Origin of the sequence: Citrobacter freundii complex sp. 2024EL-00216, from assembly GCF_043945515.1 — a bacterium.
Taxonomy (GTDB): domain Bacteria; phylum Pseudomonadota; class Gammaproteobacteria; order Enterobacterales; family Enterobacteriaceae; genus Citrobacter; species Citrobacter portucalensis.
In genome coordinates, this window is the sequence record NZ_JBIMRA010000005.1 from 1 (window position 1) to 57372 (window position 57372).

58 protein-coding genes and 1 other annotated feature (1 of these 59 only partly in view) are annotated in these 57372 nt (G+C 51.1%); of the genes, 30 read left to right on the forward strand and 28 right to left on the reverse strand.

Annotation, left to right across the window (positions count from 1 at the left end):
* Positions 1–71 (reverse strand): IS1 family transposase (locus tag ACHHZ7_RS07610; RefSeq protein ID WP_001568368.1); only part of this gene is annotated, 71 nt, incomplete at its 3' end.
* Positions 72–155: 84 nt separating this feature from the next.
* Here ACHHZ7_RS07610 and ACHHZ7_RS07615 point away from each other — a divergent pair.
* The 7 genes from ACHHZ7_RS07615 (at position 156) to ACHHZ7_RS07645 (ending at position 7856) form a co-directional block, all read left to right on the forward strand.
* Positions 156–512 (forward strand): YdiL family protein, encoded by a 357-nt coding sequence (locus tag ACHHZ7_RS07615; RefSeq protein ID WP_008784601.1) that lies wholly within the window; start codon positions 156–158, stop codon positions 510–512.
* Between the two features lie 48 nt (positions 513–560).
* Positions 561–1781, forward strand: a complete 1221-nt coding sequence (locus tag ACHHZ7_RS07620; protein WP_060682292.1) for an MFS transporter — start codon at positions 561–563, stop codon at positions 1779–1781.
* 240 nt (positions 1782–2021) lie between these two features.
* Complete coding sequence (locus tag ACHHZ7_RS07625) at positions 2022–3257, forward strand: MFS transporter (RefSeq protein ID WP_032943180.1); 1236 nt, start codon at positions 2022–2024, stop codon at positions 3255–3257.
* Positions 3258–3278: 21 nt separating this feature from the next.
* Positions 3279–4145, forward strand: a complete 867-nt coding sequence (ydiB, locus tag ACHHZ7_RS07630; RefSeq protein ID WP_003836604.1) for a quinate/shikimate dehydrogenase — start codon at positions 3279–3281, stop codon at positions 4143–4145.
* A 36-nt stretch (positions 4146–4181) separates the two neighbouring features.
* The gene (gene aroD / locus ACHHZ7_RS07635; RefSeq protein ID WP_060682293.1) at positions 4182–4940 is read left to right on the forward strand and encodes a type I 3-dehydroquinate dehydratase; all 759 of its coding nucleotides are present in this window, start codon (positions 4182–4184) and stop codon (positions 4938–4940) included.
* Positions 4941–5095: 155 nt separating this feature from the next.
* A complete protein-coding gene (locus tag ACHHZ7_RS07640; RefSeq protein ID WP_008784596.1) occupies positions 5096–6691 on the forward strand; it encodes an acyl CoA:acetate/3-ketoacid CoA transferase in 1596 nt (531 codons plus the stop codon).
* Between the two features lie 13 nt (positions 6692–6704).
* Entirely contained in the window at positions 6705–7856 is a 1152-nt protein-coding gene (locus tag ACHHZ7_RS07645; RefSeq protein ID WP_060682294.1) for an acyl-CoA dehydrogenase, read from the forward strand.
* A gap of 54 nt (positions 7857–7910) precedes the next feature.
* Here ACHHZ7_RS07645 and ACHHZ7_RS07650 read toward each other — a convergent pair whose 3' ends face one another.
* Positions 7911–8801, reverse strand: coding sequence for an AraC family transcriptional regulator (locus ACHHZ7_RS07650; RefSeq protein WP_008784594.1), 891 nt, complete (start codon positions 8799–8801; stop codon positions 7911–7913).
* Positions 8802–9307: 506 nt separating this feature from the next.
* Between ACHHZ7_RS07650 and ACHHZ7_RS07655 the strand changes: the two genes are divergently transcribed.
* From ACHHZ7_RS07655 to fadK, 5 genes are all read left to right on the forward strand, one after another.
* Complete coding sequence (locus ACHHZ7_RS07655; protein ID WP_020996442.1) at positions 9308–10072, forward strand: electron transfer flavoprotein; 765 nt, start codon at positions 9308–9310, stop codon at positions 10070–10072.
* Between the two features lie 21 nt (positions 10073–10093).
* Positions 10094–11029, forward strand: coding sequence for an electron transfer flavoprotein subunit alpha (locus ACHHZ7_RS07660; RefSeq protein ID WP_060682295.1), 936 nt, complete (start codon positions 10094–10096; stop codon positions 11027–11029).
* Between the two features lie 57 nt (positions 11030–11086).
* Positions 11087–12376: an FAD-dependent oxidoreductase gene (locus ACHHZ7_RS07665; RefSeq protein WP_060682296.1), complete on the forward strand. Its 1290-nt coding sequence runs from the start codon at positions 11087–11089 to the stop codon at positions 12374–12376.
* A complete protein-coding gene (locus ACHHZ7_RS07670) occupies positions 12373–12666 on the forward strand; it encodes a ferredoxin ydiT (protein ID WP_003832609.1) in 294 nt (97 codons plus the stop codon). The genes ACHHZ7_RS07665 and ACHHZ7_RS07670 overlap by 4 nt, the downstream gene beginning before the upstream one ends.
* An 82-nt stretch (positions 12667–12748) precedes the next feature.
* Positions 12749–14386: a medium-chain fatty-acid--CoA ligase gene (gene fadK / locus ACHHZ7_RS07675; protein WP_060682297.1), complete on the forward strand. Its 1638-nt coding sequence runs from the start codon at positions 12749–12751 to the stop codon at positions 14384–14386.
* Between the two features lie 67 nt (positions 14387–14453).
* Here fadK and ppsA read toward each other — a convergent pair whose 3' ends face one another.
* Complete coding sequence (gene ppsA / locus ACHHZ7_RS07680) at positions 14454–16832, reverse strand: phosphoenolpyruvate synthase (protein WP_003832604.1); 2379 nt, start codon at positions 16830–16832, stop codon at positions 14454–14456.
* Positions 16833–17160: 328 nt separating this feature from the next.
* On the opposite strand from ppsA, the gene ppsR reads away from it, so the two are divergent.
* The 8 genes from ppsR to ACHHZ7_RS07720 all read left to right on the forward strand — a co-directional run bounded on the left by ppsR (position 17161) and on the right by ACHHZ7_RS07720 (position 25244).
* Positions 17161–17994 carry a posphoenolpyruvate synthetase regulatory kinase/phosphorylase PpsR gene (gene ppsR / locus ACHHZ7_RS07685; protein WP_003832602.1) on the forward strand — a complete coding sequence of 278 codons (834 nt, stop codon included), beginning with the start codon at positions 17161–17163 and terminating at the stop codon, positions 17992–17994.
* Positions 17995–18120: 126 nt separating this feature from the next.
* Positions 18121–19167, forward strand: coding sequence for a 3-deoxy-7-phosphoheptulonate synthase AroH (aroH, locus tag ACHHZ7_RS07690; protein WP_395148893.1), 1047 nt, complete (start codon positions 18121–18123; stop codon positions 19165–19167).
* A 170-nt stretch (positions 19168–19337) separates the two neighbouring features.
* Positions 19338–19526 (forward strand): hemin uptake protein HemP, encoded by a 189-nt coding sequence (gene hemP, locus ACHHZ7_RS07695; RefSeq protein WP_060682298.1) that lies wholly within the window; start codon positions 19338–19340, stop codon positions 19524–19526.
* 74 nt (positions 19527–19600) lie between these two features.
* The gene (locus ACHHZ7_RS07700) at positions 19601–21583 is read left to right on the forward strand and encodes a TonB-dependent hemoglobin/transferrin/lactoferrin family receptor (protein ID WP_060682299.1); all 1983 of its coding nucleotides are present in this window, start codon (positions 19601–19603) and stop codon (positions 21581–21583) included.
* A gap of 47 nt (positions 21584–21630) precedes the next feature.
* Positions 21631–22662 (forward strand): hematinate-forming heme oxygenase ChuS, encoded by a 1032-nt coding sequence (gene chuS / locus ACHHZ7_RS07705; RefSeq protein ID WP_048226740.1) that lies wholly within the window; start codon positions 21631–21633, stop codon positions 22660–22662.
* Positions 22659–23480 carry a hemin ABC transporter substrate-binding protein gene (locus ACHHZ7_RS07710; RefSeq protein ID WP_060682300.1) on the forward strand — a complete coding sequence of 274 codons (822 nt, stop codon included), beginning with the start codon at positions 22659–22661 and terminating at the stop codon, positions 23478–23480. Before chuS ends, ACHHZ7_RS07710 begins: the two co-directional genes overlap by 4 nt.
* Positions 23480–24472 carry an iron ABC transporter permease gene (locus tag ACHHZ7_RS07715; protein ID WP_003832595.1) on the forward strand — a complete coding sequence of 331 codons (993 nt, stop codon included), beginning with the start codon at positions 23480–23482 and terminating at the stop codon, positions 24470–24472. The genes ACHHZ7_RS07710 and ACHHZ7_RS07715 overlap by 1 nt, the downstream gene beginning before the upstream one ends.
* Positions 24465–25244 (forward strand): heme ABC transporter ATP-binding protein, encoded by a 780-nt coding sequence (locus ACHHZ7_RS07720; protein ID WP_060682301.1) that lies wholly within the window; start codon positions 24465–24467, stop codon positions 25242–25244. Before ACHHZ7_RS07715 ends, ACHHZ7_RS07720 begins: the two co-directional genes overlap by 8 nt.
* On the opposite strand, the gene selO is transcribed toward ACHHZ7_RS07720, so the two are convergent.
* The 14 genes from selO to thrS all read right to left on the reverse strand — a co-directional run bounded on the left by selO (position 25241) and on the right by thrS (position 38022).
* The gene (gene selO / locus ACHHZ7_RS07725; RefSeq protein WP_060682302.1) at positions 25241–26683 is read right to left on the reverse strand and encodes a protein adenylyltransferase SelO; all 1443 of its coding nucleotides are present in this window, start codon (positions 26681–26683) and stop codon (positions 25241–25243) included. The two genes, ACHHZ7_RS07720 and selO, sit on opposite strands and share 4 nt — an antisense overlap.
* A 61-nt stretch (positions 26684–26744) precedes the next feature.
* Complete coding sequence (locus ACHHZ7_RS07730) at positions 26745–27458, reverse strand: EAL domain-containing protein (protein WP_063941497.1); 714 nt, start codon at positions 27456–27458, stop codon at positions 26745–26747.
* A gap of 318 nt (positions 27459–27776) precedes the next feature.
* A complete protein-coding gene (locus tag ACHHZ7_RS07735) occupies positions 27777–28241 on the reverse strand; it encodes an NlpC/P60 family protein (RefSeq protein WP_003832591.1) in 465 nt (154 codons plus the stop codon).
* 77 nt (positions 28242–28318) lie between these two features.
* Entirely contained in the window at positions 28319–29068 is a 750-nt protein-coding gene (btuD, locus tag ACHHZ7_RS07740; RefSeq protein WP_060682303.1) for a vitamin B12 ABC transporter ATP-binding protein BtuD, read from the reverse strand.
* Positions 29068–29619 carry a glutathione peroxidase gene (locus ACHHZ7_RS07745; protein WP_003832585.1) on the reverse strand — a complete coding sequence of 184 codons (552 nt, stop codon included), beginning with the start codon at positions 29617–29619 and terminating at the stop codon, positions 29068–29070. The genes btuD and ACHHZ7_RS07745 overlap by 1 nt, the downstream gene beginning before the upstream one ends.
* A 60-nt stretch (positions 29620–29679) precedes the next feature.
* A complete protein-coding gene (gene btuC / locus ACHHZ7_RS07750) occupies positions 29680–30660 on the reverse strand; it encodes a vitamin B12 ABC transporter permease BtuC (RefSeq protein WP_003832584.1) in 981 nt (326 codons plus the stop codon).
* Between the two features lie 121 nt (positions 30661–30781).
* Positions 30782–31081, reverse strand: a complete 300-nt coding sequence (ihfA, locus tag ACHHZ7_RS07755; protein WP_003030571.1) for an integration host factor subunit alpha — start codon at positions 31079–31081, stop codon at positions 30782–30784.
* Positions 31082–31085: 4 nt separating this feature from the next.
* Complete coding sequence (gene pheT / locus ACHHZ7_RS07760; protein WP_032943162.1) at positions 31086–33473, reverse strand: phenylalanine--tRNA ligase subunit beta; 2388 nt, start codon at positions 33471–33473, stop codon at positions 31086–31088.
* A gap of 15 nt (positions 33474–33488) precedes the next feature.
* Entirely contained in the window at positions 33489–34472 is a 984-nt protein-coding gene (pheS, locus tag ACHHZ7_RS07765) for a phenylalanine--tRNA ligase subunit alpha (protein WP_003832580.1), read from the reverse strand.
* A gap of 124 nt (positions 34473–34596) precedes the next feature.
* Positions 34597–34721: a sequence feature (Phe leader region), on the reverse strand.
* Positions 34672–34716 (reverse strand): pheST operon leader peptide PheM, encoded by a 45-nt coding sequence (pheM, locus tag ACHHZ7_RS07770; protein WP_001386830.1) that lies wholly within the window; start codon positions 34714–34716, stop codon positions 34672–34674. (Overlaps the previous feature by 45 nt.)
* A gap of 120 nt (positions 34722–34841) precedes the next feature.
* Positions 34842–35198 (reverse strand): 50S ribosomal protein L20, encoded by a 357-nt coding sequence (gene rplT, locus ACHHZ7_RS07775; RefSeq protein ID WP_003030578.1) that lies wholly within the window; start codon positions 35196–35198, stop codon positions 34842–34844.
* A gap of 55 nt (positions 35199–35253) precedes the next feature.
* Positions 35254–35451, reverse strand: coding sequence for a 50S ribosomal protein L35 (rpmI, locus tag ACHHZ7_RS07780; protein WP_003030583.1), 198 nt, complete (start codon positions 35449–35451; stop codon positions 35254–35256).
* A 96-nt stretch (positions 35452–35547) separates the two neighbouring features.
* Complete coding sequence (gene infC, locus ACHHZ7_RS07785) at positions 35548–36090, reverse strand: translation initiation factor IF-3 (RefSeq protein WP_048997935.1); 543 nt, start codon at positions 36088–36090, stop codon at positions 35548–35550.
* 3 nt (positions 36091–36093) lie between these two features.
* Positions 36094–38022: a threonine--tRNA ligase gene (thrS, locus tag ACHHZ7_RS07790; RefSeq protein WP_003832572.1), complete on the reverse strand. Its 1929-nt coding sequence runs from the start codon at positions 38020–38022 to the stop codon at positions 36094–36096.
* A 304-nt stretch (positions 38023–38326) separates the two neighbouring features.
* Between thrS and yniD the strand changes: the two genes are divergently transcribed.
* Positions 38327–38434 carry a small membrane protein YniD gene (gene yniD / locus ACHHZ7_RS07795; RefSeq protein ID WP_123969695.1) on the forward strand — a complete coding sequence of 36 codons (108 nt, stop codon included), beginning with the start codon at positions 38327–38329 and terminating at the stop codon, positions 38432–38434.
* Positions 38435–38598: 164 nt separating this feature from the next.
* Here yniD and ACHHZ7_RS07800 read toward each other — a convergent pair whose 3' ends face one another.
* Positions 38599–39357 (reverse strand): YdiY family protein, encoded by a 759-nt coding sequence (locus ACHHZ7_RS07800; RefSeq protein ID WP_060682304.1) that lies wholly within the window; start codon positions 39355–39357, stop codon positions 38599–38601.
* Between the two features lie 287 nt (positions 39358–39644).
* On the opposite strand from ACHHZ7_RS07800, the gene pfkB reads away from it, so the two are divergent.
* Together pfkB and ACHHZ7_RS07810 are read left to right on the forward strand one after the other, a co-directional pair.
* Positions 39645–40574: a 6-phosphofructokinase II gene (pfkB, locus tag ACHHZ7_RS07805; protein ID WP_060682305.1), complete on the forward strand. Its 930-nt coding sequence runs from the start codon at positions 39645–39647 to the stop codon at positions 40572–40574.
* 270 nt (positions 40575–40844) lie between these two features.
* A complete protein-coding gene (locus ACHHZ7_RS07810; RefSeq protein ID WP_003030598.1) occupies positions 40845–41705 on the forward strand; it encodes a fructosamine kinase family protein in 861 nt (286 codons plus the stop codon).
* 64 nt (positions 41706–41769) lie between these two features.
* Here ACHHZ7_RS07810 and ACHHZ7_RS07815 read toward each other — a convergent pair whose 3' ends face one another.
* Positions 41770–42306 (reverse strand): YniB family protein, encoded by a 537-nt coding sequence (locus ACHHZ7_RS07815; protein WP_008784573.1) that lies wholly within the window; start codon positions 42304–42306, stop codon positions 41770–41772.
* Positions 42307–42472: 166 nt separating this feature from the next.
* Here ACHHZ7_RS07815 and hxpB point away from each other — a divergent pair, with 166 nt between their 5' ends.
* The 4 genes from hxpB (at position 42473) to tcyP (ending at position 46266) form a co-directional block, all read left to right on the forward strand.
* Entirely contained in the window at positions 42473–43141 is a 669-nt protein-coding gene (hxpB, locus tag ACHHZ7_RS07820; RefSeq protein ID WP_032943160.1) for a hexitol phosphatase HxpB, read from the forward strand.
* A gap of 153 nt (positions 43142–43294) precedes the next feature.
* Positions 43295–44056 carry a 2-dehydro-3-deoxy-D-gluconate 5-dehydrogenase KduD gene (gene kduD / locus ACHHZ7_RS07825; RefSeq protein ID WP_032943158.1) on the forward strand — a complete coding sequence of 254 codons (762 nt, stop codon included), beginning with the start codon at positions 43295–43297 and terminating at the stop codon, positions 44054–44056.
* An 83-nt stretch (positions 44057–44139) separates the two neighbouring features.
* Positions 44140–44739, forward strand: coding sequence for a metal-dependent hydrolase (locus ACHHZ7_RS07830; RefSeq protein WP_008784570.1), 600 nt, complete (start codon positions 44140–44142; stop codon positions 44737–44739).
* 135 nt (positions 44740–44874) lie between these two features.
* A complete protein-coding gene (gene tcyP / locus ACHHZ7_RS07835; RefSeq protein ID WP_006684833.1) occupies positions 44875–46266 on the forward strand; it encodes a cystine/sulfocysteine:cation symporter in 1392 nt (463 codons plus the stop codon).
* Positions 46267–46329: 63 nt separating this feature from the next.
* On the opposite strand, the gene cedA is transcribed toward tcyP, so the two are convergent.
* Positions 46330–46593 (reverse strand): cell division activator CedA, encoded by a 264-nt coding sequence (gene cedA / locus ACHHZ7_RS07840; protein ID WP_008784569.1) that lies wholly within the window; start codon positions 46591–46593, stop codon positions 46330–46332.
* A 192-nt stretch (positions 46594–46785) separates the two neighbouring features.
* Here cedA and katE point away from each other — a divergent pair, with 192 nt between their 5' ends.
* Positions 46786–49044: a catalase HPII gene (gene katE, locus ACHHZ7_RS07845; protein ID WP_060682306.1), complete on the forward strand. Its 2259-nt coding sequence runs from the start codon at positions 46786–46788 to the stop codon at positions 49042–49044.
* Between the two features lie 36 nt (positions 49045–49080).
* Here the strand turns inward: katE and chbG are convergent, their stop codons facing one another.
* From chbG to osmE, 7 genes are all read right to left on the reverse strand, one after another.
* A complete protein-coding gene (gene chbG, locus ACHHZ7_RS07850) occupies positions 49081–49839 on the reverse strand; it encodes a chitin disaccharide deacetylase (RefSeq protein ID WP_008784567.1) in 759 nt (252 codons plus the stop codon).
* A gap of 12 nt (positions 49840–49851) precedes the next feature.
* Positions 49852–51207 (reverse strand): 6-phospho-beta-glucosidase, encoded by a 1356-nt coding sequence (locus ACHHZ7_RS07855; RefSeq protein WP_008784566.1) that lies wholly within the window; start codon positions 51205–51207, stop codon positions 49852–49854.
* Positions 51208–51331: 124 nt separating this feature from the next.
* A complete protein-coding gene (gene chbR, locus ACHHZ7_RS07860) occupies positions 51332–52174 on the reverse strand; it encodes a transcriptional regulator ChbR (RefSeq protein WP_085951046.1) in 843 nt (280 codons plus the stop codon).
* Positions 52175–52184: 10 nt separating this feature from the next.
* Positions 52185–52532, reverse strand: a complete 348-nt coding sequence (gene chbA / locus ACHHZ7_RS07865; RefSeq protein WP_003832549.1) for a PTS N,N'-diacetylchitobiose transporter subunit IIA — start codon at positions 52530–52532, stop codon at positions 52185–52187.
* 54 nt (positions 52533–52586) lie between these two features.
* Positions 52587–53945 (reverse strand): PTS N,N'-diacetylchitobiose transporter subunit IIC, encoded by a 1359-nt coding sequence (chbC, locus tag ACHHZ7_RS07870; protein ID WP_003030619.1) that lies wholly within the window; start codon positions 53943–53945, stop codon positions 52587–52589.
* Positions 53946–54032: 87 nt separating this feature from the next.
* On the reverse strand, positions 54033–54353 hold the full coding sequence (chbB, locus tag ACHHZ7_RS07875; RefSeq protein ID WP_003832547.1) for a PTS N,N'-diacetylchitobiose transporter subunit IIB: 321 nt from the start codon (positions 54351–54353) through the stop codon (positions 54033–54035).
* A 298-nt stretch (positions 54354–54651) separates the two neighbouring features.
* On the reverse strand, positions 54652–54993 hold the full coding sequence (gene osmE, locus ACHHZ7_RS07880; protein WP_003030621.1) for an osmotically-inducible lipoprotein OsmE: 342 nt from the start codon (positions 54991–54993) through the stop codon (positions 54652–54654).
* Between the two features lie 210 nt (positions 54994–55203).
* Here osmE and nadE point away from each other — a divergent pair, with 210 nt between their 5' ends.
* Together nadE and cho are read left to right on the forward strand one after the other, a co-directional pair.
* A complete protein-coding gene (gene nadE / locus ACHHZ7_RS07885) occupies positions 55204–56034 on the forward strand; it encodes an ammonia-dependent NAD(+) synthetase (RefSeq protein WP_008784562.1) in 831 nt (276 codons plus the stop codon).
* A gap of 131 nt (positions 56035–56165) precedes the next feature.
* Positions 56166–57053: an excinuclease Cho gene (gene cho, locus ACHHZ7_RS07890; protein WP_060682307.1), complete on the forward strand. Its 888-nt coding sequence runs from the start codon at positions 56166–56168 to the stop codon at positions 57051–57053.
* On the opposite strand, the gene ves is transcribed toward cho, so the two are convergent.
* A protein-coding gene (gene ves / locus ACHHZ7_RS07895; protein WP_008784560.1) for an environmental stress-induced protein Ves crosses the window boundary here: on the reverse strand, positions 57013–57372 show its 3' portion. It continues 216 nt past the right edge of the window; only the last 360 of its 576 coding nucleotides appear in the window; its start codon lies off the right edge, out of view — the gene reads right to left on this strand; its stop codon occupies positions 57013–57015. The two genes, cho and ves, sit on opposite strands and share 41 nt — an antisense overlap.

Genomic DNA, 57372 nt, shown 5'->3' on the forward strand with positions numbered 1-57372 from the left:
GTGCTTTTGCCGTTACGCACCACCCCGTCAGTAGCTGAACAGGAGGGACAGCTGATAGAAACAGAAGCCACTGGAGCACCTCAAAAACACCATCATACACTAAATCAGTAAGTTGGCAGCATCACCTCCACCGTCTTTTATGAAGTGACCAAATAATGAACGCATTAGAACTACAGGCGATCCGCCATATTTTTGCTATGACGGTGGAAGAAAGCGCCAGGTATATCGCGCGCGATAACAATGTTGCCGCCTGGCAGCAATGGGAAAAGGGTGAAAGAGAAATTCCAGAAGACATCATCCGCATTTGTTCAGAAATGAAAGCCAGGAGGAAGTTAAGAATTAATGCAATTATCGACAAAATAAATAATCGTATCGGTAATAACACCATGCGTTTTTTCCCCGATCTGAACGCTTTTCAGGCGGTTTATCACCACGATGGTTTTCTCGACTGGAAAATCTATCAGTCGGCTGCTGTTGAACTCTATGCTCACGATCTCGAGCGTATGTGTTAAGAGATTGCAACGCCATACCTATTTAGCCTCTTCGCTGAGTAACACATTATGAAAAACACCTATTTCTCCACTGCGATAGGGCTGTACCTAAATTACCTGGTGCACGGCATGGGGGTCATTCTGATGAGCCTCAATATGTCTTCGCTGGAACAACAGTGGCAAACCAATGCTGCGGGCGTCTCGATTGTTATTTCCTCACTCGGTATCGGCCGCTTAAGCGTTTTATTAGTGGCAGGGATGCTTTCCGATCGCTACGGTCGCAGACCATTTATTATCCTTGGTATGACCTGCTACCTGATTTTCTTTATTGGCATCATCAATACTCACAGTATTTTTCTTGCCTATGCTTTTGGTTTTTTAGCAGGAATGGCAAACAGTTTTCTCGATGCCGGAACCTATCCCAGCCTGATGGAGGCATTCCCCCGCTCCCCCAGCACAGCCAATATTTTGATAAAAGCCTTCGTCTCCAGCGGTCAGTTCTTGCTGCCAATGATCATCAGCCTGCTGGTGTGGAGCGAACTTTGGTTTGGCTGGTCCTTCCTGCTGGCGGCTGCCGTTATGATACTCAACGGCGTGTTTTTGTTTCGCTGTCGGTTTCCGCCACACCCCGGGACTCATATCGTCATCCGGGCACAACCTGCTGAACGAGAAACCGCACAACCTGAACATCGTTGCTCCCTGCTCGACCTTGCCAGTTACACCCTATACGGCTACATCGCAATGGCAACATTTTACCTGGTAAGCCAGTGGCTGGCGCAATACGGACAGTTTGTCGCAGGAATGTCCTATACGTTATCTATCAAACTGTTAAGCATTTATACCTGCGGCTCTCTACTGTGCGTGCTGATCACCGCCCCGCTGGCGCGAAAAGCAGAACGCGCGACATCGATGCTGATGCTGTATACGTTTATCTCATTTGTCGCACTGTTGATGGTTTGTCTGCATCCGACACCCTACGTGGTCATTATTTTTGCGTTTGTCATCGGTTTTTCTTCCGCCGGGGGCGTTGTGCAAATCGGTTTAACGCTCATGGCCGCACGCTTTCCGCATGCGAAGGGTAAAGCGACCGGGATTTACTATAGCGCGGGCAGCATTGCGACCTTCACCATTCCATTGATAACAGCAAAACTCTCAGAAACCAGTATTGCTCACATCATGTGGTTTGATACTGGTATAGCCGCTGTTGGGTTCCTGTTGGCGTTGTTTATTGGTTATCGCAGCCACATCGCGTCAAAGCATCATCTGAAAATGATACAAGCCGTAGAATAGCGTGGATGCAATATTGTTCCCCCCTTCTGCAAAATAATTGGCATATGTTTTAAAACATCAACAAAACACCGGCTGGCAGAGTTCAATTTCACAGTGTGTTATGCAATATACCTGGTAACTTAAACGCCATGCTATGTAGGTTCTGTGGCTGCCGCCCGGTATATTAATTACAAGGTCGCCGCAATTTAAACAATATCGACGAGCACAGAACAATTTTAAAATCCGCAAGGAGTTGTGAAAATGTCTCAAAGCAAGACCTTTAATACGCCATTTCTTTTGGCGATAACCTGTATTTATTTAAGTTATTTCCTACACGGCATTAGCGTCATTACACTGGCGCAAAACATGACCTCTCTTGCAGAAAAGTTTTCCACCGACAATGCAGGAATTGCCTATTTGATTTCAGGCATTGGTCTGGGACGACTGGTGAGCATCTTATTCTTTGGCGTGCTCTCAGATAAATTTGGTCGTCGGGCTATCATTCTGTTAGGGGCTATTCTTTATATACTGTTCTTCTTCGGTATTCCCGCCAGCCCTAATCTGATGATTGCCTTTATTCTGGCCGTTTGCGTTGGCGTGGCAAACTCGGCACTGGATACCGGTGGGTACCCGGCGTTAATGGAATGCTTCCCTAAAGCCTCTGGCTCAGCCGTTATCCTGGTGAAAGCTATGGTCTCGTTTGGGCAGATGATCTACCCCATCGTCGTCAGCACCATGCTGCTCAACCATATCTGGTACGGTTATGCGGTCATTATCCCAGGTGCGTTGTTTGTAGTCATTACCCTGATGCTGCTAAAAAGTCGTTTCCCCAGCCAGATGGTGGATGCCGGCATCGCGAAAGATCTGCCACAGATGAACAGTAAACCGTTGGTCTGGCTGGAAGGTGTGGCATCCGTCATGTTTGGTGTTGCTGCCTTTTCGACTTTTTACGTCATCGTGGTCTGGATGCCGAAATATGCGATGGCCTTTGCCGGTATGGCAGAATCCGACGCACTGAAAACAATCTCTTACTACAGTATGGGGTCGTTGGTCTGCGTATTTATCTTTGCCGCATTGTTGAAAAAATGGGTACGACCTATTTGGGCAAACGTATTTAACGCCGGACTGGCAACCATCACCGCAGCCGTGATCTATTTATACCCATCTCCGCTGGTTTGTAACGCCGGTTCATTTCTCATTGGATTCTCTGCCGCTGGCGGTATTTTACAGCTCGGTGTATCGGTGATGTCAGAGTTCTTTCCCAAGAGCAAGGCCAAAGTCACCAGTATTTATATGATGATGGGTGGCGTAGCCAACTTTATTATCCCATTAATCACCGGATACCTCTCTAACATTGGTCTGCAATACATTATTTTGCTGGACCTTGCATTTGCTCTGTTGGCTTTTGTCACCGCCATCATCGTCTTTATTCGTTACTACCGCGTATTTGATATCCCCAAAAATGATGTGCGGTTGGGCGAGCGTTATTTTCAATAAATTGTTTAGAAGGAGTATCAAATGGACGTAACTGCTAAATATGAACTGATTGGTTTGATGGCCTACCCTATCAGACACAGTCTGTCGCCTGAAATGCAAAATAAGGCATTAGAAAAAGCGGGATTGCCATTCACTTACATGGCATTTGAAGTTGATAACTCAACGTTTGCTAATGCAATTGCCGGGCTGAAGGCCTTAAAGATGCGGGGTACCGGGGTCTCAATGCCCAACAAGCAGCTGGCATGTGAGTATGTTGATGAATTAACACCCGCAGCCAAGCTGGTCGGCGCAATTAACACTATCGTCAATGATGATGGTTACCTGCGTGGTTACAATACCGATGGCACGGGCCATATTCGTGCAATTAAGGAAAGTGGTTTCGATATCAAAGGTAAAACCATGGTACTGTTGGGCGCAGGCGGTGCGTCGACGGCCATTGGTGCACAGGCAGCGATTGAAGGCATCAAAGAAATTAAACTCTTTAACCGCCAGGATGAGTTTTTTGCCAAAGCGCAGGAGTTTGCCAAACGCGTCAATGAAAACACCGACTGCGTGGTCACCGTTATCGATCTCGCCGATCGCCAGGCTTTTGCTGACGCACTTGCCAGCGCAGATATTTTGACCAACGGCACTAAAGTCGGCATGAAGCCGCTGGAAAATGAATCTCTCGTGACCGACGCGTCCCTGCTGCGTCCGGAACTGCTGGTAACCGAATGCGTCTACAACCCGCATATGACCAAATTATTGCAGCAGGCACAAAGTGCTGGTTGCAAAACAATTGATGGTTACGGCATGTTGTTGTGGCAAGGGGCTGAACAGTTCAAGCTCTGGACCGGGAAAGATTTCCCACTGGAGTATGTGAAACAGGTTATGGGTTTTGCCGCCTGACAGGCAAGCATTTGTACAATAGTTAAAGGGTAATCAATGAAAACCGTAACCGTAAAAAACCTCGTTATTGGCGAGGGTGCGCCGAAGATCATTGTCTCGCTGATGGGTAAAGACATCGCAACGGTAAAAAGCGAAGCGCTGACCTATCGCAAAGCGGATTTCGACATTCTGGAATGGCGCGTAGACCATTTCACTGATGTCTCTTCCATTGAGGCTGTGTTGGAAGCTGCGCGCACCATCCGCGATGTGATGGCTGACAAACCACTACTTTTCACCTTCCGTAGCGCCAAAGAAGGCGGTGAACAGGCTCTGTCTGTCGAGCACTATGTTGCACTTAACCGCGCGGCGGTAGACAGCGGTCTGGTGGATATGATCGATCTGGAACTGTTTACCGGAGACGAACTGGTCAAAGCGACCGTCGAGCATGCGCACGCGAAAAATGTCTTTGTGATTATGTCTAATCACGATTTTCATAAGACACCAGCCGCAGAAGAAATTGTCCAGCGCCTGCGTAAAATGCAGGAGCTGGGCGCAGATATCCCCAAGATTGCCTTGATGCCGCAAAATAAAACGGATGTTCTGACGCTGCTTAGTGCCACGCTGGAAATGCAAGAACGCTATGCCGATCGCCCGATAATCACCATGTCGATGGCTAAAACAGGGGTGATTTCACGTCTGTCTGGTGAGGTTTTCGGTTCAGCGGCAACCTTTGGGGCAGTAAAAAAAGCCTCCGCACCAGGACAAATTTCGGTCACCGACCTGCGTACTGTATTGACAATATTGCATCAGGCTTAATTACAGATATATCCATATAAATATCAGTAATGCCCTACCCCAGATATTCGTCTAACCACGGATATCTGGCCGGTAATTAAGCCTTATTAAATAACTCACAATATTATTGTCGAATATAGTGACAGGTAGTCGCACGCATATAATCTGGAGTTCACATGAAATTTTCAAGGCCAAATCGTATAGATGGTCGGGTACCCGTATTATCCGCTGCAGATGCAGTCAATTATATTCCTGATGAAGCAACGCTTTGTGTATTAGGTGCTGGCGGGGGTATTCTCGAAGCAACAACATTAATTAATGCACTGGCTGAAAAATATAAAAACTCTCAGTCACCACGAAATTTAGCGTTGATTAGTCCTACAGGTTTGGGTGACCGTGCCGACCGGGGAATTAGCCCACTGGCACAGGAAGGTTTAGTCAAATGGGCATTATGCGGACACTGGGGACAATCACCGCGAATCTCCGATCTGGCTGAACAAAATAAAATTGCCGCCTATAACTATCCTCAGGGCGTATTAACCCAAACCCTGCGTGCATCGGCGGCTCACCAGCCAGGGATCCTTAGTGATATCGGCATCGGTACATTTGTTGACCCTCGCCAACAGGGCGGTAAGCTGAATGAAGTGACCACCGAAGATCTGATCAAATTGGTGGAAATTGATAACAAAGAGTACCTGTATTACAAAGCCATTGCGCCAAACATCGCCTTTATTCGCGCCACCACTTGCGACAGTGAAGGCTACGCCACCTTTGAAGATGAAGTGATGTATCTTGATGCGCTGGTGATTGCCCAGGCCGTACACAATAACGGTGGCATCGTTATGATGCAGGTGCAAAAGATGGTGAAGAAAGCCACGTTGCATCCGAAATCGGTGCGTATTCCCGGCTATCTGGTCGATATTGTGGTCATCGACCCCGACCAAACGCAACTGTATGGTGGCGCGCCGGTTAACCGCTTTATCTCTGGCGATTTTGTTCTCGATGACAGCCAACAGACTGCCCTGCCGCTCAATCAGCGTAAACTGGTGGCCAGACGCGCCCTGTTTGAAATGCGCAAAGGTGCGGTCGGCAACGTTGGCGTAGGCATTGCCGATGGCATTGGCCTCGTCGCGCGCGAAGAAGGCTGTGCTGATGATTTTATTCTGACAGTCGAAACGGGTCCGATTGGCGGCATCACCTCTCAAGGTATTGCTTTCGGCGCCAACGTCAACACCCGCGCCATTCTGGATATGACCTCCCAGTTTGACTTCTATCACGGTGGTGGACTGGACGTGTGCTATTTAAGTTTTGCCGAAGTCGATCGCCACGGCAACGTCGGCGTACACAAATTCAATGGCAAAATCATGGGTACCGGCGGTTTTATCGATATTAGCGCCACCTCCAAAAAAATTATTTTCTGCGGCACGTTAACTGCCGGAAGTCTGAAAACGGAAGTTGCCGATGGCAAGTTAAATATTGTGCAGGAAGGTCGGGTGAAAAAATTCGTCAACGAATTACCTGAAGTGACTTTCAGCGGAAAAATTGCTCTCGAACGTGGACTTGATGTGCGTTACATCACTGAACGCGCTGTATTTACGTTAAAAGCAGATGGTCTTCATTTAATCGAAATTGCACCGGGAGTCTCTTTACAGGAAGACATCCTGGACAAGATGGATTTCACGCCAATTATTTCGCCAAATCTGAAGCTGATGGACGAAAGATTATTTATCGATGCCTCGATGGGTTTTGTATTACCCGACGCCGCCAATTAAAAGGAGTACCCTGATGGACTTTTCTTTAACTGAAGAACAAGAACTGCTGCTTGCCAGTATTCGAGAACTGATTACCAGCAATTTCCCGGAAGAATATTTCCGTACCTGCGATCAGACGGCGACCTACCCGAAAGAGTTTATGCATGCCCTGGCGGACAACGGTATTTCGATGCTGGGCGTTCCGGAAGAGTTTGGTGGCATCCCGGCAGATTACGTCACACAGATGCTGGCGCTGATGGAAGTTTCAAAATGCGGCGCACCCGCTTTTTTGATCACTAACGGTCAGTGCATTCACAGTATGCGTCGTTTTGGATCCGCTGAACAGCTGCGTAAGACCGCAGAAAGCACCATGGAAACGGGCGATCCAGCGTATGCGCTGGCATTAACCGAACCGGGAGCTGGCTCTGACAACAACAGCGCGACCACCAGCTACACTCGCAAAAACGGTAAGGTCTATCTCAACGGGCAGAAAACCTTTATCACCGGCGCGAAAGAGTATCCCTATATGCTGGTACTGGCCCGCGATCCGGAGCCAAAAGATCCGAAAAGAGCCTTTACGCTGTGGTGGGTCGATTCGAAGAAACCCGGCATTAAGGTTAATCCGCTGCACAAAATCGGCTGGCATATGCTCAGCACCTGCGAAGTCTATCTTGATGACGTTGAAGTGGATGAAAGTGATATGGTCGGAGAGGAAGGCATGGGTTTCCTCAACGTCATGTACAACTTCGAGATGGAACGTTTGATCAACGCTGCGCGCAGTACCGGTTTTGCTGAATGCGCCTTCGAAGATGCCGCCCGTTACGCCAACCAGCGCATCGCATTCGGTAAGCCAATTGGTCACAATCAGATGATCCAGGAAAAACTGGCGCTGATGGCGATTAAAATCGATAACATGCGCAATATGGTGTTAAAAGTCGCCTGGCAGGCCGATCAGGAACAGTCTCTGCGCACCAGTGCAGCGCTGGCAAAACTGTATTGTGCACGTACTGCAATGGAAGTGATTGATGACGCCATTCAGATTATGGGTGGGCTGGGTTACACCGACGAAGCACGCGTTTCCCGCTTCTGGCGTGATGTCCGCTGTGAACGCATTGGCGGTGGTACAGATGAAATCATGATTTACGTCGCGGGTCGCCAAATCCTGAAAGATTATCAGAATAAGTAAGCAGTAATGCTTGCCGGATAGCGCAAATGCGTTATCCGGCACGTGCCAGGTTAATCATATTTCTGGCATCAAACATTCCTGTTCTACAAGGTTATTTTTAAACTGCTTACGATAATCGCTGGGGGTACAACCCACATGCCGCTGAAAGAGTTTGGCAAAGTGATCGACATTTTCATACCCTACCCGCCAGGAAATTTCTGCCAACGAGGACTCCGTATTCGTCAGGGCAAATTTTGCCTCTGTCATTCGCCGCTGAATCACATAATTAATCGGCGAAATACGATACTCCTTAGTAAACTCGTGACAGATATAGCTCACGCTGGCACGAAATTTCTTAGACAACTGTTCCAGCGTAATTTTCTCTCGAAAGTTGTTATTTAAATAAACCAACACATCTTTAATTAAGATGTCTTTTTTAATATATCCCTGCTCAGAACGATAAGCATTTTTAAAGTTTTCGTAATATAAAACGGTTAATGCATAAGCGAAGGCGTCATAAGCGGAAGACGTCAGGTTATTCTTGCTCTGCGGGATCATAACACTCAGTTCATTAAAGATACTTTTAATAACCTCTTTGCCCTGGCTGACGTTAATAACCGGACACGAGTGCATCTGCAAGAGTTGGTTCTCCTGCCAGTCGTTAAAACGAAAGCCGTAGAGCGCACAGGTGTAAGTGGTTGCAGGTGCGCTGCTATCGGAAGCAACCGCATGTAACCGCCCTTGTTCTATCACTACGATGTCACCCGCATGTGCGACATACAGCGAAGAGTCGATAATTAGCCTTGCGACACCCTTTTTTACATAGATAAGCTCTGTTTCATTGTCATGAACATGATGGCCCGACTCCCAGTTAGGATCATCACTGATGACGAATCGCGAAAATCTCGGGGTTTTTCCCTGTTCAAAAAGGGTCTCCATGGCATTATCAAAACAGCGTTGATACATGACAACCTCCACCGAAAGGCAGTAATTTTGCGGATAATTAATATCGAAAAGTAAAAACGATGAAGACGTTATACAACGTTATTCTGTCCAGGCGAAACAAAATTATTTGCCTCGTCTGCAAGATGACACATCCAACTTCAGCACGCTGCTCACGCAAATTGTTTTTATTTTAGAATAACAGGAAAGTGTAAATGTTATTAAGTCAGCAATAATAATTTACACACCAGAAACAAAGTGCATGCAGAAACGGATAAAAATATGATCCATTTCTCAAAAAAGCACCTCGATTTTATTTCTATTTTTATCACTTTAACACCCGACGTCGTCTTTACGTTCATAAACTCAGCATTCCTAAAGTCCTTTTTTTTGCAAGATTGTTGGGAATGAAAACAGATTGCCCCGTCGAAAACAGTCCCCCTCTGCCGCACACTATTTTCAGTCAATTTTCCCTACTGTTGATGATGTCACTCCCCGTCATCATCCACACGAGAATCACTGGAGATGCCATGAAACTAATAACCTGCTTTAAGTTGGTGCCTGAAGAACAGGACATTGTTGTTACCCCAGAACGTTCGCTTAACTTTGACCGGGCCGATGCCAAAATCAGTCAGTTTGATTTGAATGCAATAGAGGCCGCGACGCAACTTAGTGCGGAAGGTGATGAAATTGTCGCCTTAACGGTTGGCGGCTCGCTACTGCAAAACTCCAAAGTGCGTAAAGACGTACTGTCCCGCGGGCCGGACAGTTTGTTTATGGTGCAGGATCCCCAACTGGAGCATTCATTACCGCGAGACACGGCTCAGGCGCTGGCCTGCGCGGCCAAAAACATTGAATTCGACCTGATGCTGTTCGGCGAAGGGTCTGGAGACATCTACGCCCAGCAGGTTGGCTTACTGGTTGGCGAACTCTTACAACTTCCGGTAATTAACGCCGTCAGCAACATCCAACGTAACGGCGATCGCATTGTGGTTGAACGTACGCTGGAAGACGAAGTTGAAGTGATTGAACTGTCGCTCCCCGCCGTGCTGTGCGTAACCTCGGATATCAATACGCCGCGTATTCCCTCGATGAAAGCTATTCTGGGCGCAGGTAAAAAACCAGTCACACCGTGGCAAGCCAGCGATATTGGCTGGACACCTGCCTCACCGTTAGCAGAACTGGTGAGCCTCACCGTTCCGCCACAAACAGAACGTAAGCACATCATTCTGGAAAATGACTCAGCAGAAGCCATCGCCGAGCTGGCTGAGCATCTGAAAAAAGCCCTGAACTAAGCCCAACGGAGAGAAATTATCATGAGTAAATTAGCTAACGTATGGGTGTTCAGCGATAACGTAGAACGCTATGCAGAATTAATGGCCGGCGCACGCCTGTGGGGTGAAAAGGTACACCTTATTGTACAAGGCAACGAACAGGCCAATCAGGTTAAACCTCTGGGTGCCGATGAGATTGTCGTGCTTGAAACAACGTCTGGTTTACAGCGTGTTGAAAATTTTGCCGAGACCATCGCCGCCCTGATACAAGAACATACCGGGCTATTGCTGATGCCAGCTACAAAACGCGCTAAATCCCTTGGTGCGCGGTTAAGTATTCAGCTCAATGCAGCGATGGTAAATGACGCCACGTCGGTAACGCTTGATGATGGCTCACTGTTCGCAGAACACCGTATGTACGGTGGCCTGGCATTCGGCAAAGAAAAAATCAAAACAACTCAGGCAATTATCACCCTTGCCCCAGGCGTACTTGAACCGGTAGAGGCTAATGCTTCACATACCTGCCCTGTTGTCTCTGCACCTTACATAGCACCACACCATGAAATTATGTGCCAGGAACGTCGCGCCAAATCCGTGAGCAGCGTGGATCTCAGCAAAGCCAAACGTGTGGTGGGTGTGGGCCGCGGCCTGGTTGCGCAAAACGATCTGGAGATGGTGCGCCAGTTGGCATCTGTACTGGGTGCAGAAGTGGGTTGTTCACGGCCGATTGCCGAAGGCGAAAACTGGATGGAACGCGAACGCTACATCGGCGTTTCTGGCGTGTTACTGAAATCGGACCTTTACCTCACCCTCGGCATTTCAGGACAAATTCAGCATATGGTTGGCGGTAACGGCGCGAAAGTCATTGTTGCCATCAACAAAGATAAGAAAGCCCCTATTTTCAATTACGCCGATTACGGACTGGTCGGCGACATCTACAAAGTCGTTCCGGCTCTTATCGAGCATCTCAGCCGCTAACCCCCACATTTAACGCACATATCCCGCTGCCCTCGCAGCGGGAAGGGAGCATAAAGCATGTCAGATGAAAAATTTGATGCCATTGTGGTCGGTGCTGGCGTGGCGGGTACGGTTGCAGGCTACGTGATGGCTCAGGCCGGACTGGACGTACTGGTCATCGAGCGCGGTAACAGTGCTGGTAGTAAAAATATGACCGGCGGAAGACTCTATGCACATAGTCTTGAGCGCATCATGCCGGGGTTCGCGCAGGAAGCGCCGCTCGAGCGTAAAGTCACCCGCGAAAAAATCTCCTTTCTGACCGAAGAAAGCGCCGTCACTCTCGATTTCCATCGTGAAAAAGCTGACGCACCAACGCAGGATTCGTATACCGTTTTGCGCAACAGACTTGACCCATGGCTAATAGAAAAAGCGGAACAAGCTGGCGTGCAGTTCATCCCCGGCGTGCGCGTCGATGCCCTGATCCGCGAAGGTAATAAGGTTACCGGAGTTCAGGCCGGTGACGATATCCTGGAAGCCAATATTGTCATCCTTGCCGATGGCGTCAACTCTATGCTGGGGCGTTCCCTGGGGATGGTTCCGCCCTCTTCTGCACATCACTATGCCGTTGGCGTAAAAGAGCTGATCGGCTTACCTCCAACGGCCATTGCAGATCGCTTCAATCTTTCAGCTAATGAAGGCGCGGCCTGGCTGTTTGCAGGCTCACCGTCTGATGGGTTGATGGGCGGCGGATTTTTGTATACCAACCAGGACTCCATCTCTCTGGGTCTGGTGTGTGGTCTGGGGGATATTGCCCATGCCACAAAAAGCATTCCACAAATGCTGGAAGACTTTAAGCAACATCCAACTATTCGGCCATTGATTGCCGGTGGAGAACTACTGGAATATTCCGCGCATATGGTGCCGGAAGGCGGTCTGGCAATGGTTCCAAAGCTGGTCGATGACGGTGTGATGATCGTGGGCGATGCCGCCGGTTTCTGTTTGAACCTGGGTTTCACGGTGCGAGGTATGGATTTGGCCATCGCTTCCGCAGAAGCCGCTGCCCAAACAGCTATTGCAGCAAAAGAACGCCAGGATTTCTCTGCCAGCAGCCTGATGGACTACAAGCGCGCGCTCGAACAGGGCTGTGTGATGCGTGATTTACAGCATTTTCGCAAGATCCCGGCGTTAATGGAAAACCCACGGCTGTTCACTCAGTATCCGCGTATGGTGGCCGACATCATGAGCGATATGTTCACCGTTGACGGACGTCCAAATCAACCGGTTCGCAAGATGATTATGTCCCACGCAAAACAAATCGGGCTGATGAACTTACTGAAAGACGGTATCAAGGGGGCAACTGCACTATGAATCAGGACAATACCGTTAACGTTGACGTCAAACTGGGCGTCAATAAATTCAATGTCGATGAAGGCCACCCGCACATTATCCTGGCCGAACATCCAGACCTTAATGAATTTCGCAAGCTGCTGAAAGCCTGCCCCGCCGGGCTGTATAAGCAGGATGAGAGTGGAAACATTCATTTTGATTCTGCTGGTTGCCTGGAGTGCGGAACGTGTCGAGTACTTTGCGGCGACACGATCCTCGACCAATGGGAATATCCGGTCGGAACATTTGGCGTTGATTTTCGCTACGGCTAATGGATTTTGCCTGTAGTACACCGGATCGGCCACGCCGGCCATCCGGTCAGATGTATGCCGAAATCATCCTGGGAATAACTTCATGAGTATCACACTAACGTTTAACGCCGAACGCCGCGAAGTCTGGCGGCAACAGGGTTTATGGGGAGATGCTTCGCTTGGCGATTACTGGAACCAAACTGCCAGAGCCATGCCAGATAAAATCGCCGTGGTTGATAACCATGGCGCTTCATACACCTATGCTGCACTCGACAGCGCGGCCAGCAGTCTGGCAACCTGGTTTTTAGCCTGCGGTATTCAACCCGGCGATCGCATTGCCTTCCAGTTACCGGGCTGGTGCGAGTTTACGATTATCTACCTGGCCTGCCTGAAAACCGGGGCCGTTTCCGTACCGCTGCTGCCAGCGTGGCGTGAAGCAGAGCTGGTATGGGTGCTAAATAAGTGCAAAGCGAAGATTTTTTTCGCACCGACGCTGTTTAAACAGACCCGACCGGTCGATCTGATCCTCCCCTTACAAAACCAGTTGCCGCATCTGCAACAGATCGTTGCCGTGGATAAACTGGCTCCGGCAACTACCTCGCTGGCGCTCAGTCAACTGCTTTTAGCTCCGCCTTTAACCCAGACGATTAATGTTCACGCCGATGAACTGGCGGCGGTGTTGTTTACCTCCGGTACCGAGGGAATGCCAAAAGGCGTAATGCTGACCCACAACAACATCCTTGCCAGCGAGCGCGCCTATTGTGCCCGCCTCAATCTCACCTGGCAGGATGTGTTTTTGATGCCCGCACCACTGGGACACGCTACCGGTTTTCTGCATGGCGTTACCGCACCGTTTTTAATCGGCGCACGCAGCGTATTGTTAGACATTTTCACCCCAATCGCCTGTCTTGAACTGCTGGAGCAACAACACTGTACCTGTGTGCTCGGCGCAACGCCCTTCGTCTACGACATGTTGTGTAGCATGGAAAAACGACCACGCGACCTCTCATCGCTACGCTTTTTCTTATGTGGGGGCACAACCATTCCACAAAAGATTGCCCGTGACTGCCAGCTGCTCGGCATAAAATTATTAAGCATTTATGGCTCGACAGAGAGTTCACCGCATGCGCTGGTCAATCTCGATGATTCGCTTTCTCGCATGATGAATACCGACGGATATGCTGCTGCAGGCGTCGAAATTAAAGTGGTCGACGAAGCACGCAATACGTTGCCCGCGGGGGTAGAAGGTGAAGAAGCTTCGCGTGGTCCCAATGTGTTTATGGGCTACCTCGATGAACCCGAACTCACCGCCCGCGCGCTGGATCAAGACGGCTGGTATTACAGCGGCGACTTATGCCGAATGGACGATGCGGGGTACATCAAAATCACCGGACGGAAAAAAGATATCATTGTCCGCGGTGGAGAAAACATCAGCAGCCGCGAAGTTGAGGATATTTTATTGCAGCATCCTCGCATTCACGATGCCTGTGTTGTCGCGATGCCGGACGAACGCTTAGGTGAAAGGTCGTGTGCTTACGTAGTCCTAAAACCCCCGCATCATTCGTTGTCGCTGGAATCAGTGGTGGCCTTTTTTAGCCGCAAGCGGGTGGCAAAGTATAAATACCCTGAGCACATTGTGATCGTAGAGAAATTACCGCGCACGGCGTCAGGTAAAGTACAAAAATACCAGCTTCGTCAGGATATTATTCAGCGTTTGAGCGTGGAGAGTATTACAGGATAAAGCGCCGGATGGCGATGCTAACGCATCTTATCCGGCCTACGTTGAATAGGCCGGATAAGGCATGATATTACTTGTTCAGTTCAGCCAGACTCAGCCAGGTTTGTACGACGGTGTCCGGGTTCAGCGACAGGCTGTCGATCCCCTCTTCCATCAGCCAGGCTGCGAAGTCTTCGTGGTCAGAAGGTCCCTGGCCGCAAATACCCACGTATTTACCCTGTTTCTTGGCTGCACGAATCGCCATCGACAGCAGTGCTTTCACCGCGTCGTTACGTTCATCAAACAGTTCAGAAACCACACCAGAGTCACGATCCAGACCCAGCGCCAGCTGCGTCATGTCGTTTGAGCCGATGGAGAAGCCGTCGAAGTATTCGAGGAACTGCTCGGCCAGCAAGGCGTTAGACGGGATCTCACACATCATGATGATCTTCAGTCCGTTCTCGCCGCGTTTCAGCCCCTGGCGTGCCAGCTCTTCCACCACCGCTTTCGCCTGGGCAACGGTACGTACAAACGGTACCATCACTTCAACGTTAGTCAGGCCCATGTCGTTACGGACACGTTTTACTGCGTCGCATTCCAGCGCGAAGCAGTCGCGGAAGCTGTCGGCAACATAACGGCCCGCCCCACGGAAGCCCAGCATCGGGTTCTCTTCATGCGGTTCATAACGCTCACCGCCGACCAGGTTGGCATATTCGTTGGACTTAAAGTCCGACATACGCACGATGACGCGTTTTGGATAAAACGCCGCACCCAGCGTCGCGATCCCTTCCGTCAGACGACCGACATAGAATTCACGCGGAGAATCGAAACCTTTCATCATGGCGCGGATTTCATTTTGCAGCTCAGGCGTCTGGTCATCGAACTCCAGCAGCGCACGCGGGTGTACGCCAATCATGCGGTTGATGATAAATTCCAGACGCGCCAGGCCGACGCCTTCGTTTGGCAGACAGGCGAAGTCGAAAGCCCGGTCCGGGTTACCGACGTTCATCATCACCTTCAACGGCAGATCCGGCATGGTCTCCACGCTGGAACTCTTCACGCTAAAGTCGAGCATGTCAGCGTAAACATAACCGGTGTCACCTTCGGCACAGGAGACGGTTACCTTCTCACCATCTTTCATGCGCTCGGTCGCATCGCCACAGCCCACCACGGCCGGGATCCCCAGTTCACGGGCAATGATTGCCGCGTGACAGGTACGACCGCCACGGTTAGTGACAATTGCTGCCGCTTTCTTCATGATCGGTTCCCAGTCCGGGTCGGTCATGTCGGTAACCAGTACGTCGCCTGGTTCGATGCGGTTCATTTCGCTGATGTCATGAATGACTTTGACCGGACCCGCGCCAATGCGGTGGCCGATGGCGCGACCTTCAGCAATAATTTTACCCTGAGCATGCAGCGTATAACGCTCCATCACCTGACCGCGAGAGCGCACGGTTTCTGGACGCGCCTGAACAATGAACAGCTTGCCGGTATGACCGTCTTTCGCCCATTCGATGTCCATTGGACGACCGTAGTGCTTCTCGATCTGCACCGCTTGCTTGGCCAGTTCCTGCACTTCTTCGTTAGTCAGGGAGAAAATGTCGCGTTGTTCCTGCGGGACATCTTCAATGGTCACCTGCTTACCGTGTTCCTGGGTCGGCGCGTAAATCATGCGGATTTTTTTCGATCCCATTGTGCGACGGACGATCGCCGGACGGTTAGCCGCCAGGGTCGGTTTGTGCACGTAGAATTCATCCGGGTTAACGGCGCCCTGCACGACCATTTCGCCCAAGCCCCAGGCGGACGTGATAAAGACAACCTGGTCGAAACCGGATTCGGTATCGATGGAGAACATTACGCCTGAGGACGCGAGGTCAGAACGCACCATCCGCTGAACGCCAGCAGAAAGTGCGACGCCACGGTGGTCATAGCCCTGGTGAACACGATAAGAGATCGCGCGGTCGTTAAACAGCGAGGCAAATACGTGTTTGATGGCAACCAGTACGGCATCAAATCCCTGGACGTTGAGGAAGGTTTCCTGCTGACCGGCAAATGACGCATCTGGCATATCTTCTGCGGTAGCGGAAGAACGCACGGCAAAAGAGGCATTGGCATCGTCCGCTGACAGCTGCGCGTAGGCATCGCGGACGGCATTTTCCAGTTCGGGCTGGAAAGGAGTGTCGATAATCCACTGGCGGATCTGTGCCCCGGCTTTCGCAAGCTCAGTGACATCGTCGATATCCGTTTTATCCAGCAGCTCATAAATGCGCTGGTTTACACCGCTCTGGTCCAGAAACTGGTTAAACGCATCGGCGGTCGTTGCAAAACCATTCGGTACGGAAACACCCATACCTGAAAGGTTAGTAATCATTTCACCCAGGGAGGCATTTTTGCCTCCAACTCTGTCTACATCATTCATGCCGAGTTGGTTATACCAAAGCACCAGCGGTGACGAGCCATTGTTGGACATCGAACAATCCTTATATATGAACGAGGTTAGGAAACTCAATTTTGCGTAATTATCTTGGCATATTTACTCCGGCGAAAAAAACGGTGAATCGTTCAAGCAACTTTATTTTTTATTTTTTCAGATTGTTTCCGCATTTGCGCAAACCCGCGAGCCACACGGGATCACCACAAAAATGACCGGTATAAACATTTGTTCCGAAAAATGAAATGTACTTTTCATTAAATATAAAAATACCGTTTCATTTTATAAAATAGATGCCGCAATATTCGCTTCTGGCGAATTTTAATTTATGCTTTCAGAGAATTATATCTGCCCCAGGATGAGCAAAATGGATAATGCTGTTGATCGTCACGTATTTTATATTTCTGATGGTACGGCCATCACCGCCGAGGTATTGGGTCACGCGGTGATGTCGCAATTTCCGGTCACGATCAGCAGTATTACGCTGCCGTTTGTGGAAAATGAGAGTCGTGCGCGCGCGGTTAAAGACCAGATTGACGCTATCTACCAACAAACTGGCGTGCGCCCTTTAGTGTTTTACTCCATCGTCCTGCCGGAAATTCGCTCGATCATTCTGCAAAGCGAAGGGTTTTGTCAGGATATCGTGCAGGCGTTGGTTGCCCCACTGCAGCACGAGATGAAACTCGACCCTACGCCTATCGCCCACCGCACGCACGGTCTGAATCCCGGTAACCTCAACAAGTACGACGCGCGCATCGCTGCCATTGACTACACCCTCGCCCACGACGACGGTATTTCGTTGCGCAACCTCGATCAGGCGCAGGTGATCCTGCTCGGCGTTTCCCGTTGCGGCAAAACCCCGACCAGTTTGTATCTGGCCATGCAGTTTGGTATCCGCGCGGCCAACTACCCCTTTATTGCCGATGATATGGATAATCTGGTGCTGCCCACTTCCCTGAAGCCGTTGCAGCATAAGCTGTTCGGTCTGACTATCGACCCTGAGCGCCTGGCGGCCATCCGCGAAGAACGCCGTGAGAACAGCCGTTACGCCTCGCTGCGTCAGTGCCGTATGGAAGTTGCTGAGGTGGAAGCGCTTTATCGGAAAAACCAGATCCCCTGGCTGAACAGTACCAATTATTCGGTAGAAGAGATTGCTACCAAGATCCTCGATATCATGGGACTGAATCGCCGCATGTACTAGAATGCTAGTGCATTGGTTCGATTTTTTGTTATTATGCTCGCCACCAGGCAGGATGAGTGTGATATTGTGATGTACATCACTTCCCGGTAGTCCTGCCGTTGAAGCAACAAATTTCTGAGACAAGTAATGAACAGAACCGATGAACTCCGTACTGCGCGTATTGACAACCTGGTCACTCCAGCAGAGCTTGCGCAACGGCATCCTGTTTCGTCCTCCGTCGCCCGTCATGTTACGGACTCCCGACGTCGGATAGAAAAAATTTTAAATGGTGAAGACCCCCGTTTACTGGTGATCGTAGGTCCCTGCTCGATTCACGATCTTGATGCCGCGATGGAATACGCGACGCGGTTACAGGCGCTGCGCACTAAGCACCAGGCGCGTCTGGAAATCGTGATGCGTACCTATTTTGAAAAACCACGCACCGTCGTAGGCTGGAAAGGCCTGATTTCCGACCCGGATTTGAACGGCAGTTATCGTGTGAACCACGGTATTGAACTGGCGCGAAAACTGCTGTTGCAGGTCAACGAACTGGGCGTCCCCACGGCGACTGAATTCCTCGACATGGTGACCGGCCAGTTTATTGCTGATTTAATCAGTTGGGGAGCTATTGGCGCGCGCACCACCGAAAGTCAGATCCATCGTGAAATGGCCTCCGCGCTCTCCTGCCCGGTTGGCTTTAAGAACGGAACGGATGGCAACACGCGCATTGCCGTCGATGCGATTCGCGCCTCCCGCGCCAGTCACATGTTCCTCTCGCCGGATAAAACCGGCCAGATGACCATTTATCAGACCAGCGGTAACCCTTACGGGCATATCATCATGCGTGGCGGTAAAAAGCCGAATTATTATGCTGAAGATATTGCTGCCGCCTGCGATACCCTGCACGAATTTTCTCTGCCTGAGCATCTGGTGGTCGATTTTAGCCACGGTAATTGCCAGAAGCAGCATCGCCGTCAGTTGGACGTTTGTGATGATGTATGCCAGCAAATTCGCAATGGTTCGACGGCGATTGCCGGGATTATGGCGGAGAGTTTCTTGCGTGAAGGTACGCAAAAAATCGTTAGCGGCCAGCCGCTGGTTTACGGTCAGTCCATTACCGACCCGTGCCTGAACTGGGAAGATACTGAACTGTTGGCTGAAAAACTCGCCTCTGCGGTTGATAGCCGTTTTTAATGCTGTTCGCCGGGCAATATCACCTTGCCCGGCGCTAATCCCTTGTTTTCCCCTTGCTTATTGCGCAAAAAACGTTCTCGTCACAATTATTTCACAAAAACGCTTGCCGCAAATTTGTAGTTTGATGATAATGATTATCATTGTTACATTGATTGTTATTTTTAAACACTATGTTACGTATGGATAACACAACGGCAACGCCTGCAAAAGACAAAACACCGCCTTCCGTCGCGCCAAACGAGCGACGAATTGACAGTAAAACCCTGCTTGGTAACGAAGGACGCGTGATCATAGAACATGATGGTCAGCACTACCTGCTGCGCCAGACACAAGCCGGAAAACTCATTCTGACTAAATAAACAACACATTTCGCCAGCCACCCAGGTCATACCCAGGCAGCCAGCGCTTTTCGATTTCCTAATGGAGAGTTGCTATGCCTTACCTGCACACCGCTTCCCTGCGCCCATCGCTGTTGGCGCTGGCGATTGTTAGTAACCTGCCCGCCGTCGCCTGGGCGGCGGTCGAGGATATGACCGTTACCGCCACCGGCAATGCCCGTAGCGCCTTTGAAGCACCGATGATGGTCAGCGTCATTGACGCCACCGCCCCAGAAAACCAAACCGCCAGCTCCGCTGCCGACCTGTTACGTAAGGTTCCAGGCCTGACCCTTGACGGTACGGGCCGTACCAACGGCCAGGACGTGAATCTGCGCGGCTACGATCGACGCGGCGTTCTGGTACTGGTTGACGGTGTTCGTCAGGGAACCGACACCGGACACCTGAACAGTACCTTCCTCGACCCGGCGCTTATCAAACGCATCGAAGTCGTGCGTGGCCCTTCCGCACTACTGTACGGTAGCGGCGCGCTAGGCGGCGTGATCGCCTATGACACTGCAGATGCCAAAGATCTACTGGACGTCGGGCAAAACAGCGGTTATCGCGTGTTCGGTACCGCGGCGACCGGCGATCACAGTCTCGGCATGGGTGCCAGCACGTATGGCCGTACCGATACGCTGGACGGACTGCTTGCCTGGTCCAGCCGCGATCGCGGTGATTTACGCCAGAGTGACGGTACTACTGCGCCGAATGACGAAGCAATTAACAATATGCTGGCGAAAGGTAGCTGGAAAATTGACAGCGCCCAGATGCTGGCCGGTTCGCTGCGTTACTACAACAATGACGCCCGGGAACCTAAAAACCCGCAGACCAGCGCGGCGGATGCCAGCAATCCGATGACCAACCGTTCAACGATCCAGCGTGATGCGCAACTGACCTACTCGCTCGCTCCGGCGGACAATGACTGGCTGAACGCTGACGCCCGTATCTACTGGTCCGAAGCGCGCATTAATGCTCAGAACGCAGATAACACTGGCGAATTCCGCAAGCAAACCACCAAAGGCGGGAAGATCGACAACCGCAGCCGCCTGTTTACCGACTCTTTTGCATCTCACCTGTTGACCTACGGCGGTGAATACTATCGTCAGGAACAACAACCGGGAGGAGCAACAACGGGTTTCCCGGAGGCTAAGATCGATTTCAGCTCCGGCTGGCTCCAGGATGAAATCACCCTGCGCGACCTGCCGGTTACGCTGCTGGGCGGTACCCGTTATGACTCTTATCGCGGCAGCAGCGACGGTTATGAAGATGTCGATGCCGATAAATGGTCGTCCCGCGCCGGATTAACGGTTGCGCCAACTGACTGGCTGATGCTGTTCGGTTCATACGCTCAGGCTTTCCGTGCCCCGACTATGGGCGAGATGTATAACGATGCGAAACACTTCTCGATTGGTCGTTTTTACACCAACTACTGGGTGCCGAACCCTAACCTGCGCCCGGAAACCAACGAAACACAGGAATACGGATTTGGCCTGCGCTTTGATGATCTTCTGATGGCGAGCGACGCGCTCGAATTTAAAGCCAGCTATTTCGACACCAAAGCGAAAGATTACATCTCCACCAGCGTCGATTTCGCCGCTGCGACAACCATGTCCTATAACGTACCCAACGCCAAAATCTGGGGCTGGGATGTGATGGCGAAATATTCCACCGATCTGTTCAGCCTCGACATGGCCTATAACCGCACACGCGGAAAAGATACTGACACCGGCGAATACATTTCAAGCATTAACCCGGACACCGTCACCAGCAAACTGAATGTGCCAGTTGCGCACAGCGGTTTCTCTGTCGGCTGGATAGGGACATTTGCTGACCGTTCAACGCATATCAGCAGCACCTACGCTAAACAGCCCGGCTATGCGGTAAACGATTTCTACGTCAGCTATCAGGGCCAACAAGCGCTGAAAGGCATGACCACCACGCTGGTACTGGGCAACGCCTTCGACAAAGAGTACTGGTCGCCGCAAGGCATTCCGCAGGATGGTCGTAATGGCAAAATTTTCGTGAGTTATCAGTGGTAATCACTTTTCCCCGGTTCGCCGGGGCCGCAATCTGGAAGGAAGAGACAATGAATCATTACACACGCTGGCTGGAACTGAAGAAAGAAAATCCTGGCAAATACGCACGTGATATTGCGGGGTTGATGAATATTAGCGAAGCCGAACTGACCTTTGCACGCGTCGGTCACGATGCCTGGCGCTTACGTGGCGAAGTGCGTGAAATTCTCAGCGCACTGGAAGCAGTTGGCGAAACCAAATGTATTTGCCGCAATGAATACGCAGTACATGAGCAGGTGGGTGCTTTTACCAATCAGCACCTCAACGGTCATGCCGGACTGGTTCTCAATCCGCGCGCCCTCGATCTGCGTCTGTTCCTGAATCAGTGGGCCAGTACCTTTCATATCAGCGAAACAACCGCCCATGGTGAGCGTCAGAGCATTCAGTTCTTCGACCATCAGGGAGATGCGCTGCTGAAGGTCTATACCACGCAAAATACCCTCGTTGAGGAATGGGCAGCATTGCTGACCCGTTTCATCTTTGCAGAAAACCCGCCGCTGGCACTGCAACCCGCCAACAATTCTGCGCCTGCCGCCGTCACGGTCGATGCGCAGACCGTCGATCAAGAGTGGCGAGCGATGACCGATGTCCACCAGTTCTTCGGTCTGCTGAAACGCCATGAACTCACCCGCCAACAGGCGTTTAATCTGGTAGGCGACGATCTGGCCTGTAAGGTTTCTAATAGTGCACTGGCGCAGTTACTCGACACCGCGCGTCAGGATGGCAACGAAATTATGGTTTTTGTGGGTAATCGCGGCTGTGTACAGATTTTTACCGGCGTGATTGAAAAACTGGTACCGATGAAAGGCTGGCTAAACATCTTCAACCCAACCTTTACCCTACATCTGCTGGAAGAGAGCGTGGCTGAAACGTGGGTGACGCGCAAACCGACCGCCGATGGTCACGTCACCAGTCTGGAACTGTTTGCTGCCGACGGTACGCAAATCGCACAACTGTATGGTCAACGTACGGAAGGCGAGCCGGAACAGACGCAATGGCGCACACAGATTGACGCGCTAACGCCGAAAGGACTGGCCGCATGAAAAAACTGCTGGCCCTGATCGTGCTGCTGCCCTTCGCCGCACTGGCTGCGCCCGAGGAGCGAGTTGTTGCCCTCGGTGGCGATGTCACCGAGATCGTATACGCACTGGGAGCACAACCCTCCCTTGTGGCGAGAGACAGCACCAGCCAATGGCCTGCTGCGGCAACCGCGTTACCTGATGTTGGTTATTTGCGCCAGCTCAACGCCGAAGGGATCCTTGCCACACGCCCTACGCTGGTCCTTGCCAGCGCGCAGGCGCAGCCTTCTCTGGTGTTAAAACAGCTCGAGCAGAGCAACGTCAGGGTTGTCACGATCCCAGCAAGCAACGATCTTAACGCGATTGATGAAAAAGTTCGGGTTATCGCCGAGGCTACCCATAGGAATGCCGACGGCGAAACGCTGCGCGCAACGTTACGTCAGGAACTGGCGACGCTCCCGTCATCTGAACTTAATAAACGTGTGCTGTTTATTCTCAATCATGGCGGGATGACCGCGATGGCGGCGGGCCAGCAAACCGGAGCCGATGCGGCGATTCGTGCCGCAGGTCTACGCAACGCGATGCAGGGCGTTAATCGCTATCAGCCGCTGTCACAAGAAGGCGTCATTGCCAGCCAGCCCGATCTGGTAGTGATTTCACAAGAAGGTGTTAAGGCGATGGGTGGCGAGGCAAACCTGTGGGCGCTACCTGGACTTGCGCAAACACCTGCCGGAAGGAATAAACAGGTATTGCAGGTTGACGATATGGCGCTGTTGGGCTTCAGCGTTCGCACGCCACAGGCTATTTTGCAGCTTCGTGCTAAAGCGGAGCAATTGCCCTGATGTCCCGGCGGATCACCTGTTCGTTGTGGATGTTGGCATTGATGCTGGTTGTAATGACGGTTCTGGCTACCGGTTTTGGCGCGTTGCGCCTGCCGGTAAGTCTGCTCTGGCGTGATGGCGATGAGGCACTGCGTCAAATCTGGCTCACGATTCGTCTGCCCCGCGTCCTGCTGGCGCTGGTGATTGGCGGCTCTCTGGCGCTCGCGGGCTGCGTGATGCAGGGGCTGTTTCGCAATCCACTTGCAGACCCTGGATTACTGGGAATAAGCAGCGGCGCCGCCTGCGCTGTGGCCCTGTGGGTGGTGCTGCCTGTCTCCTTGCCCGCGCTGCTGATGTTGTATGCTCCAATGCTGGCCGCTTTTTTCGGCGCGCTGGCGGCAACCGTAGTGATTTTTATCCTTAGCCAACAGCGCGACGGTTCACTCTCACGCCTGCTGCTGGTCGGCATTGCCATTAACGCGCTCTGTGGGGCGGCGGTTGGCGTTTTGTCGTGGGTCAGTAATGATGCGCAACTGCGCCAGCTGTCGCTATGGGGAATGGGAAGTCTGGGGGCCGCGCAGTGGTCCACACTGTTGGCTGTCACTTCACTGACAATCCCGACAGTGCTGATCATCTGGCGACTTGCTCCGGCGCTGAATCTTCTGCAACTGGGTGAGGAAGAGGCGCATTATCTCGGCGTTGATGTGCGTACAATCCAGCGTATTTTGCTGCTTTGTAGCGCACTACTGGTTGCCTCAGCCGTGGCGGTAAGCGGCGTGATTGGCTTTATCGGGTTGGTCATCCCACATTTAATACGTATGTGGCTCGGCTCAGACCATCGGGCCGTTATTCCGGGTTCCGTGCTGGCGGGCGCGTTTTTATTGCTGATTGCCGACACACTGGCCCGTACGGCGGTTGCGCCTGCGGAGATGCCGGTCGGTCTGTTGACCAGTCTTCTCGGCGCACCGTGGTTTTTATGGCTTATTTTTCGTCAGCGAGGACCGCATGGCTGAACATTTCATCGCTGAAGGGCTTCACTATCACGTAGCTGGTAGAGCGGTGATCGACGACGTATCGCTCGCCCTTACAAAAGGTGAACTGGTGGCGCTGATCGGCCCAAACGGTGCGGGGAAATCCACTCTGCTACGCTTGCTGACCGGTTTTCTGAAACCGGCTACCGGGCGCTGCGTGCTGGCGGGCAAACCGCTGGAGGAGTGGCCTACCCAAATGTTGTCGCGACACCGGGCGGTAATGCGTCAGCAAACGCAACTGGGATTTGACTGGCAGGTAGAGGCCGTCATCGCGATGGGTCGCGCGCCCTGGACCCAACGACCGGAACCTGGGCTTATTGCACAGGTAATGGAGATGACCGGATGTACGCCTCTGGCAGGCCGGCAATACGCCGCGCTTTCCGGCGGCGAGCAACAGCGAGTGCAGTTAGCCCGTGCGCTGGCGCAACTCTGGTACGACGGTGCGCCTCGCGGTTGGTTATTCCTTGATGAACCGACCTCCGCGCTGGATCTTTACCACCAGCAGCATCTGTTGCGCATGCTAAAAACGCTAACCGCTTCGGGTGAGCTGCATGTGTGCATTGTGCTTCACGATCTGAACCTCGCCGCACTGTGGGCAGACAGAATAGTGCTGCTGCACAACGGCAGGCTGGTGTCGCAGGGAACACCGGAAACTGTGTTACAGGCCGATGATCTGAAGCGCTGGTACGGTGCTCAGGTACACGTTGGCCAGCATCCGGCCAACGCCTCCCCGCAGGTATTTCTGGCCCCTTAGCTTGAACAACTCACTTCCAGCCGTTTGCCCCAGTCAGGTGGACGGCTGGCATAGTCATCATCGCGATCGGCAAACGGGGTACGCAAAGCCTGGTGCAACCGGTGCAGTTCGGCGTAATCCCCCTGCTCTGCCTGGCTAATCGCCCGTTGCGCCAGCCAGTTACGTAATACCATCGCCGGATTTACCGCCTTCATCTGTGTTTGTCTGACTGCATCGGCAATATTGTCTTGCTGAAGGCGCGAGCGATACCGCGTGAACCAGTCGTCAAATGCTGCGCGGTCGATAAACTCATCGCGCAACGGAGATTGCGCACTGTGCTGCTCCGTTTCGCTGAGCATGCGAAACGTTCGCGTATAGTCGCTTCTTTCTCGCGCCATCAGGCTAAACAGTTCGCTAAGCAGTTCGTTATCGTCTTTCTGCTCGCTAAAGAAGCCGAGCTTTTGCCGCATCCGCTGACCATAGCGAGTTAACAGCGCCAGCTGGTAACTGTCCAGCGCATCATTTAGCGCCTCGACCTGGATAAACGGCGACAGGGTTTGCGCCAGACGTTGTAGGTTCCACAACGCGGCAGCCGGTTGGTTATCGAAACTGTATCGCCCCTGGTTGTCAGAGTGGTTGCAGATATAATCAGGCACGTAATCATCAAGAAAACCGAATGGACCGTAATCCATCGTCAGACCCAGAATCGACATGTTGTCCGTGTTCATAACACCATGCGCAAATCCTACCGCCTGCCAGTCAGCGATTAACGTCGCAGTACGCGTGACAACATCGTTAAACCACAGCTGATACTTATCGGCTTCTTCCTGCCATTGCGGCCAGTAATGGCGAATCGCAAAGTCAGCCAACTCACGCACTTTTTCCGGCTCTCGGCGATAGTAAAAATGCTCAAAGTGGCCAAACCGCATATGGCTTTGCGCCACGCGAATGAGCATCGCCCCTGCTTCGACCGTTTCGCGATAAACCGGCGTGTCACTGGTGACAATCGACAATGCCCGCGTGGTCGGTATTCCCAGGTAATGCATCGCTTCACTGGCCAGGCTTTCACGAATGGTCGAGCGCAACACGGCACGCCCATCACCCATGCGGGAATACGGCGTGAGTCCGGCGCCTTTCAGGTGCCAGTCAAACGTTGAACCATCCGCGAGCTGTTGTTCGCCCAGCAGGATCCCTCGTCCGTCGCCAAGCTGACCAGCCCAGACGCCGAACTGATGCCCACTATAAACCTGGGCTAAAGGCGACATCCCGGGAAGCAACGATTCGCCGCCCCAAACGCCTGCACCAGTCGGAATATCAAATAGCGCCGCAGGAATTGCTAATTGCTCCGCCAGCGCATCGTTATGCCAGATAAGGCGCGCGTTTTTCAGAGGGGTGGGTGAAAGCGCGGTATAGGTTGCTGGTAGTTCATCACGCCAGCGAGTGGTAAAAGACAGGGTCATAGGGCCTCCTGCCTCTAGTGTAGACTGTTAATAGGCTGTTAAACACCAGCAAATAAAAGGGTTATATCTTAGCGAGCGAAATTATCTGCGCAGGAGGCACCGCAGGCCACAACCCTCCCTGCATGGCACTGAATCCCACAGGCAAGACGCGCTCCAGCATCTCTTGTGTATCAATTCCGCTAATGATTATTGACTCACAGCTGGGCGATAGTTGCGCCAGAATAGCCCGCATAAACGGTTCAAACGAAATATGTGCAATCCTTTGTTGAACAAAGTTTTTATCCAGCACGACGCGTTTGAACAGGCCGTCAAAAATTGCCCGGGTTGATATACCGCCAGAACCATAGTTTGTCAGGACTAATGGAAATCGCGCAGCAAGTGCGGCCAATATTGGATTATCTTTACCTTTGTTTAACTCCGGATAGCTTTCATTAATAGTCAGCTCCAGAAATGAAAATCGTTCAACTTGTGAAGCAAGTTCAGTATCTGATAATAAAGTATTAGCAACTGCTGGCGTTAAATTAATCCAGGCGGATACTTTTCGCTGAATAAAAAAATGTTGGCACGTTTCGATTAATTCTAGTTTTTCTACAAATAAACGACATTGTTCGTCGTCTGACATCCGAGGTAGGACCAGCTCGGTAGGTATACGCACATCCCCATGCGCACTGGCGAAACTGGTGATGATATCGACGAATTCAAGATCGCCTTTTTCGCTTCTCGCAGGAAGAAAAGAGAACTCAGAATGGTAAAGATTATCCAGTGAAACAATCATCGTGCCAGCCCCGCTGCATGGGTGTTATCCGGCATCCTGTAGCAAAGGATGGAGAAATACGTTACTGCTGATGCAAGTAGAGGCCCTTTCATTTTTCCCTTTTTAGCCGGTAAATCGAATCCTTTTTTTTAGCTTATCCTGATTATAAGCGAATATCCAGCTTTGCACTTTTTAATATCTCGGAATAAATCATATTTTTAGCAAGATACGCTCTTAATGTTCAGGGGTATTGTCTAACCAAAAGCAGAAATAAAAGTTAACTTTCAAATGGTGATGTTGAGGCTGCGCACTCGATGGCAGCCTCGGAGTTGCGGGGGATTAAATACGTCGCGCCTGCCAAAAGTTTTTACGCCAGTAAACGTTATCCAGAGACGAGCGCATCACGCCACGGCTGGTTGAAGCATGAATAAATTGATTATTGGTATCGTAAATACCAACATGCAGACCGCTTTCCCCAGACCCGGTTTTAAAGAAAACCAGATCGCCGGGCAGCAAATCGTCTTTATCAATTTCGGTACCAATCTTTGATTGCGTACGCGTATCGCGCGGAAGTTGCAGGTCGAATTTATCGCGCATCGTCATCAAAACAAATCCAGAACAATCCACCCCACTACGACTCATACCGCCATAACGATAGGGTGTGCCATGCCAGGTTTGTAGCTGATCATTAAGACCGGCGATAACGGCAATAGAATCCGACAAGCGGGCATTTGGCGCAGGCGCACGATGGCTGCTGCAGCCCGCCAAAAACAATGCTGTGATGAAAAGGAGCCAAAAGCGCATTCAGTACGAATCCTCTGAATTTTATTTTTATACCAATTTAGCGTGGAAATTATATGATTTTCAAGAACCCATTTCACTTAAGTGGTTGATATGAGCATTCTGTGCCCTTCAATATCCAAACGTCGGAAGTTGACGCCATAGGCCGCAGACAGATTGGCCGGCGTCAGCACCGCATCTCGTGAACCACTGGCAAGCAGTTTCCCGCGTTTGAGTAGCCAGGCTTTATGCGCATGGCGTAAGGTGTGATTAAGGTCGTGGCTACTCATCACAATCGCTATGCCCTGCAAACACAGCTGACTCAACAAGCGGTCCAGTGCGTTTTGTTGCGCGACATCCAGACTGTTCATCGGCTCATCCAGCAGTAAAAGCTGACCTAATGGATTCGATTGCGGGCAAATCTGCAGGATAACCGCAGCCAGGCGCACACGCTGCCACTCACCGCCGGAGAGTTGGTTCACGCCGCGCCCCAGTTTATCTCCCAGGCCGAGCGCATCGGCGATCTCCTGTAACAGATCGGTACGTGCTTTGTCGGGTTGATGCAGCGTCAGAAAATGCCAGACCGGCATGGCAAACGGCGGATTTTGCTGTTGCGCAAGATAGGCGCGATATTGCGCCAGCCTGGCGGCCGGCCATTCCTCCAACGGCATATCACCAAAAGTGATACTGCCCTCTCCGTTTGTCAGACCCGCCATACGCGCCAACAGCGTACTTTTTCCGGCACCGTTTGGTCCCACTAAATGCAAGATCTCTCCTGCTTTGATCTCACCAGAAAGCGGGCCGAGACGGGTCGATTCCGCGACGTCCTGTAGCTGCATCAATCGAGACATTAGTTTGCCAGCGCCTGCTTGATGGTTTGCACCAGGATGGGATCCTCAGGTGTCATATCCGGTGAGAATCGTTGCAGCACTTTTCCATCGCGACCCACTAAAAACTTCTCGAAATTCCACAGGATATCGTCCGGGTAGAGCGGCGCACGACCTTTGCTCGCCATTCGCTCGTAGAACCCACTATCCGCAGGCGCAACGGCCGTTGGCGCGGCATCAATCAGCTTCTGATACAGCGGATGGCGTCCCTCGCCGTTGACGTCAATTTTGCTGAACATCGGGAAAGTTACGCCCCATGTGGTGCTGCAGTACGTTTTTATTTCCTCTTCGCTGCCCGGCTCCTGGCCCAGAAACTGATTGCAAGGGAAACCAAGAACGCTGAAGCCCTGTTGGTGCCAGGCTTTCTGCAGATTTTCCAGTTGCTCGTACTGCGGCGTCAGTCCACATTTTGAAGCAACGTTGACGATTAACAGCACATTCCCGGAATACGGCTGCAGTGAGGTAACCTCGCCGTCGATGGTCGTCACTTCTGTATCGAGGATAGTGTTTTGCATAGCATCTCCAGAACAACAGGTGGATTTTCAGTTTTTAATCATAGACCGAACCAACGCGTTCTAGCGCGCGGCTTTTAACAATAGCCAGATAAATACCGGTGCGCCCATGGTGGCCGTTACCACGCCGATAGGTAATTCAGCCGAGGCCAGCACCAAACGCGCGACAACATCAGCAAACAATAATGCGATTGCGCCAGCCAACGCACAACCTGGCAGTAAAACACGGTGATCGGTGAGGCCGCACAGTCGCAAAATATGCGGGATCACAAGCCCAATAAAACCAATCGCCCCTGCCAGAGCCACGCTCACGCCAACCATCCAGCCTGTGGCAACCACCAGCAGGTTGCGCCAGAACCATAATGGCAGTCCCAACTGACGTGCAGAAGTCTCTCCTAACGCCAGCATATTCATCGGCTGCGACTGACAGCAAATCCACACCAACACCGGAATCAACGCCACCATGAGCCAGGCCTGATGCCAGTCTACGCCACCGAACCCCCCCATCATCCAGTACATCAGCTGTCGTAAGTCAAAAGAGGTAGAGAAGTAGATAGCCCATGTCATCAGCGCGCTACAGATTATCCCCAGCGCCACCCCCGCCAGCAGCAGGCGGCTGGTAGACAGATGTCGACGGGCGAAACGTAGCAGAATAAGCGTGATAATCAGCGCCCCGGCAATGGCGCAAAGGCCCAACGCCCAGCCGGGGAGTTGCCCCTGCCCCAGCAGCACCGCCGCGATAAGCCCGACTCCCGCGCCGTTAGATACGCCCAGTAATCCAGGCTCTGCGAGCGGGTTTTCAAACAGAGCTTGCATCACTGCGCCAGATAAGGCCAATGCAGCGCCTACCAGCAAAACGGCAAGGGTACGGGGAAGTCGAATTTGCCAGACGAACAGATCGCCGCGGGCGCTGAACCAGTCGCCGGGAGCGATCCATTGTTCTCCTGCGCACAAGCTTAGAATCGTTGCCAGTAGCATCAGTACTGACAGTGACAGTATCCAGCGCACATTTCGGCGCTGTTGTTGATGGGCGAAAGTCAGCATGTTTTCCATTCTGCTGAAAAGAGATGGAGGTGATTCTACGGTGCTGATTCGGTAGTGAAAAGGAAAAAGGCCGCATAGCGGCCTTTTTAGTTATACGCGTCATACTCTGCGTATCGTTAAATCACTCTTCTTTGGGCGTTGCGTTTTCAACCCGGCTTTTTAACTTCTGTCCGGGTCTGAAGGTCACCACGCGCCGTGCTGTAATGGGAATATCTTCGCCCGTTTTCGGGTTACGGCCCGGACGTTGATTCTTATCACGCAGATCGAAGTTACCAAAACCAGAGAGTTTTACCTGCTCACCATTTTCCAGAGCACGACGGATCTCTTCGAAAAACAGCTCGACCAGTTCTTTGGCATCCCGCTTGCTAAGCCCAAGCTTATCAAACAGATATTCTGACATTTCAGCTTTTGTAAGCGCCATAGGTTCAATCCCTCAATGATGCCTGGAATCGCTCTTTTAATGCCTCTACACATTTGGCGACGGTAGCGGCAATCTCCTCTTCTTCAAGTGTACGGCTGGTATCCTGAAGGATCAGGCTGATAGCGAGGCTCTTATAGCCCTCCGCAACACCCTTACCGCGGTACACGTCAAATAAGTTTACGCCAACTACCTGATTTACGCCAACTTTCTTACACTCGGATAAAATATCCGCAGCGGGAACGTTTTCTGCCACAACGACTGCGATATCGCGACGGTTCGCTGGGAAGCGAGAAACTTCACGCGCCTGAGGCACCACGCGGTCTGCGAGCTTATTCCACTCCAGTTCAAACACCAGAGTGCGACCGTTCAGATCCAGTTTACGTTCCAGTTCAGGATGAACAACCCCAATGAAACCAATACGTTCACCTTTCAGATAAATCGCCGCAGACTGACCCGGATGCAGTGCTGGATTCGCTTCAGCTTTGAACTGAATGTCTGCCAGTTTGCCTGTCAGGTCGAGAACCGCTTCCAGATCGCCTTTCAGATCATAGAAATCAACGGTCTCTTTTGCCAGATTCCAGTGTTCATCATGACGGTTACCGCAGATCACGCCAGCCAGCATCAGATCCTGACGGATCCCGAGGTTGGCCTGCGTATCTGGCACGAAACGTAAACCCGTTTCGAAAATACGTACGCGGTTCTGCTGACGATTCTGGTTATACACTACCGTAGACAGCAAGCCAGTCCACAGGGACAAACGCATTGCCGACATATCAATAGAGATTGGGCTTGGCAGCAGCAGCGCTTCTTCACCCGGATGCAGCAGCGACTGGACTTTCGGGTCGACGAAGCTATAGGTAATGACTTCCTGGTAGCCTTTGTCATTCAGCATGGTTTTTACACGTTTCAGCGACAAATCCGCTTCACGATGCGTACCCATGATAAGACCCGCCTGAATCGGCGTGTTCGGGATATTGTCATACCCGTATACGCGGGCGACTTCTTCGACCAAGTCTTCTTCGATTTCCATATCGAAACGCCAGCTCGGCGCGACCGCTTTCCACTCATCCTGCCCTTCCGTCACGTCACAACCCAGACGACGCAAAATGTCGCTCACCTGCTCATCGGCAATATGGTGTCCGATCAGACGATCCAGTTTGCTACGACGAAGCGTAATGGTTGCGCGTTTTGGCAGCGTGGCTTCGTTCGTCACGTCAATGACTGGGCCCGCTTCACCGCCGCAGATATCAATCAGCAGGCGCGTTGCACGTTCCATGGCCTTATGTTGCAGCGCAGGATCGACACCACGCTCATAGCGGTGAGATGCATCGGTGTGCAGGCCGTGACGACGCGCGCGACCGGTAATAGACAGCGGGCTGAAGAATGCACATTCCAGCAGGACGTTTTGTGTTTCATCGTTCACACCGGAATGTTCGCCACCAAAGATGCCGCCCATCGCCAGCGCTTTGTTGTGGTCCGCAATCACCAGCGTATCTGCATTCAGCTTCGCTTCGCTGCCGTCCAGCAATACCAGGGTCTCACCCTCTTTTGCCATACGGACAACAATTCCGCCTTCAATGCGGTCTTTGTCGAATGCGTGCATCGGCTGACCCAGTTCGAGCAGCACATAGTTAGTCACGTCAACCACGGCATCGATAGAACGAATACCGCAACGGCGCAGTTTTTCTTTCATCCACAGCGGGGTCGGCGCTTTAACATTGATGCCTTTCACCACGCGGCCCAGATAGCGTGGGCAGGCTTCCACGGCTTCGACCTGAATCGGCAGGACGTCGCTAATGGTCGCGGCTACTGGCGCGATTTCCGGCTCAACCAGCGGGGCTTTGTTCAGTACAGCAACATCACGCGCCACACCGATGATGCCTAAGCAGTCGGCGCGGTTCGGCGTGACGCTGATTTCGATGGTGTTGTCGTCAAGCTTCAGGTATTCACGGATATCAGTGCCAATTGGCGCATCAGCAGGCAGTTCGATAATCCCGTTATGATCGTCGGAAATACCCAGCTCGGAGAACGAGCACAGCATGCCTTCAGATGGCTCACCGCGCAGTTTCGCGGCTTTAATTTTGAAATCGCCCGGCAGAACGGCACCAACGGTTGCCACAGCCACTTTCAGCCCCTGACGGCAGTTTGGCGCACCGCAGACGATATCCAGCAGGCGGTCGCCGCCTACATTCACTTTGGTGACGCGCAGTTTGTCAGCGTTCGGGTGCTGGCCACATTCAACCACTTCACCTACCACAACGCCATTGAACGCGCCGGAAACAGGTTCCACACCGTCAACTTCAAGACCCGCCATCGTGATTTGGTTTGACAGCGCATCGCTATCAATCGCCGGATTTACCCATTCGCGTAACCACAGTTCACTGAATTTCATTGTTTTATCCTGCCTTTATTTAAACTGTTTGAGGAAACGCAGATCGTTTTCGAAGAAAGAACGCAGATCGGTAACGCCGTAACGCAGCATGGTCAGACGCTCCATACCCATACCGAATGCAAAGCCGGAATAGATTTCCGGATCGATGCCAACATTACGCAACACGTTCGGGTGAACCATCCCGCAGCCCAGCACTTCCAGCCATTTGCCGTTTTTGCCCATCACGTCAACTTCCGCAGATGGTTCAGTGAACGGGAAGTAGGAAGGACGAAAACGAACCTGCAGGTCTTCTTCAAAGAAGTTGCGCAGGAAATCGTGCAGCGTGCCTTTCAGGTTGGTGAAGTTGATGTTGGTATCAACAATCAGCCCTTCCATCTGGTGGAACATTGGTGTGTGTGTCTGATCGTAATCGTTACGATATACACGGCCCGGGGCGATAATACGGATCGGCGGCTGTTTTTCTTTCATGGTGCGGATCTGCACGCCGGAAGTCTGTGTGCGCAGCAGACGCGTCGCGTCAAACCAGAAAGTGTCGTGGTCAGCGCGCGCCGGGTGATGGCCAGGAATGTTGAGCGCATCGAAGTTATGATAGTCATCTTCGATTTCCGGACCAGTCGCCACGGTAAAGCCCAGCTCACCGAAGAAACTTTCAATCCTGTCGATTGTACGCGTCACCGGGTGCAGACCGCCGTTTTCGATACGACGCCCAGGGAGTGAGATATCGATCGTTTCTTCAGCCAGACGAGCATTCAGCGCAGCACTTTCTAATTCGGCCTTACGCGCGTTCAGCGCTTGCTGTACCTGCTCTTTGGCTTCGTTAATCACCGCACCTGCTGCCGGGCGCTCTTCTGGCGGCAGTTCGCGCAGGGTTGTCATCTGAAGGGTCAAGTGCCCTTTCTTGCCCAAATATTCGACGCGGACATTGTCTAACGCGGCAACATCTGAAGCCTGGTTAATGGCGGCCGTTGCACTGGCAACCAGCTCTGCGAGATGTGACATGGTTTTCCTCGTTATGTTGCGATATTCACTAGTCGCTCGTATATACGCAAAATCATTCAAGTTGTATCAACGCGGCCAAAGAGCGAATGCAGCCAATACAGAGACAACTTGAAGGATGACGCGTATAAAAAAAGCCTCCACCAGGGAGGCTTTTAGGCGCTGTTTTCCGTTTCTTCTTTCACGCGCAAGCCTCCTGAGTTCAGGTGCTAAAGTAAAAGAAGAAGCGGAAAATAGCAGCATTCATGCTTGCGTTACCTTGTGTGGTAAAAACCGGACAACCTTTATTGAAAAGGCTTACGGATAAATTGTCAACTAATTGATTGCACTACAAATAAAAGAGAGGGAGCCAGGCTCCCTCTTTTCACCGGCTTATGCCAGAGCTGCTTTCGCTTTTTCGACCAGAGCGGTGAACGCTACTTTGTCGAATACTGCGATGTCAGCCAGGATCTTACGGTCGATTTCAACAGAGGCTTTTTTCAGGCCGTTGATGAATTTGCTGTAAGAAATACCGTTCTGACGTGCTGCTGCGTTGATACGCGCAATCCACAGTTGACGGAACTGACGCTTTTTCTGACGACGGTCACGATAAGCGTACTGACCAGCTTTGATAACAGCCTGGAAGGCAACGCGGTATACGCGAGAACGCGCACCGTAGTAGCCTTTAGCTTGTTTCAAAATTTTCTTGTGACGTGCACGGGCAACTACACCACGTTTTACGCGAGCCATATGTGCTCTCCTGTATCTATATTCTTAGTAAAAAAATGAATTAAACGTTAACGGCTTATGCGTACGGCAGGCACGCGATAACCAGACCCAGATCGCCTTTAGACACGAGGCCTTTTGGACGCAGGTGACGTTTACGCTTAGTAGATTTTTTGGTCAGAATATGACGCAGGTTTGCGTGCTTACGCTTAAATCCACCACCACCGGTTTTTTTGAAACGCTTAGCAGCACCGCGTACGGTCTTAATTTTTGGCATTTTAATAACTTCCACTTCGCATTGTTAATAAACGAAACGTAGGCGAACAACGGCTGTGGAACCCGTAGGCTCCACAGACATTGCTACTTGAAGGCCTTACTGTTTCTTCTTAGGAGCGAGCACCATGATCATCTGGCGGCCTTCGATCTTCGTAGGGAAGGATTCGACTACTGCCAGTTCACTCAGATCGTCACGGACGCGGTTGAGCACTTCCATACCGATCTGTTGGTGGGCCATCTCACGACCGCGAAAACGCAGCGTGATCTTAGCCTTATCGCCATCTTCCAGAAAGCGTACCAGGCTGCGGAGTTTTACCTGGTAATCGCCATCGTCGGTGCCAGGACGGAATTTAATTTCCTTAACCTGGATAACTTTTTGCTTTTTCTTCTGTTCCTTAGAAGACTTACTCTTTTCATAAAGGAACTTGCCGTAGTCCATAATACGACAAACTGGCGGTTCGGCGTTAGGGCTGATTTCAACTAAATCTACTCCAGCTTCTTCAGCTTTTTCGATCGCTTCTCTCAGACTCACAATACCCAAAGCTTCGCCTTCCAGACCTGTTAAGCGAACTTCCAGGGCGCGAATCTCGCCATTGATACGATTCGGACGTGCCGTTTGAACTCGTTTTCCGCCTTTAATACCTTATTCCTCCAGTTGTTGAAGACTGCGGCTGCGAATCTCTTGTTGCAGCTTCTCAATCACTTCATTTACGTCCAGGCTGCCCAAGTCTTTGCCACGACGGGTGCGCACGGCAACTTTGCCTGCTTCTACCTCTTTGTCGCCACAGACCAACATGTAAGGGACACGACGTAAAGTGTGCTCGCGGATTTTAAAGCCAATCTTCTCATTTCTCAAGTCTGCTTTTACACGAATACCCGCATTTTGTAGTTTCTGCGTTAATTCGTTAACGTATTCAGACTGAGAATCGGTGATGTTCATGACCACAACCTGAACCGGCGCGAGCCAGGTCGGGAAGAAGCCCGCGAACTCTTCGGTCAGGATACCGATGAAACGTTCCATCGACCCAAGAATTGCACGGTGAATCATAACCGGAACCTGACGCTCGTTGTTTTCGCCAACGTAAGAGGCGCTTAAACGGGACGGCAGGGAGAAGTCCAGCTGTACAGTACCGCACTGCCATGCACGATCGAGGCAGTCATACAGGGTAAATTCAATTTTCGGACCGTAGAACGCGCCCTCACCCAGTTGGAACTCAAACGGGATGTTGTTTTCTTCCAGCGCAACGGCCAGGTCAGCTTCAGCACGGTCCCACATTTCATCGCTACCGATACGTTTTTCGGGGCGAGTGGACAGTTTGACGACGATTTTCTCGAAGCCAAAGGTGCTGTACATATCGTAGACCATACGAATGCACGCGTTAACTTCATCACGAATCTGCTCTTCAGTACAGAAGATATGTGCATCATCTTGAGTGAAGCCACGAACACGCATCAGGCCATGCAGCGCACCTGACGGTTCATTACGGTGGCAGCTACCAAACTCAGCCATACGCAGCGGCAGATCGCGATAGGATTTCAGACCCTGATTAAAGATCTGCACGTGGCCTGGGCAGTTCATTGGCTTAATGCAGTATTCACGGTTCTCAGAAGAGGTGGTGAACATTGCATCTTTGTAGTTGTCCCAGTGACCTGTTTTTTCCCACAGCACACGGTCCATCATGAACGGGCCTTTCACTTCCTGATACTGGTATTCTTTCAGTTTTGAACGAACGAATACTTCCAGTTCACGGAAGATAGTCCAGCCATCGTTGTGCCAGAACACCATACCAGGTGCTTCTTCCTGCATATGATACAGGTCAAGCTGTTTACCGATTTTACGGTGATCGCGTTTGGCTGCTTCTTCCAGACGTTGCAGGTAGGCATTCAGGGCTTTTTTATCTGCCCATGCAGTACCATAAATACGCTGCAGCATCTTGTTATTGCTGTCGCCACGCCAGTATGCCCCTGCGGTCTTCATCAGTTTGAAGTGATGGCAGAAACGCATGTTCGGCACGTGCGGGCCACGGCACATATCGACATATTCTTCATGATGGTACAAGCCAGGCTTGTCATCATGGGCAATGTTTTCATCAAGAATGGAGACTTTATAGGTCTCGCCACGCTTCACGAAGGTTTCACGCGCTTCGTACCAGCTGACTTTCTTCTTAATGACATCGTAGTTTTTCTCAGCGAGCTCGTGCATCCGCTTCTCGAGCGCGTCGACGTCTTCCTGGGTTAACGTACGGTCAAGATCGATATCGTAGTAAAAACCGTTATCAACAACCGGTCCGATCGCCATTTTGGTGTGCGGCCAGAGTTGTTTGATCGCGTGCCCTAACAGGTGCGCACAGGAGTGACGAATGATCTCCAGACCTTCTTCATCCTTCGCGGTGATGATGGAGAGCTTCGCATCATGCTCAATCAGATCGGAAGCATCTACCAGCTCACCGTCAACACGGCCAGCAATAGTGGCTTTCGCCAGACCTGGACCGATGTCCAGCGCAACATCCATGGGGCTTACAGCGTGGTCGTAATGGCGTTGGCTGCCATCAGGAAGAGTAATAACAGGCATGTTATATCCTTATTTGCAGTGGTGCCCCACACGTAAGAGCACATACAAAGATTCAATATTTAAAATTATCAAAAAGGTCTGGGCTGATTCCCGCTTCACTCTGCGAAATATGTCACTGGTCGCCTTAGAGACCACACTGGACCTACACCCGCTTTTTGATAACACCGTTTGACAGTGTACACGGCATTACGGGTCGATCAAAGCAACAATCAACGCGCGCTCTATGATGTAAATCAATTCACTGACACCCAACCGTCTTTGTTACACTTGCACAAAGTCATCTAACCTGAGCAGGAAAAAAACAATGCCCACAAATCGCTTTGCGAAGAAACACTGGAAGATGGTTGTGGTTCTGCTCGTTATTTGTGCGGCCATGTTGATGCTGCGCTGGGCTGCGATGATCTGGGGCTAAATGACGCTCACCCACTGTTCCGCTTTCGTTTATTTATCGATTAATCGAATTTGTCTGAAAATAGCGCGTTATGACCAGATAAAAAAATAAAACGCAAATTAAATATTAAATAAACTTAACTTTAATTTAGGAAAGCCAGGTCATTTATTTGACCCGGCTTGTCATTACATCCGATAGCCGAGGGAAACTGTCGTGCGACGATCGGTATGCTCCGGCGCTGTTGCCGGCGGTTCAGAGTTCCAGGTCACGTTGTAAGCCAGCTTTAACCCAAAGTGCTCGTTGATGGCAACGTTCAGGGCAGTTTCAGAGTTGAGCGTGGTATCGTCAGCGCCGAATACCGACACACCCTGAGTAAACTTGGTATTGTCCGTCATCTGCCATGCATAAGCGCCGGACGCATAGCCCAACGGCTGTGTTTCGGTGGTGCCATCCGTGTGCTCGTCATAGCGCACGCCAGGACCGAATTCGAAACGGAAGCTGTGCACAGGTCCGTTGAGGAACTGACGACCGTAACCTGCGGTCAGTACGTCACGCTCGCGATAACCGTTGTAACGGTCGGTCAACCAGCTTGCCTGCCCAAAGAGATAGTCATAGTCGGTCATGTTATAACGACTACGGCCACCTACGGCATATTTCTCCGATGAACGCTCATCATTTGAGGAGGTATTGCTGGCATTTCCCCACAGAGACCATGCGGTCGTTTGGCCGTACCAGGTCATGGTGGTATCTGCGGTTAAAGAAGAACTTTTTGTGTTGCCTGACTGGGCGAGATATCCCGCGTTCAGGTTACCTTCAAAGGGTTTTTTCGCGCTGGAAGGGTCATCCATGACAGTAAAAACGGAGTCATCGGCTACAGCATGCATTGACGCAAGCAGGCCTCCCGTCAGCAGTAATGCTGCGGGCACTGTCTTCAAAAGCTTCATTTATTAAGAGTCCGTACAACAAAAAAAGAGACCATTACGGTCTCGGAAACTTTCATATGGATCAATGACAAAAGACCCTTGAAAGGTAACAAATTATAAAAAGACTCGAATAACATAGCAATAAATTCTTATTTCATTTTTTGAATAAGAGCGTTCCTAAACCTTTATTTTATTTATATATCTTTATGACGATAATTTTAAATAAAGATATGAAAAATCATGTTGTTAATTACTTCACTTTCGGGAGGTTAAGTGCCAGACTGAGTTCAGCCTAACAGGAGGTAAAGATGGTACGTATCTATACGTTAACACTTGCGCCCTCTCTCGATAGCGCAACAATCACCCCGCAAATTTACCCGGAAGGTAAGCTTCGTTGTAACTCGCCGGTTTTTGAACCCGGCGGCGGCGGTATCAACGTCGCTCGCGCAATAGCCCATCTTGGCGGAACCGCAACAGCGATTTTCCCCGCGGGGGGAGCAACCGGAGAACATCTTGTTGCATTGCTCGCCGACGAAAATGTTCCCGTATCTACCGTCGAAGCCAAAGACTGGACCCGACAAAATCTTCATGTCCACGTGGAGTCCAGCGGCGAACAATATCGTTTTGTCATGCCAGGCGCTGCGCTGACCGATGAAGAGTTCTACCAACTTCAGGATCAGGTGCTGGAAATTGAATCTGGCGCGCTGCTGGTCATCAGCGGCAGTTTGCCGCCCGGCGTACAGCTTGAGAAATTGACCCGACTCATTACCACCGCACAAAAACAGGGGATCCGCTGTATTGTCGACAGTTCAGGCGAAGCACTGACGGCGGCGTTAGCCATCGGCAATATCGAACTGGTCAAACCCAACCTCAAAGAACTGAGTGCGCTGGTTAACCGCGAACTGACACAGCCCGATGATGTGCGCAAAGCCGCACAGGAAATCGTGCAAAGCGGAAAAGCGCACCGCGTTGTGGTATCGCTTGGGCCGCAAGGGGCGCTGGGTGTAGATCGCGATACCTGCGTTCAGGTGGTTCCGCCACCGGTGAAAAGTCAAAGTACCGTAGGTGCAGGCGACAGTATGGTCGGGGCCATGACGCTTAAACTGGCAGAGAACGCGCCTTTTGAGGATATTGTCCGTTACGGTGTCGCCGCGGGCAGCGCAGCAACGCTGAATCAGGGTACTCGCCTGTGCTCTTTGGACGACACGCAAAAAATATATTCGTATCTCGCTCAGTAACGACACCGTCCCTCTTTTGAAGAAAAAGGGGGATTCTCGCGTAAAACTGTCAGCATGGGTGTTATGCGACTATGATAAAAAATCACGTGATTACAAAGAAGTGAATCATGTGCAGTCAGACGTCTCCACAGCGGTACGGGGTGAAGAAGAACGACAAACATTAAGTGCCTTTCCAGCGATGACGCGTCCGTGGTGTGCGTCAGTTCGTGTTTTTTAACCGCATTCTTGCGCTAACCTTATGATCTGGCAGACAACATGGGGAGAGACATCATGTGGCAGGCTATCAGTCGTCTTTTAAGCGAGCAATTAGGTGAAGGCGAAATCGAACTGCGTAATGAACTGCCCGGCGGAGAGATCCACGCCGCATGGCATTTACGCTATGCGGGGCGAGATTTTTTCGTCAAATGCGATGAAAGAGAGCTGTTAACCGGCTTTACGGCAGAAGCCGATCAGCTGGAGCTACTTTCCCGCAGTCAAACTGTATCTGTACCGAAAGTCTGGGCAGTAGGCGCAGACAGAGATTACAGCTTTCTGGTGATGGATTTCCTCCCTCCCCGTCCGCTTGATGCGCATAACGCGTTTATCCTCGGTCAACAGCTTGCGCATTTGCACGAATGGAGCGACCAGCCTCAGTTTGGTCTCGACTTCGATAACGCGCTCTCTACCACGCCGCAGCCAAATACCTGGCAACGTCGCTGGTCAACCTTTTTCGCCGAGCAGCGTATAGGCTGGCAGCTGGAACTCGCCGCTGAAAAAGGCATAGCGTTTGGCAATATTGACGCCATCGTCGAACACGTTCAGCAACGTCTCTCTTCTCATCAGCCGCAGCCGTCTCTCCTGCACGGTGATTTGTGGTCCGGGAACTGCGCCCTCGGTCCTAACGGTCCGTATATCTTTGACCCTGCCTGCTACTGGGGGGACAGAGAGTGTGACCTGGCAATGCTGCCGTTACATACCGATCAGCCGCCGCAAATTTATGACGGTTACCAGTCTGTCTCGCCACTGCCGCTGGACTTTCTCGACAGGCAGCCAATCTACCAGCTCTATACGCTGCTGAATCGGGCAATTCTGTTCGGGGGACAGCATTTGGTTGTGGCGCAGAAAGCGCTGGATAGATTACTGGCGGCCTAACGACGTACCGTGTTGCTTATCAGGCCTGCCGTTTCGCAACGTGGCAGGCCCGATAGAGTGGCACTTACAAAAAGCCCAGCAATGAGAAGAAAAAGTAGCCGATCACGATAACGATCACCGGCAGAATATAAAGCGGGAAAATTTGTAAGAAGATCGTATGGTGCGGTACCACAATTCGCGACTCAAGTTGCTCGCGGGATAATCCTTCACTGCCCTTTGCCTGTTCCAGAATTAGCTGATCCTCAACGCCTTCGCGTAAGAAACGCGCCTGGCGGCTCATTCTGGCGCCTGAGTCCTGCAACGCCAGGCCGATAAAAATCAGGATGAATATCAGCCAAAAAACGAGATTCAGTCCACTTTGAAAATCGGGCGTTGGCGAGTTATACCAGAACACGTTAAGAAAAGGTGTGTTCACCCGCATCATGTCGATCATCACATGGGCAAAATCGAGCATGACCGCGTTAATCCCTTCCTGCTTTTCGCTGTGCGCGTACATAAACTTCAGTACTGAAACCAGCGTTGAAATCAGCGCGGGAATGAAAACCACCCATCCCACCAGCCTTTTCAAGATGGCAATGCGTCCAGCTTGTTGATACGTCATGAGTTCCCCTTGATTAAGACGTGTCATTTTGGCCTAAGTTTACCCGTTGATTACCGTTTTCGCCTGATCTTTAAAGGCGGTATACTTCTGAATTAGCCATAATGAACGCTCAGAGTCCGTCCAGGCTGGCTCTAATCCCTTTTATCACCGTAAAGGAGAGGTTGTAATGTCAACCCCGCGTCAAATTCTTGCTGCAATTTTCGATATGGATGGGTTACTGGTCGATTCTGAACCGCTTTGGGATCAGGCTGAACTGGATGTGATAGCAAGTTTAGGCGTTGATATCTCCCGCCGCCATGAACTTCCCGATACCCTTGGCTTACGCATCGACATGGTGGTTGATTTGTGGTTTGCGCAGCAACCCTGGAACGGCCCCTCACGTCAGGAAGTCACCGAGCGCATCATTACCCGGGCCATTGCGTTGGTTGAAGAGACAAAACCGCTGCTGCCAGGCGTTCGTGAAGCTGTGGCACTGTGCAAATCTCAGGGAATCAAAGTAGGACTGGCATCCGCCTCGCCGCTACATATGCTGGAAAAAGTGCTGACCATGTTTGATCTGCGCGATGACTTCGACGCGCTGGCTTCTGCAGAAAAACTGCCTTACAGCAAACCGCACCCACAAGTTTACCTCGATTGTGCGGCGAAACTGGGCATTGCCCCGTTAAACTGCGTAGCACTGGAAGACTCAGTGAACGGCATGATTGCCTCGAAAGCTGCCCGTATGCGTTCCATCGTCGTACCAGCGCATGAGAATCAGGACGATCCTCGCTTCGTTCTTGCCGACGTCAAACTAACCTCGCTCACCGAACTCACAGCCGCTCATCTGCGCGGCTAATCCTGTAACGGGCAATGATCGTATTGCCCGCTTTTTCATTTTTCATCTTTGAATTTTTAAAACACCGTTTCATTTTAAATTGTATTTCTGTTTAACCTCTCCTATCCTTGCCCTATAGCGCAAGCGTTAATGACATAAATAGTTGAGGTAAACATGATTCAGGAAGCTTTTCGTCTCGAGGGTAAAGTCGCCATCGTCACTGGATGTGACACCGGCCTCGGGCAGGGTATGGCAGTGGCGCTGGCTGAAGCGGGCTGCGATGTAGTCGGCGTGAATCGTAAAATACCGCATGAAACCGCAGAGAAAATTAACGCCCTCGGTCGACGCTTTATGGCCATTCAGGCCGACCTCAGTCAACAAGATGCTCTCACCAGCATCGTGACACAAACGGTGTCGTCGTTTGGCCGGGTCGATATTCTGGTCAACAATGCAGGAACTATACGCCGTCAGGATGCGCTGGACTTCAGTGAAAAAGATTGGGATGACGTGATGAATCTGAATCTCAAATCCGTTTTCTTTCTGTCGCAGGCCGTGGCGCGCCAGTTTGTGGCGCAGGGCAATGGTGGAAAAATCATTAACATTGCCTCGATGCTCTCTTTTCAGGGGGGTATCCGTGTACCTTCCTATACCGCATCAAAAAGCGGCGTTCTGGGCATCACTCGCCTGCTCGCCAATGAATGGGCGGCCAAAGGAATTAATGTCAACGCCATCGCGCCCGGCTATATGGCGACCAACAACACTCAGCAACTGCGCGCAGACAGCGAGCGCAATCAGGAGATTATCGATCGTATTCCCGCAGGGCGCTGGGGAACGCCGGATGATCTAAAAGGCCCGGTTGTTTTCCTTGCAAGTCCCGCCTCTGACTATATTCATGGTTATACGCTGGCGGTGGATGGCGGTTGGCTGGCGCGGTAAAGGCGCACTTGTGACATAGGGTTACAACGTCACCTCTTCCGCCTACTGTATAAAACCCCTATACTGTATGAATCGACAGTTTATTGGGTTTTATCATGACGGCGGAAGGCCACCTTCTTTTTTCTATTGCCTGTGCGGTATTTGCCAAGAATGCCGAGCTAACGCCCGTTCTTGCGCAGGGTGACTGGTGGCATATTGTTCCTTCAGCCATTTTAACGTGCCTGCTGCCGGATATTGATCATCCCAAGTCTCTGCTGGGGCAGCGTCTGAAGTGGATATCAAAACCCATTGCCCGGGCATTTGGTCATCGCGGGTTTACACATAGCCTGCTGGCGGTTTTTGCCCTGCTGGCCACGTTCTACCTGAAAGTCCCGGATACCTGGATAATACCTGCCGATGCCTTACAAGGTATGGTACTCGGCTATCTTAGTCACATTCTGGCCGACATGCTGACCCCAGCAGGCGTTCCCCTGCTTTGGCCCTGCCGCTGGCGTTTTCGTCTGCCCATCCTCGTGCCGCAAAAAGGCAATCAACTGGAGCGGTTTCTGTGCATGGCACTGTTCGCGTGGGCAATCTGGATGCCGCAAACCGTACAAGAGAACAGCGCGGTACGCTGGTCTTCGCAGATGATTAATACGCTACAAATGCAGTTCAATCGTTTCATAACGCATCAGATTGACTAATAAATCAGCCAAAAAATCATTTTAGGTATAAACAATTCCATTTGAATATAAGAGGCAAGTCACAGTTCTGCTAATCTTGCGCCAACAGAATCACCTTTAAACGGTGATACGCATAATAAGATCAGGAGAACGGGGATGAACTTTCCATTAATCGCGAACATTATCGTGTTCGTAGTGCTGCTGTTCGTGCTGGCGCAAGCCCGTCACAAACAGTGGAGTCTGGCCAAAAAAGTACTGGTCGGTCTGGTCATGGGTGTCGTGTTCGGCCTTGCCCTGCACACCATTTATGGCTCCGACAGCCAGGTTCTTAAGGACTCAGTACAGTGGTTCAACATTGTCGGCAACGGCTATGTCCAACTACTGCAGATGATTGTTATGCCGCTGGTATTTGCGTCTATTCTCAGCGCCGTTGCACGTCTGCATAACGCCTCTCAGTTAGGTAAAATCAGCTTCCTGACCATCGGAACGCTGCTGTTTACCACACTGATTGCCGCGCTGGTAGGGGTTCTGGTGACCAACCTGTTCGGCCTGACCGCCGAAGGTCTGGTGCAAGGTGGTGCTGAAACCGCCCGTCTGAACGCGATTGAAACCAACTATGTTGGCAAAGTGGCTGACCTCAGCGTTCCGCAACTGGTGCTGTCGTTTATTCCGAAAAACCCGTTTGCCGATCTGACTGGCGCGAACCCGACGTCGATTATCAGCGTGGTTATCTTCGCCGCATTCCTGGGTGTAGCCGCACTGAAACTGCTGAAAGATGATGCACCAAAAGGCGAGCGCGTTCTGGTCGCTATCGATACCCTGCAAAGCTGGGTGATGAAACTGGTTCGTCTGGTGATGCAGTTGACGCCGTACGGTGTTCTGGCGCTGATGACCAAAGTGGTTGCGGGTTCCAACCTGCAGGACATCATCAAGCTGGGTAGCTTCGTCGTGGCCTCTTATCTCGGTCTGGGCATTATGTTCGTGGTTCACGGGATCTTGCTGGGTGTGAACGGCGTTAGCCCGTTAAAATACTTCCGCAAGGTATGGCCAGTGCTGACGTTCGCCTTCACCAGCCGTTCCAGCGCAGCCTCAATTCCGCTGAACGTTGAAGCGCAGACCCGTCGTCTGGGCGTGCCTGAATCCATCGCCTCATTTGCCGCCTCGTTTGGTGCCACGATTGGTCAGAACGGTTGTGCGGGCCTGTACCCGGCAATGCTGGCAGTAATGGTTGCACCGACCGTCGGTATCAACCCACTGGACCCAATGTGGATTGCCACGCTGGTTGGTATCGTGACCGTGAGCTCCGCAGGGGTTGCGGGTGTGGGTGGCGGTGCAACATTTGCCGCGCTGATCGTCCTGCCCGCTATGGGTTTGCCGGTCACGCTGGTTGCGCTGCTGATCTCCGTTGAGCCGCTGATCGATATGGGGCGTACCGCGCTGAACGTAAGCGGTTCCATGACTGCCGGTACGCTGACCAGCCAATGGCTCAAGCAGACTGATAAAACGATTCTGGACAGCGACGATAACGCCGAACTGGCGCATCGCTAAGTCTGTCAGCTAAAAAACAAAAAACCGCCGGAGTATCATGCTCCGGCGGTTTTTTTATATCCATTAATCCCTTAGTTCATTTTCCTGGCGAACCTGATTAGCCCAGCGCTGTGCTGATTCCGGGACCGTAAATGCAGGCGAACGTTGAAACGCCTCCCCCATTAAGACAAAAGCGACATATTTTCCGCGTAGTATCCATACGTCACGAAACGCATCCATTTTAATCGCATGCTCTGGTGGCGCGGGCTCCACGCGAGGAACATAGCTGATAACCGGACGATTTTGTTGGCGAAGAGGTTTCATAATCAGTTGCTTCACTAAAGACAAATTCTAAAAATCAGAAAACCGCTATCTTAGCCGATTTTGCCGCCTTGCGTCCTGCCTTGCGTGCGCTGTTTGCCTGGTTCATCGCGCTTTACGTCATCGACCTGTACCTGCGCCACTGAGTGAGTGGTCTATAGTTAAAGCTTTTGACAGCAACAACGACCCTTTCAGCAATGAAACCAGGAGACGAGTTTAATGTCACAGAATGATAAGCATCCACTCCATCACTCAGCGCCGGTTCATGATGCCAGCGAATCCCAGCCAGGACTTGACTCACTGGCACCCACAGACGGTTCACATCGGTCAACACCTGAACCCACGCCACCAGGTATGCAGCCCACTACGTCCGGCAGTTTAAAAGCGCCGGATATCAAAAGTGACAAACTCATTGCACTGGACAGTTTTCGTAAAGGAAGCGAAGATTTTGCTCTGACAACTAATCAGGGTGTGCGAATCGCAGACGATCAAAACTCTCTGCGCGCAGGTAATCGCGGGCCAACCCTACTGGAAGACTTTATCCTGCGGGAAAAGATTACCCATTTTGATCATGAACGCATCCCGGAGCGGATTGTACATGCCCGAGGTTCTGCCGCTCATGGTTACTTTCAGTCCTATGCCAACCTGAGTGCGACGACGAAAGCGGACTTTCTAAGTGATGAAAATAAAATCACCCCGGTTTTTGTCCGATTCTCTACCGTTCAGGGCGGCGCAGGCTCTGCGGATACGGTCAGAGATATACGGGGATTTGCGACCAAGTTTTACACTGAAGAGGGCATTTTCGACCTGGTGGGAAACAATACTCCCATCTTCTTTATTCAGGATGCCCATAAATTCCCGGATTTCGTCCATGCGGTTAAACCGGAGCCGCATTGGGCTATCCCGCAGGGCCAAAGCGCCCATGACACCTTCTGGGATTATGTCTCATTACAGCCTGAAACGTTGCACAACGTCATATGGGCAATGTCCGATCGGGGTATTCCGCGCAGCTATCGCACGATGGAAGGCTTCGGTATTCACACATTTCGGTTGATTAATGCGCAAGGGAAAGCCACCTTTGTCCGTTTCCACTGGAAACCGCTGGCAGGCAAAGCCTCGCTGGTATGGGATGAAGCGCAAAAACTTACCGGTCGGGATCCCGACTTTCATCGCCGCGATCTGTGGGAAGCTATCGAAGCGGGCGATTATCCGGAATATGAACTGGGACTACAGCTGATTCCCGAAGAAGATGAATTTAAGTTCGATTTTGACCTGCTCGACCCGACCAAGCTGATCCCGGAAGAGCTGGTTCCGGTGCAACGCGTCGGTAAAATGGTGCTGAACCGCAATCCTGATAATTTCTTCGCCGAAAATGAACAAGTCGCTTTTCATCCCGGACATATCGTCCCTGGCATCGATTTTACTAACGATCCCCTGCTGCAGGGTCGCTTGTTCTCCTATACCGATACCCAAATTAGTCGCCTGGGCGGGCCCAATTTCCATGAAATCCCGATTAATCGCCCGACCTGTCCGTACCATAATTTCCAGCGTGACGGCATGCATCGTATGGACATCGATACCAATCCAGCCAACTATGAACCGAATTCCATCAATGATAACTGGCCGCGTGAAACGCCGCCGGGGCCAAAACGCGGTGGATTTGAGTCGTATCAGGAACGGATTGAAGGAAACAAAATCCGCGAACGTAGCCCCTCTTTTGGCGAATACTATGCGCACCCTCGCCTGTTCTGGCTAAGTCAGACGCCAATTGAACAGCAGCATATTATCGACGGATTCAGTTTCGAACTCAGTAAGGTTACGCGCCCCTATATTCGGGAAAGAGTGGTCGAACAGTTAGCTCATATTGATACTGCCCTCGCCGAGGCGGTTGCCGATAATCTCGGTTTTAAGCTAACCAAGGAACAGGCCAGCATTGCGCCACCGCCCAACGTCAACGGTTTGAAAAATGCACCGTCACTCAGTTTATATGCAGGTGCGCAAGGTGAGATTAAGAGCCGCGTGGTCGCCATCCTACTTAATGACCAGGTGAAATCGAGCGACCTGCTCGCCATCATGCAAGCCCTACAGGCCAAAGGCGTTCATGCCAAATTGCTCTATTCCCGAATGGGTAAGGTAGTTGCCGATGATGGATCTGCTCTGACGATCGCCGGTACTTTTGCGGGTTCGCCATCCCTGACGGTCGATGCGGTTATCGTTCCATGCGGTAATCTCGCGGACATCATTAAGAACGGTGATGCCCGATATTATTTACTCGAAGCGTATAAGCACTTAAAACCTATCGCCTTGTCCGGCGATGCTCGTCAGTTTAAAGCAACGTTGAATATCAAAAATGAAGGAGAAGAAGGCGTTGTGGAAGCGGACTATGCAGACGCACAGTTTATGGATACCCTGCTGACGCTGATGACCGCACACCGCGTCTGGTCACGTGCCAGAAAAATAGAAACGATTCCCGCCTAAAAAAATGCGGCGCATTAAGCGCCGCAAACTCAGGAATTACACGTTCAGAAAACTGCCAAGACGATAACCGCGCTCCGCAATTGCATATTTCAGTGACGAAGACGTCAGCACGTCGAGCTCAGTTAAGCGGGGGTAACAGTAGGCACTTTGACGAATAATGTCATCGATAAAGGCCGGATGACACATCACTTCCAGCGAAGACTCTCCCCGGTCGGCTGACGCATCCAGCGTCTGTAAAAACAGAGCCTCGGAAATCGCTTCGCCGTAAAACTCGCTGCTGAATCCCTGGGAGGTACGTAACGTTTCCGGAAAATCAGACGCCTGAAACACGGTCTGACGATCGATACGCAATGCAATCCCCTTCTCGGCAGCAAACCCGGCTACGATAGGGAAAATTTGCGGGAACATATGCACATGGTGATGGCTATCCAGATGCGTCGGCTCCCGCCCGAACAGGTCAATAAAACGCTGATACTGCGCGGCCAGTTCCTGAGATATTTCATCCAGCGGCAAAGTGTCCTCCTCTGCCATCTGCCAGATCCATTTCCCCAGTAATCCGTCATGGGTAAGGCCCGGCATTGCCGTCAACGGCCTACCAAGCGTCAGAACAAAATGCATCCCGACGGCAAGTGCAGGTATGTCGCGATTCAGCTGTACCGCATGGTCAATCGCCGCACCGTTAACCAGTGCCGTTGTCGAGGTGACAACGCCATTACGACAGGCTTCAACAATGCCGTAGTTTTGTCCTTTACTCAGGCCAAAATCATCCGCATTCACAATCAGTATGCGTTCCATAGCCGACCTCAGTTAGTGTTGTTCGCTTTTGAGTTTCTCAATGCACCCGGCGAAGTTTGGCAACCATTTTTCATGCGCCAGGATTAGCTCACGCGCCAGAATCTCGGCATCGCTGTCAGAATGCACCAGCGGACTCAGGTTTAACGCCAGCAGCACATCATTCAGCTCGCCGCTCAATGCCGCATTGCTCGCCGCTACCTCAAAGCCTTTAATGGTGTAGATAAGGCCAAGCACTTTCTCATCAAAATGGGTAATACGTGGGTGCGGCGTAGCACCGTTACGTCCGAGCGTGCAGGTCATCTCAACCGCCCAGTCCGCAGGAATGTTATCAACATGTCCATGATGTGGAATGTTGACGTAGTGCTCGGTCTGTTTGTCGTTGTAGATGGCGTTGATCACTTCACAGGCCGCATCGGAGTAATACGCGCCACCGCGCTGCTCCAGCTCTTTCGGCTTAACGTTTAGCTCAGGATTTTTGTAGAGATCAAACAGTTGTTTTTCTACTTTTTGTACTACCTGAGCACGTGCGCCGCCCTTATAGTACTCACCCATTTCGATCGCCAACATCTCTTTTGGCTTGAAGTAGTACAGCAAATACGAGCACGGCAGCAGCTTCAGCGAACGAATCAACCCTTCGCTGAACGGCAGGTCGAAAATGTTCTTCACGGTGGAAGCTTTCAGTTGTCCAGAAGCCACGCCGTCCAGCAGTTCATCAAAGCGCGATGTACCGTTCACCAGCACGTCTTTAATAAAGACCATGTGGTTCAGACCGAACAGATCGATGGATAAGTCGTCGCTCTCGTTAAGCGCCAGTACATCGCTAATGAACATTTTCATGCCGACAGGAATATTACACACGCCGATGAATTTCTTGAAATTCGTATGACGATAGACCGCTTCAGTCACCATCCCGGCCGGGTTAGTAAAGTTAATCACCCAGGCATTCGGGCACAGTTCTTCCACATCTTTAATAATATCAAAGATAACCGGAATGGTACGCAGACCTTTGAACAGCCCACCAGCACCGTTGGTTTCCTGTCCCAGATAACCGTGGCTCAGCGGAATGCGTTCATCCTTTTCACGGGCTTTCAGTTGCCCTACGCGCAGTTGGGTGGTAACGAAATCAGCATCTTTCAGTGCTTCACGGCGGTCCAGCGTTTTAAACAACTTCATCGGTACGCCGGCTTTGTCGATCATGCGCTGGCAAAGGTCAAAAATAATGTCCAGCTTCTCTTTTCCACCGTCGACATCAACCAGCCACAACTCAGAAACCGGTAATTCATGATAGCGCTTAATAAAGCCTTCAAGTAATTCAGGGGTGTAGCTGCTCCCGCCACCGATAGTGACGACTTTTAATTTCTGGCTCATACTTTCTCCCTTCAGTGTAAAAACACTGACGTGTATTATGCTCAACCCGTTTGTCAGGTATAGCGTGGCTGTCCCGACGCTATTTTGGGCAAGCTATAAAAAATGGGTTATTGGCAAATAATATCTACTGATTAAATTCAGTTAATTTCTTACGGTAGCTATTCGGTGTAAACGACGTCAGCTTTTTAAACGTTTTAATAAACAGGCTTGGACTACTGTAGCCAGACTCGTAAGCAATATCCGTTACAGAATAGTTCGTCATTTCCAGCTGTTTTTTAGCAAAGTTAATGCGGATTTCATTAATAATCTGCATCGGCGTTTTGCTGTAATAACGCTGGGTAGCGCGGGTCAGATACTCCTGGGATTTCGCGGACAGGTGTACCATATTTTCCAGCGCATTCTCGCTAAACTGCCGTTTGTCGTGCATGGTCTCGACGGTGGTTTTAAGCCACTGCGGAATATCATCCAGCACTTGCTCTTCGCGATGATGGCGTAACCGATTTATAATATAGAAGGTGACCACTTCTACAAATTCATCCAGCCCGCTCTCACGAAAGTTAAGTGATGCAATAACCGTTTCAATGTAGGTAAGAAACGAGTTATTCGCCCGGTAGACCTGCGATGCAACGAAACAAAATGGCAGCAGCGGGTGATAGTGCTGTTCAAAAAAACGTTTACTGATGCCGACGTTAAGGATCCTTGTCGCACCAAAATCATAAAAACTCTGGTGGTGCGATCCCAACGGGATAAAGACAAAGTCTCCACGTTCTAGCAGTACGCGTTTACCGTTGATTTCCTGATAATAGCGCCCCGTTAAAACCAGGGTAAACTCATAGTAGTCATGCTGATGCAGCCCGCTGATGCTCTCAGTTTTGTTATAGATGAACACATGGAAATTTTTGCCATTAAACAGCTGCTGTTCATAAACGGTTTTGATTTCCGGTGCGTTAATCTGTAGCTGCATTATGCACTCCTCGCTATTTCAGCTTTTCGTGAAGCTCAATCAGTTCAGTCACCAGCTCACGTGCCAGCATTGATGTCATCAGGTGGTCCTGCGCGTGGACCAGCACCAGGCTAACTTTCATTTTACCTTCGCCCTGATCGCCTTCAATCAATTTCGTTTGCACGAGGTGCGCTTCGTTCAGCGCCAGACGAGACTGGTCCATCATGGTCTTAGCTGACTCGAAATCACCCTGCTTGGCCATTTTGAGTGCGCCGTACGCCAGGCTACGCGCCTGACCGGAGTTGATGATGAGGCCCATCACCACTTCTTCAAGTTCTTCTGCTTCTGACTGCGTGTCGACGATGTTCTCGATATCCAACATACTTTTTTCCTCTGGTTCAGTCCGGCATGACCGTAAAGCCATGCCGGATTAAATTTAGAATTTTAATGCGTTAGCGATATCTTCTTCGCTTTCTTCTTGGTCAATAACGTTCTGCGCTTTGTTGGCTACCACCACGAACGGCAGGTAAACCAGCGTTGCGATACCGAGGTTGAACAGCGCGACCAGCAGAGCAGCGACGCTACCGTTGGTGTTAAAGAACGCGCCCAAACCGGTTGGCATAGTCCACGGTGCAATGTTGGTAATCGGTGGAATAATGCCTGAGTAGTAAGCTGCCAGCGTAATCGCCGCCAGAATCGGTTGCACCAGAATGAACGGGATAAACATCACCGGGTTCATGATGATCGGCAGACCGAACAGGATAGGTTCGTTAATCTGGAACAGACCTGACGGCAGTGCCAGTTTAGCAACCTGACGATAGTCAGGACGACGCGATGCCAGGAAGATAGCGATAATCAGACCCAACGTTGCTCCGCTACCCCCAAGGAAAATATAGGAGTCGAGCATCGGTTTCGCCCAGACGTGGAACGTCTTACCGGCTTCCAGCGCGGCATCTACGGAACCAAACTGTTGGTAGATAGAGATGTTTTCCAGCGCCCATGGCGTCATGATACCGCTGTCCAGCGCAGTCAGCGCCAGTGAACCGTGAATACCGAAGAACCACAGCAGCGGAACAAAAATCACGTAGGCCCAGCCCACCACGCTGCCCAACGACGCCAGCGGAGTTGAAATGGAATCCATAATGATTTGGTGGAAGTTCGTACCCCAGGTGTTCAGTGCCCAGGCGATGATCCCCATAATCGAGAGGATAAGGAAGCCAGGAATCAGCGCAGAGAAAGAGCGCGATACGGATGTCGGTACGCTATCAGGTAATTTAATGACCCAATTGCGACGAACCACAAAGGTGAACATTTCCGCGACTGCAAGACCGATAATTATACCGGAAATAATATTGGCACCGCCGAGCCAGTTCGCGCCAACGGCATAGGCTTCACCCACGCTATAAGGCGTTACGGTCATAAACGCGGCGACGGATAACAGCCCGGCAGCCAGTGAGTCGACTTTACGTTCTTCTGCCAGCGCCATGCCGATAAAGAACGGTGCCATCAATGACATGATACCCAGCGTACCGTTATAGACGTTTCCACCAATGCCTTTCAAGCTATTCAAAGTTTCAATAGTTGAAGCATCAAGTCGAATGCCCATTGAATAAAAAAACGACCCCTCCCCAAAGCTCAGGAAAACGTTATTGATTAATACAAACATGGCCCCTGCGAGGGTTAACGGCATTAAACGAATAAAACCGTTCTTGATTGCATTAACGTGTGGCTGCTTTCCAATTTTTACAGCAAAAGGAAGGAGTACCTTTTCAAGTGAAGCAATAGCGTTACTCATAGAAAAATACCCTTAAATACCGCAATTAATAATTGCGGTGAATGTTAATGAAATAACTCTTTGACGGGAAAAATTAAAATAAAATAATTAATTTGCTGCGGCTTTTTTAATTGCTGCAACAGCAGCCTTAAGCACGCCTAAACCATCGACTTTGCCATACAGCAGCGAGTCAATCACTTCCACAGGCTTGTTGGGTAACAAACGCTGAATTTCGGGCAACATATAAGCAATTTGTGGACCTAATAACACGACATCGGCGACAGGACCTTTTTCTCCGGCCAGCGTTTCAGGAAATGCTTCAATAATAACCGGCACTTCGTATTTTTCGGCCTGAGCACGCATCTTCGAAACCAACAATGAAGTCGACATGCCCGCAGAACAAAACAGATAAATGTGTTTCTTTTCCATTAAAACGATCCTCATGTGCGATTATCTGTCAACCAGACACTCCGCAAGCCATAACCTGCATCCATGCTCTGGGTAACTTGCGTCAGCTAAATTACTTTTTTAGGTGGCTGAAATGAGTATACGGGATTGCACCGGTGGATGGTATTTCCTTGACCAACTAAATTGTCTCTCCTTGACCTGTCGTTATGACCCCCCTCACATTTCGGGCAAATAATTCGCGGCAATAAATAAGATCGTTCGGCACAAAAAAACCGGCACGATGGCCGGTTCTTCTGAATGCTCAGGCAATAAGCAGTTGTTACTTCTTCGCCGCCTGCGGGTCGGTGTCGTACTCTGCGCAAGTCTGGTAACCGGAGTTAATCACATGTCCGGTGTCGTCTAAAGCAACAAAATAGGTTTCAGCTTTACCATCTCGTTGACCCAGGATGTAGGTCTGGCATGTCCCTCGCGCATGAATCATGCTGACTTCAGAAGAAGGTTTACCGGCAATCTGCGCCACCTGCGCCCTGCTCATCCCTTTCTTCACATCTTTCACCACGGGCTGAACAAATTGGTCTTTGGTGCGATCGTAGGCCGTACACCCTGCCAGCATAGTCAAAACAGCCGCTGCGCTTAGAATTCCTGTTAGGTTCTTGTTCATATTCCGTCCTCTTGTATTTCAGCGTGTTATATAAGCCTGGAGCACAACAACACATTTTTCAAGCAATCAGATGATACTTAGGTCGTTTCGGAAAATTCTATTAAAACAAAATGATGTTAGATCAGGCCTGCATCCCTTGTCGTTTGGGTCCCAACGCGTTAGCTTTAACACATCATTTTTTTGATCATTTCATTTTTCGGAGGGGGTTAAATGACTCTGCAGCAAGAGATAATCCAGGCGCTTGGCGCAAAACCGCAAATTAATGCAGAAGAGGAAATTCGCCGCAGCGTGGATTTCTTGAAATCCTACCTGCAAACCTACCCTTTTCTGAAATCACTGGTATTAGGGATAAGCGGCGGACAGGACTCAACGCTCGCGGGAAAACTTTGCCAGATGGCTATTTCCGAGCTTCGCGAAGAAACGGGGAATGACGCGCTGCAGTTTATTGCCGTACGTCTGCCGTATGGCGTTCAGGCTGATGAACAGGACTGTCAGGATGCCATCGCCTTTATCCAACCGGACCGCGTGCTCACAGTAAATATTAAGGGTGCGGTACTGGCCAGTGAACAGGCCCTGCGTGAAGCGGGTATTGAACTGAGCGATTTTGTCCGTGGCAATGAAAAAGCCCGTGAACGTATGAAGGCCCAGTACAGTATCGCCGGAATGACCAGCGGTGTTGTCGTGGGTACCGATCATGCAGCAGAAGCCATCACCGGATTTTTCACCAAATACGGCGATGGCGGTACTGACATTAACCCTATTTTCCGCCTGAACAAGCGTCAGGGTAAGCAGCTGCTTGCCGCGCTGGGTTGCCCGGAACATTTATATAAGAAAGCGCCAACCGCCGACCTCGAAGACGATCGCCCTTCTCTGCCGGATGAAGCCGCATTAGGCGTCACCTATGACAACATCGACGATTATCTGGAAGGAAAAAAGCTGGCTGCCGACATCGCGAAAAAAATTGAAGGCTGGTACCTGAAGACCGAACACAAACGTCGCACACCGATTACGGTGTTTGATGACTTCTGGAAAAAAGCGTAATTTTTTTAGTCACATATTGCCGGATAGCACTGGGATCACCGCTGTCCGGCCACTCTTCCTGGTCTGATGCCGCTTTTTTAATCGGTTTCAAACTGCTACACTGGATGAATAACCAGCATCCGGAGTGAGAAGTGGTACGGCGTCAATCAGCCCCACGCCTGACATTTGAGGCAGCGGCAATCTATGAATATCCAGAACACCTGCGTCCATTTTTGAGTGCGCTTCCCACCGCGCCAGGCGTCTATCTGTTTCACAGTGAAAGCGACACTATGCCGCTCTATATTGGTAAAAGCGTCAATATTCGCAGCCGCGTGCTGGCACACCTGCGTACCGCAGACGAAGCGGCAATGCTGCGCCAAGCCAAACGCATTAGCTGGATTTGTACGGCGGGAGAAATTGGTGCCCTGCTGCTGGAAGCGCGGTTGATCAAAGAACAACAGCCGTTGTTTAATAAACGACTGCGGCGCAATCGTCAGCTTTGCGCCTTGCAGCTTACCGACCGAACTGTTCAGGTTGTCTACGCTCGAGATATTGATTTCTCCCATGCACCCAATCTGTTTGGCCTGTTTGCCAATCGTCGCGCAGCGCTACAAGCGTTGCAAAGCCTCGCGGATGAACAACAGCTGTGCTACGGCCTGTTGGGGCTGGAACCCCTGAGTCGCGGGCGCGCCTGTTTTCGCTCCGCGCTTAAACGCTGCGCCGGAGCGTGCTGCGGAAAAGAGAGTCATGAAGCGCATCATTTGCGTCTGTTAGCGGCGCTGGAAAGAGTGAGAGTGATTTGCTGGCCATGGAGCAATGCTATTGCACTGCAGGAAACCGGCGCTGAAATGACACAGTACCATATCATCAACAACTGGCTGTGGCTGGGAGCCGTTTCAACGCTGGATGAAGCGGCTACCCTGGCGCGTATGCCGGCAGGCTTTGACCATGATGGTTACAAAATTCTCTGCCGGCCTGTTCTGTCTGGTCAATATGACATTATTGAACTGTGTCCGGAGAATGCCCCGGCATCCAGTTAATCTCGCTGAACAGCAATTTTCCCTCGCGCTCCAGCAGTCGTAATGTGTGTTTGCCGTCATGCCAGCTCGCACCCTGGTCGGCCGTCAGCAGTTTATCGCCCAGTTGCCATGCACCACTGATAACAAACACCACGCCGCCGCGTGAACCAAAGGTCGTAAAGGTGCGATCGGCCACTCTGACTTTTGCCTGGCAAACATCTCGTCGGGTCATGATATTAAAATCCATAGACATCTGCCCTTCCGTCAGCTTCGCTTTTACCACCTTGTCACCGGCAAAGGTAAAAGGCTGATGCTGTTTCAGGGTATGCGTGAAGGTGTT

What these genes read in the sequence shown, in the direction of transcription:
- ACHHZ7_RS07615 (WP_008784601.1), top strand. Translation starts at nt 156, where the DNA reads ATGAACGCATTAGAACTACAGGCGATCCGCCATATTTTTGCTATGACG.
- ACHHZ7_RS07620 (WP_060682292.1), top strand. Translation starts at nt 561, where the DNA reads ATGAAAAACACCTATTTCTCCACTGCGATAGGGCTGTACCTAAATTAC.
- ACHHZ7_RS07625 (WP_032943180.1), top strand. Translation starts at nt 2,022, where the DNA reads ATGTCTCAAAGCAAGACCTTTAATACGCCATTTCTTTTGGCGATAACC.
- ydiB (WP_003836604.1), top strand. Translation starts at nt 3,279, where the DNA reads ATGGACGTAACTGCTAAATATGAACTGATTGGTTTGATGGCCTACCCT.
- aroD (WP_060682293.1), top strand. Translation starts at nt 4,182, where the DNA reads ATGAAAACCGTAACCGTAAAAAACCTCGTTATTGGCGAGGGTGCGCCG.
- ACHHZ7_RS07640 (WP_008784596.1), top strand. Translation starts at nt 5,096, where the DNA reads ATGAAATTTTCAAGGCCAAATCGTATAGATGGTCGGGTACCCGTATTA.
- ACHHZ7_RS07645 (WP_060682294.1), top strand. Translation starts at nt 6,705, where the DNA reads ATGGACTTTTCTTTAACTGAAGAACAAGAACTGCTGCTTGCCAGTATT.
- ACHHZ7_RS07650 (WP_008784594.1), bottom strand. Translation starts at nt 8,801, where the DNA reads ATGTATCAACGCTGTTTTGATAATGCCATGGAGACCCTTTTTGAACAG.
- ACHHZ7_RS07655 (WP_020996442.1), top strand. Translation starts at nt 9,308, where the DNA reads ATGAAACTAATAACCTGCTTTAAGTTGGTGCCTGAAGAACAGGACATT.
- ACHHZ7_RS07660 (WP_060682295.1), top strand. Translation starts at nt 10,094, where the DNA reads ATGAGTAAATTAGCTAACGTATGGGTGTTCAGCGATAACGTAGAACGC.
- ACHHZ7_RS07665 (WP_060682296.1), top strand. Translation starts at nt 11,087, where the DNA reads ATGTCAGATGAAAAATTTGATGCCATTGTGGTCGGTGCTGGCGTGGCG.
- ACHHZ7_RS07670 (WP_003832609.1), top strand. Translation starts at nt 12,373, where the DNA reads ATGAATCAGGACAATACCGTTAACGTTGACGTCAAACTGGGCGTCAAT.
- fadK (WP_060682297.1), top strand. Translation starts at nt 12,749, where the DNA reads ATGAGTATCACACTAACGTTTAACGCCGAACGCCGCGAAGTCTGGCGG.
- ppsA (WP_003832604.1), bottom strand. Translation starts at nt 16,832, where the DNA reads ATGTCCAACAATGGCTCGTCACCGCTGGTGCTTTGGTATAACCAACTC.
- ppsR (WP_003832602.1), top strand. Translation starts at nt 17,161, where the DNA reads ATGGATAATGCTGTTGATCGTCACGTATTTTATATTTCTGATGGTACG.
- aroH (WP_395148893.1), top strand. Translation starts at nt 18,121, where the DNA reads ATGAACAGAACCGATGAACTCCGTACTGCGCGTATTGACAACCTGGTC.
- hemP (WP_060682298.1), top strand. Translation starts at nt 19,338, where the DNA reads ATGTTACGTATGGATAACACAACGGCAACGCCTGCAAAAGACAAAACA.
- ACHHZ7_RS07700 (WP_060682299.1), top strand. Translation starts at nt 19,601, where the DNA reads ATGCCTTACCTGCACACCGCTTCCCTGCGCCCATCGCTGTTGGCGCTG.
- chuS (WP_048226740.1), top strand. Translation starts at nt 21,631, where the DNA reads ATGAATCATTACACACGCTGGCTGGAACTGAAGAAAGAAAATCCTGGC.
- ACHHZ7_RS07710 (WP_060682300.1), top strand. Translation starts at nt 22,659, where the DNA reads ATGAAAAAACTGCTGGCCCTGATCGTGCTGCTGCCCTTCGCCGCACTG.
- ACHHZ7_RS07715 (WP_003832595.1), top strand. Translation starts at nt 23,480, where the DNA reads ATGTCCCGGCGGATCACCTGTTCGTTGTGGATGTTGGCATTGATGCTG.
- ACHHZ7_RS07720 (WP_060682301.1), top strand. Translation starts at nt 24,465, where the DNA reads ATGGCTGAACATTTCATCGCTGAAGGGCTTCACTATCACGTAGCTGGT.
- selO (WP_060682302.1), bottom strand. Translation starts at nt 26,683, where the DNA reads ATGACCCTGTCTTTTACCACTCGCTGGCGTGATGAACTACCAGCAACC.
- ACHHZ7_RS07730 (WP_063941497.1), bottom strand. Translation starts at nt 27,458, where the DNA reads ATGATTGTTTCACTGGATAATCTTTACCATTCTGAGTTCTCTTTTCTT.
- ACHHZ7_RS07735 (WP_003832591.1), bottom strand. Translation starts at nt 28,241, where the DNA reads ATGCGCTTTTGGCTCCTTTTCATCACAGCATTGTTTTTGGCGGGCTGC.
- btuD (WP_060682303.1), bottom strand. Translation starts at nt 29,068, where the DNA reads ATGTCTCGATTGATGCAGCTACAGGACGTCGCGGAATCGACCCGTCTC.
- ACHHZ7_RS07745 (WP_003832585.1), bottom strand. Translation starts at nt 29,619, where the DNA reads ATGCAAAACACTATCCTCGATACAGAAGTGACGACCATCGACGGCGAG.
- btuC (WP_003832584.1), bottom strand. Translation starts at nt 30,660, where the DNA reads ATGCTGACTTTCGCCCATCAACAACAGCGCCGAAATGTGCGCTGGATA.
- ihfA (WP_003030571.1), bottom strand. Translation starts at nt 31,081, where the DNA reads ATGGCGCTTACAAAAGCTGAAATGTCAGAATATCTGTTTGATAAGCTT.
- pheT (WP_032943162.1), bottom strand. Translation starts at nt 33,473, where the DNA reads ATGAAATTCAGTGAACTGTGGTTACGCGAATGGGTAAATCCGGCGATT.
- pheS (WP_003832580.1), bottom strand. Translation starts at nt 34,472, where the DNA reads ATGTCACATCTCGCAGAGCTGGTTGCCAGTGCAACGGCCGCCATTAAC.
- rplT (WP_003030578.1), bottom strand. Translation starts at nt 35,198, where the DNA reads ATGGCTCGCGTAAAACGTGGTGTAGTTGCCCGTGCACGTCACAAGAAA.
- rpmI (WP_003030583.1), bottom strand. Translation starts at nt 35,451, where the DNA reads ATGCCAAAAATTAAGACCGTACGCGGTGCTGCTAAGCGTTTCAAAAAA.
- thrS (WP_003832572.1), bottom strand. Translation starts at nt 38,022, where the DNA reads ATGCCTGTTATTACTCTTCCTGATGGCAGCCAACGCCATTACGACCAC.
- yniD (WP_123969695.1), top strand. Translation starts at nt 38,327, where the DNA reads ATGCCCACAAATCGCTTTGCGAAGAAACACTGGAAGATGGTTGTGGTT.
- ACHHZ7_RS07800 (WP_060682304.1), bottom strand. Translation starts at nt 39,357, where the DNA reads ATGAAGCTTTTGAAGACAGTGCCCGCAGCATTACTGCTGACGGGAGGC.
- pfkB (WP_060682305.1), top strand. Translation starts at nt 39,645, where the DNA reads ATGGTACGTATCTATACGTTAACACTTGCGCCCTCTCTCGATAGCGCA.
- ACHHZ7_RS07810 (WP_003030598.1), top strand. Translation starts at nt 40,845, where the DNA reads ATGTGGCAGGCTATCAGTCGTCTTTTAAGCGAGCAATTAGGTGAAGGC.
- ACHHZ7_RS07815 (WP_008784573.1), bottom strand. Translation starts at nt 42,306, where the DNA reads ATGACGTATCAACAAGCTGGACGCATTGCCATCTTGAAAAGGCTGGTG.
- hxpB (WP_032943160.1), top strand. Translation starts at nt 42,473, where the DNA reads ATGTCAACCCCGCGTCAAATTCTTGCTGCAATTTTCGATATGGATGGG.
- kduD (WP_032943158.1), top strand. Translation starts at nt 43,295, where the DNA reads ATGATTCAGGAAGCTTTTCGTCTCGAGGGTAAAGTCGCCATCGTCACT.
- tcyP (WP_006684833.1), top strand. Translation starts at nt 44,875, where the DNA reads ATGAACTTTCCATTAATCGCGAACATTATCGTGTTCGTAGTGCTGCTG.
- katE (WP_060682306.1), top strand. Translation starts at nt 46,786, where the DNA reads ATGTCACAGAATGATAAGCATCCACTCCATCACTCAGCGCCGGTTCAT.
- chbG (WP_008784567.1), bottom strand. Translation starts at nt 49,839, where the DNA reads ATGGAACGCATACTGATTGTGAATGCGGATGATTTTGGCCTGAGTAAA.
- ACHHZ7_RS07855 (WP_008784566.1), bottom strand. Translation starts at nt 51,207, where the DNA reads ATGAGCCAGAAATTAAAAGTCGTCACTATCGGTGGCGGGAGCAGCTAC.
- chbA (WP_003832549.1), bottom strand. Translation starts at nt 52,532, where the DNA reads ATGTTGGATATCGAGAACATCGTCGACACGCAGTCAGAAGCAGAAGAA.
- chbC (WP_003030619.1), bottom strand. Translation starts at nt 53,945, where the DNA reads ATGAGTAACGCTATTGCTTCACTTGAAAAGGTACTCCTTCCTTTTGCT.
- chbB (WP_003832547.1), bottom strand. Translation starts at nt 54,353, where the DNA reads ATGGAAAAGAAACACATTTATCTGTTTTGTTCTGCGGGCATGTCGACT.
- osmE (WP_003030621.1), bottom strand. Translation starts at nt 54,993, where the DNA reads ATGAACAAGAACCTAACAGGAATTCTAAGCGCAGCGGCTGTTTTGACT.
- nadE (WP_008784562.1), top strand. Translation starts at nt 55,204, where the DNA reads ATGACTCTGCAGCAAGAGATAATCCAGGCGCTTGGCGCAAAACCGCAA.